At 50.0% G+C, this 57671-nt stretch carries 33 protein-coding genes and 1 tRNA gene (2 of these 34 only partly in view); 25 read left to right on the top strand and 9 right to left on the bottom strand.

The annotated features are described in order from the left end of the window. The 13 genes from tssM to P3339_RS21625 form a co-directional block, all read left to right on the top strand. A protein-coding gene (gene tssM / locus P3339_RS21685; RefSeq protein WP_282951868.1) for a type VI secretion system membrane subunit TssM crosses the window boundary here: on the top strand, positions 1-3517 show its 3' portion. It extends 23 nt beyond the left edge of the window; 3517 of the gene's 3540 nt are visible here — the last part of the coding sequence; its start codon lies off the left edge, out of view; it ends in the stop codon at positions 3515-3517. A 16-nt stretch (positions 3518-3533) separates the two neighbouring features. Continuing rightward, on the top strand, positions 3534-4211 hold the full coding sequence (gene tagF / locus P3339_RS21680) for a type VI secretion system-associated protein TagF (protein ID WP_282951867.1): 678 nt from the start codon (positions 3534-3536) through the stop codon (positions 4209-4211). A 29-nt stretch (positions 4212-4240) separates the two neighbouring features. Then, positions 4241-4954 (top strand): SapC family protein, encoded by a 714-nt coding sequence (locus tag P3339_RS21675; RefSeq protein ID WP_282953636.1) that lies wholly within the window; start codon positions 4241-4243, stop codon positions 4952-4954. 167 nt (positions 4955-5121) lie between these two features. Continuing rightward, the gene (locus P3339_RS21670; RefSeq protein ID WP_282951866.1) at positions 5122-5904 is read left to right on the top strand and encodes a hypothetical protein; all 783 of its coding nucleotides are present in this window, start codon (positions 5122-5124) and stop codon (positions 5902-5904) included. 186 nt (positions 5905-6090) lie between these two features. Continuing rightward, positions 6091-7395, top strand: a complete 1305-nt coding sequence (gene tssA, locus P3339_RS21665) for a type VI secretion system protein TssA (RefSeq protein ID WP_282951865.1) — start codon at positions 6091-6093, stop codon at positions 7393-7395. Between the two features lie 45 nt (positions 7396-7440). Then, positions 7441-7962, top strand: a complete 522-nt coding sequence (gene tssB, locus P3339_RS21660; RefSeq protein ID WP_020413601.1) for a type VI secretion system contractile sheath small subunit — start codon at positions 7441-7443, stop codon at positions 7960-7962. After that, complete coding sequence (gene tssC, locus P3339_RS21655; protein WP_020413600.1) at positions 7959-9446, top strand: type VI secretion system contractile sheath large subunit; 1488 nt, start codon at positions 7959-7961, stop codon at positions 9444-9446. Before tssB ends, tssC (P3339_RS21655) begins: the two co-directional genes overlap by 4 nt. Positions 9447-9578: 132 nt before the next feature. Next, positions 9579-11066, top strand: a complete 1488-nt coding sequence (gene tssC / locus P3339_RS21650) for a type VI secretion system contractile sheath large subunit (RefSeq protein WP_282951864.1) — start codon at positions 9579-9581, stop codon at positions 11064-11066. Between the two features lie 4 nt (positions 11067-11070). Next, positions 11071-11544 carry a type VI secretion system baseplate subunit TssE gene (gene tssE, locus P3339_RS21645; protein ID WP_020413598.1) on the top strand — a complete coding sequence of 158 codons (474 nt, stop codon included), beginning with the start codon at positions 11071-11073 and terminating at the stop codon, positions 11542-11544. Then, positions 11544-13373 carry a type VI secretion system baseplate subunit TssF gene (gene tssF / locus P3339_RS21640; protein ID WP_282951863.1) on the top strand — a complete coding sequence of 610 codons (1830 nt, stop codon included), beginning with the start codon at positions 11544-11546 and terminating at the stop codon, positions 13371-13373. The genes tssE and tssF overlap by 1 nt, the downstream gene beginning before the upstream one ends. Then, a complete protein-coding gene (gene tssG, locus P3339_RS21635; RefSeq protein ID WP_282951862.1) occupies positions 13337-14467 on the top strand; it encodes a type VI secretion system baseplate subunit TssG in 1131 nt (376 codons plus the stop codon). Before tssF ends, tssG begins: the two co-directional genes overlap by 37 nt. 39 nt (positions 14468-14506) lie before the next feature. Further along, entirely contained in the window at positions 14507-15589 is a 1083-nt protein-coding gene (locus P3339_RS21630) for a Clp protease N-terminal domain-containing protein (RefSeq protein WP_282951861.1), read from the top strand. Then, positions 15502-17175, top strand: coding sequence for an AAA family ATPase (locus P3339_RS21625; RefSeq protein ID WP_282951860.1), 1674 nt, complete (start codon positions 15502-15504; stop codon positions 17173-17175). The genes P3339_RS21630 and P3339_RS21625 overlap by 88 nt, the downstream gene beginning before the upstream one ends. A gap of 97 nt (positions 17176-17272) precedes the next feature. Here P3339_RS21625 and P3339_RS21620 read toward each other — a convergent pair whose 3' ends face one another. The 6 genes from P3339_RS21620 to P3339_RS21595 all read right to left on the bottom strand — a co-directional run bounded on the left by P3339_RS21620 (position 17273) and on the right by P3339_RS21595 (position 22885). Then, entirely contained in the window at positions 17273-18427 is a 1155-nt protein-coding gene (locus tag P3339_RS21620) for a lipase family protein (RefSeq protein ID WP_282951859.1), read from the bottom strand. A 21-nt stretch (positions 18428-18448) separates the two neighbouring features. Continuing rightward, the gene (locus tag P3339_RS21615) at positions 18449-18853 is read right to left on the bottom strand and encodes a DUF6795 domain-containing protein (protein WP_282951858.1); all 405 of its coding nucleotides are present in this window, start codon (positions 18851-18853) and stop codon (positions 18449-18451) included. A 581-nt stretch (positions 18854-19434) separates the two neighbouring features. Next, positions 19435-19728, bottom strand: coding sequence for a PAAR domain-containing protein (locus P3339_RS21610; protein ID WP_020413592.1), 294 nt, complete (start codon positions 19726-19728; stop codon positions 19435-19437). A gap of 2 nt (positions 19729-19730) precedes the next feature. Beyond that, a complete protein-coding gene (locus P3339_RS21605; protein WP_020413591.1) occupies positions 19731-20309 on the bottom strand; it encodes a DUF6931 family protein in 579 nt (192 codons plus the stop codon). Between the two features lie 16 nt (positions 20310-20325). Next, a complete protein-coding gene (locus P3339_RS21600) occupies positions 20326-22233 on the bottom strand; it encodes a type VI secretion system Vgr family protein (protein WP_282951857.1) in 1908 nt (635 codons plus the stop codon). Positions 22234-22396: 163 nt separating this feature from the next. Continuing rightward, positions 22397-22885, bottom strand: coding sequence for an Hcp family type VI secretion system effector (locus tag P3339_RS21595; RefSeq protein ID WP_020413589.1), 489 nt, complete (start codon positions 22883-22885; stop codon positions 22397-22399). 595 nt (positions 22886-23480) lie between these two features. Between P3339_RS21595 and P3339_RS21590 the strand changes: the two genes are divergently transcribed. The 3 genes from P3339_RS21590 to P3339_RS21580 all read left to right on the top strand — a co-directional run bounded on the left by P3339_RS21590 (position 23481) and on the right by P3339_RS21580 (position 46918). Beyond that, complete coding sequence (locus P3339_RS21590; protein WP_282951856.1) at positions 23481-26099, top strand: bifunctional serine/threonine-protein kinase/formylglycine-generating enzyme family protein; 2619 nt, start codon at positions 23481-23483, stop codon at positions 26097-26099. 72 nt (positions 26100-26171) lie between these two features. Next, a complete protein-coding gene (locus P3339_RS21585; protein ID WP_282951855.1) occupies positions 26172-28133 on the top strand; it encodes a ShlB/FhaC/HecB family hemolysin secretion/activation protein in 1962 nt (653 codons plus the stop codon). 56 nt (positions 28134-28189) lie between these two features. Next, positions 28190-46918: a filamentous hemagglutinin N-terminal domain-containing protein gene (locus P3339_RS21580; RefSeq protein WP_282951854.1), complete on the top strand. Its 18729-nt coding sequence runs from the start codon at positions 28190-28192 to the stop codon at positions 46916-46918. Positions 46919-47115: 197 nt separating this feature from the next. On the opposite strand, the gene P3339_RS21575 is transcribed toward P3339_RS21580, so the two are convergent. After that, positions 47116-47202: transfer RNA gene (locus P3339_RS21575), tRNA-Leu, on the bottom strand. 245 nt (positions 47203-47447) lie between these two features. Between P3339_RS21575 and rnr the strand changes: the two genes are divergently transcribed. The 6 genes from rnr (at position 47448) to P3339_RS21545 (ending at position 54039) form a co-directional block, all read left to right on the top strand. Continuing rightward, on the top strand, positions 47448-50204 hold the full coding sequence (rnr, locus tag P3339_RS21570; protein ID WP_282951853.1) for a ribonuclease R: 2757 nt from the start codon (positions 47448-47450) through the stop codon (positions 50202-50204). Next, a complete protein-coding gene (gene rlmB / locus P3339_RS21565) occupies positions 50201-50956 on the top strand; it encodes a 23S rRNA (guanosine(2251)-2'-O)-methyltransferase RlmB (RefSeq protein ID WP_282951852.1) in 756 nt (251 codons plus the stop codon). Before rnr ends, rlmB begins: the two co-directional genes overlap by 4 nt. A gap of 243 nt (positions 50957-51199) precedes the next feature. Next, positions 51200-51763, top strand: a complete 564-nt coding sequence (locus P3339_RS21560) for an RNA polymerase sigma factor (RefSeq protein WP_282951851.1) — start codon at positions 51200-51202, stop codon at positions 51761-51763. An 11-nt stretch (positions 51764-51774) separates the two neighbouring features. Then, a complete protein-coding gene (locus P3339_RS21555) occupies positions 51775-52344 on the top strand; it encodes a hypothetical protein (RefSeq protein ID WP_282951850.1) in 570 nt (189 codons plus the stop codon). A 60-nt stretch (positions 52345-52404) separates the two neighbouring features. Continuing rightward, positions 52405-52953: a hypothetical protein gene (locus P3339_RS21550; protein WP_282951849.1), complete on the top strand. Its 549-nt coding sequence runs from the start codon at positions 52405-52407 to the stop codon at positions 52951-52953. A gap of 51 nt (positions 52954-53004) precedes the next feature. Next, positions 53005-54039 carry a tetratricopeptide repeat protein gene (locus tag P3339_RS21545; protein WP_282951848.1) on the top strand — a complete coding sequence of 345 codons (1035 nt, stop codon included), beginning with the start codon at positions 53005-53007 and terminating at the stop codon, positions 54037-54039. A 404-nt stretch (positions 54040-54443) separates the two neighbouring features. On the opposite strand, the gene P3339_RS21540 is transcribed toward P3339_RS21545, so the two are convergent. Both P3339_RS21540 and P3339_RS21535 read right to left on the bottom strand, forming a co-directional pair. After that, positions 54444-55247, bottom strand: coding sequence for an isocitrate lyase/PEP mutase family protein (locus P3339_RS21540; protein WP_282951847.1), 804 nt, complete (start codon positions 55245-55247; stop codon positions 54444-54446). Positions 55248-55456: 209 nt separating this feature from the next. Beyond that, positions 55457-56290 carry an alpha/beta fold hydrolase gene (locus P3339_RS21535; RefSeq protein WP_282951846.1) on the bottom strand — a complete coding sequence of 278 codons (834 nt, stop codon included), beginning with the start codon at positions 56288-56290 and terminating at the stop codon, positions 55457-55459. Positions 56291-56700: 410 nt separating this feature from the next. On the opposite strand from P3339_RS21535, the gene rpsF reads away from it, so the two are divergent. From rpsF to P3339_RS21520, 3 genes are all read left to right on the top strand, one after another. Then, positions 56701-57144, top strand: coding sequence for a 30S ribosomal protein S6 (gene rpsF / locus P3339_RS21530; RefSeq protein WP_020411627.1), 444 nt, complete (start codon positions 56701-56703; stop codon positions 57142-57144). 12 nt (positions 57145-57156) lie between these two features. Then, positions 57157-57387, top strand: coding sequence for a 30S ribosomal protein S18 (gene rpsR / locus P3339_RS21525; RefSeq protein WP_020411626.1), 231 nt, complete (start codon positions 57157-57159; stop codon positions 57385-57387). 67 nt (positions 57388-57454) lie between these two features. Further along, a protein-coding gene (locus tag P3339_RS21520) for a hypothetical protein (protein WP_282951845.1) crosses the window boundary here: on the top strand, positions 57455-57671 show its start. It continues 602 nt past the right edge of the window; 217 of the gene's 819 nt are visible here — the first part of the coding sequence; its start codon is at positions 57455-57457; its stop codon lies beyond the right edge, outside the window.

The raw sequence follows: 57671 nt of genomic DNA, 5'->3' as shown, positions 1-57671 counted from the left end.
TACCAATAAATGGGTGCTAGGACTGATCGGACTGTCAGCACTCTCTGTGCTCATTTGGTTTGGGGCGGATTACATCAAATTTGGCAGTGAAAACGCCACTCTTTCGCCAACTATTCGTATCACAATAATCGTATTTATTTTCGCCCTCTGGCTGGTGTGGAACTTGAGCCAGTGGTTGGTGGAGCGCCGCCAGAATCAGGCATTAATTAAGGGCATTGAAGAGTCTCAGGAGGCAGCACAGGATCCGGATGAGGAGCACTCCCGCGAGGAACTGGATGCACTGTCGGGGCGTTTCCGTGAAGCTATGGAAGTGTTGCGCAACGCCCGCTTCAAGTCAGACAAAGGTAAGATATCTCTATATCAGTTGCCCTGGTACATCATTATTGGTCCGCCTGGATGTGGTAAAACCACGGCTCTGGTGAATTCCGGCTTGGAGTTCCCCCTTGCGCAAAGTCACGGGAAAGAGGCTTTGGGTGGGGTTGGCGGTACGCGCAACTGCGATTGGTGGTTTACCAATGATGCGGTGCTGATAGATACCGCAGGCCGCTATACCACTCAAGATAGTCATAGGGTATATGACAACAGTGCTTGGAAGGCTTTCCTGGGGTTATTGAAGCGCTATCGTCGCCGCCGCCCGATCAACGGCGCCATGGTTGCTATCAGTTTGCAGGATTTGATGGTGCAAACTGAGGAGCAGCGCCAGCATCAGGCAAAAACAATTCGCCAACGCGTAAATGAACTGCAGCAGGAATTGGGCATTCGCTTTCCTATCTATCTCACCTTCACCAAGTGTGACCTGGTGGCGGGCTTTAGTGAGTTCTTTGATAACCTGTCCCAAGCTGAGCGTGAGCAGGTTTGGGGCGTGAGTTTCCCACGCGAAACCAATGCTACGATCGGTGCGCCTTTGGATAACTTCAAGGCGGAATTCAACCAATTGATAGAGCGCCTGAATCAGCGCGTTTTGTGGCGAGTGCACCAGGAGCGCAATGTAGAGAAGCGCGCTTTATTGCAGGGTTTCCCTGCTCGAATGGAAAATCTCGCAGATATTCTGGCCGACTTTATCAAGCAATCCTTCGAGCCAAACCGCTACGAAACTGTGCCAATGGTAAGGGGCATTTACTTTACCAGTGGTACCCAAGAGGGTAGCCCGGTAGACAGAATGATGGCTTCGGTCACCGCAGACTTTGGTCTTGAGCGCAGTGTTGCGCACAAATTCCAAGGGGCGGGGAAGAGCTTTTTCCTACACCGCTTACTCAAGGATGTTATTTTTCCAGAGGCGGAGCTGGTTGGCGTTAACCGCAGGGTAGAAACAGCCAATCAGTGGCTGCGCAGAGCGGTGTATGCCACGCTGGCGGCGGTATTCGTGGGCTCGATTTTCCTTTGGAGTGGCAGTCTTGCGTCAAATAAGCTGTCTATGGGGGAGGTTAATGACAGCCTGGCTGCCTATCAACAGGCTGAGGATGAGCTCAAGGGTAAACGGCCCACGCCAGCAAATACCTTGAAAATGCTTGAACCCCTGCGCCGGGCAACCTCAGTGTACGATCGCGAGGAGCACCCCTGGATATCTAACCTGGGTTTGTATGACAAACGCATCGACCAGGCGGTAGACCAGCTCTACCGTCATAAATTGGAAACTGTTTTCCTGCCGGCATTGTTGCGCGATATTGAGAGTAACCTCAGCCGCTTGGGCAGTGATGACCCGGCTCTGGTCAGTACGCTGAAAACTTACTTGATGTTCTTTAACCCGGACAAGCTCGATATTGCCAGTGTTGAGGGTTACTACAATTCACGCTGGGAGCGACAGTTGCCGGGGGAGGCCGGTGAGCAGGAGAATTTGCGCTATCACCTCGACCAGTTGTTAGCCCAAGCGATCCCCGCAAGTGTCCAGCAGAATGATCGCGTAGTGGCGCGTGCGCGCCAGCAGCTGCGACGTATCCCGGTACCGCAGCGTCTTTTCGCCCAGCTACAAAATAGCGATCTGGGTCAGACCTCGGTAGATCTTTATCAGGAGATTGGAGGTGATACCCAGCAGGTTTTTGGTGTAGCAGCTAACGATCCACGATTCAGTATCCCCTTCTTGTATACCAAAGCCGGATACAAGGAAATGGACTTCGGGGCCGATTCCCAGCTGATGACAAACATGGCTGAGGAGCGCTGGATTTATGGTGGCGATCTCACTGGTGAGGACTTTACCGAGGCAGATCGCGCGAAACTTGGCGAGGATGTGAAGCGTATTTATTTGAGTGAATATCTGCAACAGTGGCAGTCTTTCCTCGGCGGTTTCAGTATCCGGAGATTTAACAGTACCTCCCAGGCTCTGGAGGTTCTCTCGACATTATCTGATCCCATCTATTCACCACTACTGGCCGTGACAGAAATCACAGCGGATAACACTCGTCTGACCCCTCGCCCTGAACTGCCCGTAGATGCTAAAGGCGTGCCGCTGCCGGTATCCAGCACTACTCGCAGGCTCGGGGGCGCTGCGCTGGATAGTGCTGCAGGTGCCCTTAAAGACCACTACAAGCCCAATATTGTCGATGTGCGTTTTGAAGAGGTGCAGCGCATTACCCAAAGTGAAAAGGGCAGGCCGGCGAGGATTCAGGAGTACCTTGTCACCATCAACAAGATTCAGGAGTACCTGACTGAGATTGATAGTGCACCCGATTCCAATGAGGCCGCTTTTGCTAGCGCCAAGAGTCGTTTTGCAGGGGGCGGTGACGCTATCAAGCAGCTGAGGGTTAAAGCGGCCAATGCGCCAGCTCCCTTTGATAGGTGGCTAACAGATATTGCTGACGGCACCTGGGCACTGGTGATGAGCAAGGCAAAAGGCCATCTCAACCGGGTGTGGCGGGAGCAGGTCTATTTCAGTTATGCCAATACCCTGGCCAACCGCTACCCACTGCGCAGTGACCGCGACCAGGAAGTACCGGTGATGGAATTTAATCAATACTTCAAACCGGGTGGCATTCAGCAGAAGTTTGTCGACGAATACCTGAAGCCATTTGTCGATACTAGAAACTGGAAAGTGAAATATGTGGAGGGACAAGGCATGAGTCTTTCCCAGGAGACTCTGTCACAGTTGCGACGTGCGGAAAAAATCCGCAAGACCTTCTTCGCTGCAGGAGCAAACGCATCCTATTCGTTTCGCATTGAGCCGACCAAGTTGGATTCCAGTGTGAGACTGTTTGAGCTGGAGCTGGGAGACCAACGGGTTCCTTATTCCCATGGGCCCAAGACCAGTAAGAAACTCACTTGGCGCGGTGGTGAGAGCAACAGGGCGCGGATTATTTTTGAAGACCTGAATGAAACTGTGCACCGCAAACATTTTGAAGGGGACTGGGCATGGTACCGTCTTCTCGCCAGTTCTGATGTGGAATCTGGCCGCAGTAATGCTGAGCGATTAGTGACCTTCTCAGAAGAAGGGCGTAAGGCACAGTTCAGGCTGATCGCCTCCAATGTAAACAATCCGTTTGATCGCAGCCTGCTGCGTGGGTACAGGTGTCCAGAGACCCTGTGAGCAGAGAGAGAGTAATTTGCAAAACTCTATAGGTATTTTTGGCAAGCTGCCGGGACATGGGGATTTTATCCAACGCCAGTTACCCGCCAGCTTTGTCAGTGTGTGGGATGAATGGCTACAGCGCGTTGTACATGGCTCCCGAGAGATTATGGGCAATGAGTGGCTGGATTATTATTTAACCAGCCCGGTCTGGCGCTTTGTGCATGCTAAGGGAGTGATTGATGAAAGCGCCTGGGCGGGGATCCTGGTTCCCAGTGTGGATAGCGTTGGCCGTTATTTTCCGCTAACGATCACGGCACCGTTGCCCGCAGCTACCGATGCATTTACCTTCATGGCGCATGAAAAAGACTGGTTTCAGGGACTCTCTGAACTGGCGATCGGCGCTCTGCAAAATATGCTGCATGTCGATCAGCTATCTGTGGCTTTTGCACCAGTTCCTACGGGGTTATATACGACGATTTTGCCCGGACCTCAATCAGACTTTTATGTATCCAGTGGTGATGCATCGGGTATTGAGAGCAGTTATGCGGGGCTGCTAGGACAGTTGTGTAAAAAGAGCTTTGCCAGCTACAGCTTGTGGTGGTGTGAAGGGTCACAACATCTGGCTCCGACCAGTCTGTTATGTCCGTCACTGCCGAGTCCTGAGTTCTACTGTTCCATGCTGGGTGCAAGGCAGCCGCAAGTGGCGATGTAAGAAGTGGAGGGAAATATCGCGTGGCACAAATGATTATATTGGACAAGAACAAACACCACAGGCACAGCGTTCTGGTGGGGGATATTTCTCATAGTGATAAGCGACATATCTGTCCGGTTTACCCTGGTGAATTCCATACGGTAGCGCAGGACTGTCCAGTTGTGTTTGCCAAGTCCGATGACGGCCAGGCGCTGGAAAGCTGTGCCATGTTGGGAATCAAGCCTGGCAAGAATCTGTTTTGGCAGGAGGGGAAGTGGCAGGGCACTTATATACCGGCAGTATTGAGAGCCCATCCCTTCTACTTACATTATCAGGATGTGGACTCCAAAAGTGCGGTGATTTGTATTGATTCATCGGCATTGTCGGCGGAAGCTGGTGAGACAGCCCACAAACTTTTTGAGGAAAACGGCGAGCCAACTCAGCATTTAGCTGGGGCCAGGAATCTGTTGTACAAAATTCATCAGCAGAAGTTGCAGGGTAAAGAGTTTATCCGCTGTCTCACTGAGTTGGATCTGTTGCAGGAGCAGGTTGTATTAGTTGACCTGCCGGGTAATACAAAACACCACCTCACCGGGGTGTTTTGTGTATCAGAGAAGCGCCTGAATGAGCTGGATGAGCGGGATTTTTTAACTTTGCGAAAGCGTGGTTATTTAGCATATATCTATGCTCATATTTTCAGTTTGAAGCAGTCAGTGAATTTGAGTGGCTTGTTTAAAAAATATCACGCTCGTTCACTACATTGATTTATCGGGTCATAAGTATGGAACTCAATTAATAATAGAGTGATTGAGTTGAGAAAATAATTGATCGATGGTCTCCCCTATGGGGGGTATCGCTTGTTGGCAGGACATGCGGAGTGTGTCCAGAGGTTGCCTACCTATCAATCGCTGCAGGAAGCTAGGGTTAGGGTATGTCTTACGTGGTGGTATTTACAGGGGAAATAAGGAAGCTTTATGAAAGGCGCCGGGCAATTGCGGCACTGGATAGTGATTTTGGATTTAGTTTCAGTCAAATAAAAGCCCTGATGGCCAGCTCCAGGTCACGATTAAAGAAAACTGATGATAGGGCGGAAGCCTGTCGATTTATGCACAAATTGTGGAACTCCGGTTGGCACTCTCAATTGTACTTGGACGTTGAGCTTTTGCACTGCACTAAAGCATCCAGTGAAAGTGGTGGATCGGAGTTGCCAGTAGTACTGGGTAAACTGCACAGTACAGATCCCGGAATTTCTGTGAGTGCGCCGCGCAGCTGGAGTTCATGTGATAACCTGAATCCTGGTGCGGTGATTCAGGCTGGAAATGTAGAGGCCAATCGCTATCTGATTGTTTTGGCGCAGAACCGTTCAGAGCTTCCTGCTGAACTCACGCTTGCCGATTACGGTGAAGCGCAGATGAAGCAGTGCCTGGAGAAGGTTGCTGGCGGAGAGCGGTTGAGTGGCCCCGATCCGGTGGAACACTCATGGCAAACAGGACTTTTGTACGAGATGAGTGCGAATATTGGCCAGGATTCCGTGCAGTATCTGGTCGCTTTTTTTCAGAATTCGCAGAGTTTTTATACCTTGTTTTTGTGGACCGATTTGCAAAGCTTTACACAGAGCAAAGTAGAATTTATTCAGGTAGTGGCTACTTTCCAGTCATTACATCCTGATTCAGGTACCGCAGAAAATAAGGGCTCAGCTGTAATCACCGTGTAATGACTCCTGAAAAAATCCTAAATACTAAAAATTTAACAAAAATAATTTGCACAACTTTGTGCTTCATGCACTTTTTTAGGGTAATGTTGGCTCATCGTGTCATTTGCCTTGATTAGATCTTTACAACGTGTACTCTTCTCGAGATTCTTATTGAAGGAATTGTTTCGGTAGAAGGGACTTATTTTCATGGCATTCCCAAATACAATAAATATCGAAGAACTCATTGCTCCAATCACCTCGGACAGCCCCGTCGGAGAGGATATCCGAGAGGATCGCTCTCCAACCTCGGATTACTACTCCATCAAGGATGCGCGCAATAGCGCCCGGGCTGCTGAGCGCTCGGCTATGTTCGATGAAACAGATGCTGATCTTCTGGCGCCCTGGCGTGATGTAGCTAAATCTGCCGAAAAGATTCTTACCAAGAAAGGTAAGGATCTGGAGGTGGCCAGTTGGTATACCGAGGCACTTATCCGGCTGCATGGCTTTACTGGGCTGCGCGACGGTTTCCAATTGATAGACCAGCTTATAGAAGAATTTTGGGATGGCTTATTCCCGTTGCCGGATGAGGATGGCATTGAGACAAAAGTTGCCCCCCTGACAGGCCTCAACGGTGATGGCGGCGATGGTACTCTAATGATGCCGATCCGCAGTGCACCGGTCACTCCCGAAGGAGACTACGGAGATTTCTCCTTCTTCCAGCACCAGCAGGCGCGAGATGCTGATCGCATTGCTGATGACGATGCTAAAGCCGCACGAATTGAAACTTTGGGTTATAGTTTTGAGGACGTCAATCAGTGTGTGAACAGTGCGAGTAATGAGTGGGCTCAGAACCTGATTGAGACAATAGAGTCCAGCATTGCTCACTACAAAAATATTAATGATGTGCTGCGTAAGAGTTGCGGCCATGATGCCCCTCCTTCGACCAATATTTCCTCTCTTTTGGATGAAGTGCTGCGCACAGCCAGATTTATTTATAAAACCCAGTTGGAATCGATAGCGGCTCAGGCTGAAGCAACAACGACCCAAGGTGATGAGTTAGCATCAGCTGAGGCTGTCTCAGATGATGCTGTCCCAAATGTTGCGGCCACATTGGTGGCCAATGCTATCGCGGCACCTACAGGGCCTGTGTCCTCGCGTGAGGATGCACTTCGCCTGTTAGAGCAGGCCGCCAAGTATTTCAGGACTTACGAGCCCCATACTCCGCTGGCACCAGGTCTGGAACGACTGATTGGCTGGGGGCGTATGACGGTTTCAGAATTGATGACAGAGTTGCTGCCGGATGAGCAGTCCCGAGCGCTCTATTCCCAGCTCACAGGAGTGCGCCTGGATGGCACCGATACTCAGCGCTACGTGGCGCCACCAGTATCGAGCAGCACCCCTTCGTCTGCACCGGCTGCATCTGAGCCTGCGCCTGCCACTTCTGAGCCAGCGCCTGCCTCCGATGATGCTTGGGGCGGTCAACCACAAGAAGAAGCCAGCACAGGTTGGTAGTTAATTGAGAACAGCAGTCCCTAAATCTAGGAAAGGAGACCTGAGATGTCTGAAAGCATCCACAATAAACTAAAGCGTGTGCGCAAGCCGCGTGTACATATTACTTATGATGTTGAAACTAATGGCGCAGAAGTCAAAAAGGAGCTTCCTTTCGTGGCGGGCGTTATGGGCGATTATTCAGGTGATAACACTGAAAATCGCAAGGCGTTGAAAGATCGTAAATTCGTTCAAATCGATCGTGACAATTTCAACGATGTAATGACCAAGGTAAACCCGAAGTTGAACCTACAGGTGGAGAACACCCTGTCAGGTGACGGCAGTAAAATGGCCGTGGATCTCGATTTCAGACAAATGGACGACTTTTCCCCAGAGCAGATTGTGGATCAGGTTGAGCCGCTCAAGCAGCTTTTGGAGGCGCGCAGTAAATTGCGTGACCTATTGAGCAAGGCTGACCGTTCAGAAGAGCTGGAGAAAGTTCTGGAAGATATTCTGAAGAGCACGGAAAACGTAGGCGCTATTTCCGAGCAGCTGGGCCTGAACAAGGATAAAGGAGAGGACTCAGAATGAGCACAGAAGTAGAAAATGTAGCGGAAAGCGAAGCTGAGGAACAATCTTCCAGCCTGTTGGACCAGGCGATTGCCGCAACTAAGCAAACTGAGCCTCAAGAAGCGCAAGACCTGATTGCAAACCTCACTGAACAGGTCCTAAAAGGTACCGTTACCTGGGATCGCAACCTGACTCAGACCATTAAAACTGCGGTTAGCGCGATTGACCAGGCTATGTCCAAGCAGCTGTCCGCAATCCTGCACGATGAAAAATTCCAAAAGCTGGAAGGCTCCTGGCGTGGGCTCAACCACTTGGTGATGAACTCTGAAACCGGGGCGACAATGAAGATCCGCATGCTCAATCTGAGCAAGCGTGAACTGTTCCGTGACCTGGACAAAGCTGTTGAGTTTGACCAGAGCCAGACCTTTAAGAAAATCTATGAAGAAGAGTTTGGCACCGCTGGTGGTGAGCCTTATGGCTGCATGATTGGTGATTTCGAATTTACCAGCCACCCAGAAGATATCGAGCTGCTGAGCAAGATGTCGAATGTTGCTGCAGCGGGCTTCTGTCCGTTTATTTCCGCTGCCGGCGCCGGTATGTTCGGTTTTGATGATTACACTGAGCTGTCCAAGCCCCGCGATCTCGGCGGTATTTTTGAGTCAGCTGAATACATTAAGTGGCGCAGCTTCCGCGACAGTGATGATTCCCGTTTCGTGACTTTGGTAATGCCGCGCACCCTGGCTCGTACCCCTTATGGCGCCAACACCAAGCCCATCGAAGCTTTTGATTTTGAGGAGTTTGAAGTTGATGAGTCCGGTGTTTCCCGTCCGGCTGAGCACGACCAGTACTGCTGGATGAATGCTTCTTATGTTATGGGTACCACCATGACCAAAGCTTTCGCTGAAAACTCCTGGTGTACTGCAATTCGCGGTGCAGAGGGTGGTGGTAAGGTGGAAGGTCTGCCCTCACACGTGTTTAAAAGTGATGACGGCGATCTTGACCAGAAATGCCCTACTGAAATCGGTATTACCGACCGCCGTGAAGCGGAACTCAGTGCTCAGGGCTTCCTGCCGCTGTGCCATTATAAAAATACTGACTATTCCGTATTTTTCGGTTCCCAGAGCGCACAGAAAGCCAAGACTTATGATGACCCGGACGCAACTGCAAACGCAGCTATTTCCGCGCGTTTACCTTATCTGATGGCCACTTCTCGTATCGCCCATTACCTGAAAGTAATGGCTCGGGACAAGGTGGGTTCTTTCATGGAAGCCAGTGACTGTGAGCGCTGGTTGAACAAGTGGATTTCCCAATACACCAACTCAAATCCGGATGCGAGCCCGGAAATGAAGGCGAAGTACCCGCTCTCTGAGGCCCGTGTGGAAGTGAAGGAAATTCCAGGACAGCCTGGCTGTTACAGTGCAGTTGCTTATTTGAAGCCTTGGCTGCAGATGGAAGAGCTGACTACATCCATGCGTATGGTGGCGAATATCCCGTCCGCTGGATAATGCCACAGGCCCGCCTGTTTGAGGCGGGCCACCTCTTCAAAGGGCCTTGCTCAAGGCCAGGATTCTGTCGAATCTCTCAGGAACAATGCTTGTGGGAGTTTTCCGGTGCCTTGCGCAACACATGACCAGATAATGGAAGATCACGTAGACGTACTACCGGAAAAGTTGGCCAAGGGAGAGCAGAGCGAACTTCGGCGCTTTTTAAGTGAGCCGGATGATCTGTTTGCCTTTGAATATTGGCTAACTGAAATTTGTCCCTGCTCAAAGAAGGATAATTTTTCTGTTCGCCAGTATCTCAGCCGCGTGATTATGGAGCTGGATGAGCTTATTTGTGATCAGGTAAACCGGATCATTCATCACCCTCGCTTTCAACAACTCGAAGCAAGTTGGCGTGGTTTGTCCATGCTGGTTTTTAATACGCCGCACTCGGACAATATTAAGATCAAATTACTGGATGCCAACTGGCGGGATTTGAGCAAAGATATGGAAAGAGCTCCGGATTTTGATCAGTCCGGTCTTTTCCACCTAATCTATAACGAGGAGTTCGGCACTCCGGGTGGTGAGCCATTTGGCCTACTACTGGGCGATTACTATATCTGCCATCGACCAATGCCGGATCACCCCTACGATGACGTATTTACACTGCAGGGGATAGCGCATACGGCAGCAGCTGCTTTTGCTCCTTTCATTTGTGCCGCCACTCCGTATCTCTTTGGTATTGATCATTTCGATGACCTTGCAAAACCAATCCAGTTTTCCGAAGTTTTTCGCCAGAAAGAGTATATTCGCTGGAATAGTTTGCGCGACCTGGAAGATAGCCGCTTTGTTGCGGTTACCCTGCCGCATGTACTTATGCGCGAGCCTTACAGTGTTGAATTTTCCCGCTATCGTGGATTGCGATTTCAGGAGCAGGTTAATGCCTCTCACAACCGACACTATTTATGGGGTAATGCCTGTTTTGCCTTAGGCGCCGTGCTGCTGCGTGAATTTAGTGAGGTGGGATGGTTTTCCCATATTCGTGGCGTAGCCCGCGATCACCTGGGTGGCGGTCTGGTAACCCAGTTGCCGAAAATACCCTATAGACCGGATAGCAATCCTTCCATGGTGCGTATGTCCACCTCGATTCTGGTTACAGATTTTGCGGAAAGGGATTTGTCTGAGCTGGGATTTGCCTGCTTGAGCCACTGTTATGATACCCCTTACAGCGCATTTAATAGTGTGCCGTCTCTACAAAAGGCTAAGCAATACACCTCGAAAGCCGCCACAGCGAATGCGCGTATCAGTTCCATGTTACAGCAGATTCTTTGTGCGTCCCGCTTTGCACATTATATCAAGGTAATGATCAGGGATAAGGTTGGTGCCTATATGAATGCCGCTGACTGTGAACGCCAGTTACAACAGTGGCTCGATCGTTATACCACTGGCCGTGACGATCTTTCGTGGGAGATGCTTGCGCGCTATCCATTGCGCGAGGCACGAGTCAGGGTGGTTGATGAGCCTGGCAAGGCAGGTAGCTATCAAAGTGTTATCCACTTGAAAAGTCATTATACCGTTGATCATTTGGTTTCTGAACTGAAGCTGACTACGGCCTTGGCGACCATAGGTGTAGGAGGCACTTAGGTTTATGGCAAAGGAAAAGCGCCTGCTGGCACCGGTTCTGGACAGACTGCTGGATTCTTCTAGCAGAATGGATATACATCAATCCCATCAGGTTCTGAGGCAATTACGTGAGGGAGTGCGACGCGATCTCGAGTACCTATTTAATACGCGCTATCGCTGTATTTCTGCTCCTGATGGACTGGATAATCTTGAGCACTCTAATATTAATTATGGTCTCCCGGATTTATCCACAGTAAATTTATCTTCATTGGGCAGCAGGAAACAGTTTTGCCGGGATATAGAAAAAACAATCCTAAATTTTGAGCCAAGAATTCGCTCGGTAAAAGTCACAACCCAGGAAAAGGTTGATGTAGAGGATCCGAGTATTCGTTTTCGAGTCGAAGCTGTATTGCATGTGAATCCGGCGGCAGAAGTGATTGTGTTTGATTCGGCCCTGAACCCTGTGACCCAACTGGTAGACGTGTCTGAGATTATGTAATGAGTGAAAAATTAATCGATCTCTATGAGCGCGAATTAGCCTTTATTCAGCAAACTTCTGCTGAATTTGCTCGGATGCATCCCGCAGCGGCCTCGCGATTACAATTGGATGCGGAAACAGTTGACGATCCTCTCGTGGGACGCTTGTTATCGGGTTTCGCTTATATGAATGCGAGGGTACAGCAGAAACTCAGCGATGATTTTCCCGAGCTGACAGATGCTATGCTGGAAACCCTTTATCCGCATTATCTAAGGCCAATTCCCTCCTGCGCTATTGTACAGTTTGAGCCGGATGCAGATCTTGATGCTATCACTCCGGTGGCAGCTGGTGCTTTATTGGAAAGTGAAAGCTTTCAAGGACAGACCTGCCGCTTTACTACTAATTATCCGGTAGATATCAGTCCATTTCAGCCCGTGAGCGCTAGTCTGATGCCCAGGCCCTTTATTGCACCTGGTTGTAATGATATCCAGGGGGCAAATGCGGTTCTTAAATTGTCCTTAAAAGCTTTGAGCCCGGATTTAAGTTTTGCGGAAATGACACCGGAAAATTTGCGTTTTTTCCTGCGCGGTCAAGCTACGCACGTATATGCTCTTTACGATTTGTTGCTGACAAAGTGTGTAAAGTTGGTAGTAGCCAATGGTGAGAGTGACCCTAAACCAACATTTCTATCTCCTGATGATATCAAACAGGTAGGGCTGGACGAAGATCAGGGATTGTTGCCTTACCCCGATACAGCATTTATTGGCTATCGGCTACTGACAGAATATTTCGCTTTTCCAGAAAAATTCCTATTTCTGGATATTGCCAATTTGCAGAATGCTCTGAATGAGAGCTATGGTGATACACTAAATCTCTATTTCTATCTTTCTGAAACCCATGAAGAATTGGAAAAACAACTGGTTCCCAGTATGTTTGCCCTTGGCTGCACTCCGGTAATCAACTTATTTAGTCAGAGTGCTGATCCAATCCCCTTGAGTCACACTCAATATAATTATCATATTGTGCCCGATGCTCGCCGCAGTGATGGCTTGGAGATTTATTCCATTGACGAGGTCGCTGCGACAGATGGTGATGGAGAAACGACCAATTACCGACCATTTTATGGCATTAAGCATAGTCAGCATCATGCGGAGCAATCGGCATTCTGGTACAGCCAGCGCAGAGATGTTATTGAAGGTGAGCATCGCAATGAACAGGCTTCAGAGGTTGATATCAGCCTGGTAGATCTCGATTTTAATCCACACAGAATCAGTGACCAGACGCTGGATATTAAGCTAACTTGCTGTAATCGCAATTTGCCAAAAAAACTACCCAGTGGAAATTCGCAACCTTATCTAGAGGTGGTGGATGGAGATGTTCCAGCCAGTCGTATTTCCAGTGTGGTTGCGCCAACAGCGACATTGAGACCTCCGAGAAGAGAGCGTGGTTTCTGGCGATTAATTTCGCACCTGAATTTGAATCATCTTTCACTATCAGGTGATCAGGGTTGTGACGCCCTCAAGGAGATATTCAGGCTATATGATTTTCGCGATTCTGCCAGCACGCGCAACTTAATTGAGTCGTTGCTTAAGTTGCAAACCAAGCCTGTTACCGCACCGATACAGATCGATCAGAGTGTAGTTTTGTGCCGGGGTACTGAAGTGGAAATAGAACTCGATTCTATGATGCTTACTGGTACTAGCCCACTCTTATTTGCCAGTATTATTGAGCGCTTTTTAGGACTCTATTGCTCTATTAATTCATTTACCAAATTGATTGCCACTATGAGTGGCAGAGATGGAGACTTGAAGAGATGGCCACCTCGCGCCGGCGAAAAAGCTTTACTGTAATAGAGCGGCTGCGCCGAGAACCCTACAATTTCGACTTTTTTCAGGCTGTACGTCTGGTAGAGCGGGCAGTGTCAATGTCGGATGGCGGGTTCTGTAAAGAGCCTATTGCCGGAGCCGCACCACCATCCAAAGAATTGGTGCGTTTTAGCGCTCAATCGGGGCTTTCATTTGTTGGGTCAGACGTTCTACGACTTGAGAAAAAGCAATCCGTTGGGGCACAAGGGCAGGACTCCGATGTCAGCCAATGGCATATGGAGGTTGGGTTTACCGGTTTGATCGGTAGTCAGGGGGTTATGCCTTACTACCTGACTGAGCTTGTGCAAAAAGAGCTGAGGGAAAATAACACGGCTCTGCGTGATTTTCTCGATATGTTCAATCATCGTCATGTGTCACTGCTCTACCAAGCTTGGTACAAATATCAACTTCCAGTGAATTATGAACGGCAGCGCCTGCGCACTGAGCGTGAACCTGATCTTTTCACCCAAGCTATTGCTTCCCTGGCTGGACTCGGCACGAGTGAAATGCGTTACCGGATGCCTATACCTGATGAGGCAATGTTGGGAATGGCCGGCCACCTTGGTCAGGAGCGATGCTCTGCGGCAGCTCTGACCAGTATGATCAAGCACTACTTTAATCTTATCGTGAGTATTGAGCAGTTCCAGGGGCAATGGGATGCGTTACCCAAAGATATTCTCTGTAGACTCCCGTGTGATGAGGCTCCTGATGGGGTGAATAATTGCCTTGGTACCAACACGATCCTGGGGACTCATTGCTTCCAGGCACAGAATAAATTCCGGGTGATTATAGAACCAATGGCCTATGAGCAATTTATGACAATTGCTCCTGGAACCCAGAAATTGGAAGCATTAAAAGCGTTTATTAAGTTTAGCGCAGGTATTGAAATGGATTTTGAACTTTCCGTATCACTGCCTTCCAAGCAAGTGTCACCGGTACAGTTAAATCGGAAATCTGAACATGAGCCCCTGCTGGGATGGAATACTCATATGGCCAGTGAGCAGGAAGCTGTAGATCCAGTGCAGATTACGCTAAGTGCTGAAAATTTATCACCCGATGAAGCTTTACCAGCAGCATAAGTAATATTTAACAATAATTTTTAAAAGGACCTTTACGCCGTGATTAATATTGATCTGAAGCGGTTAGTGGATACCATGACACCGCACATGCGTGACTCTCTTGAGGGGGCTGCCGGCTTGTGTTTGGCACAGAACCAGTACAATGTAGAGTTAGAGCACTGGCTACTCAAATTGTTGGACCAGTCTGATACAGACCTGTATCACCTGCTGGAAAAACATGATTGTAACCCAGCCAATTTCGCCAAACAGTTGGCAACGGCAATTGCTGGGTTCCGTTCCGGAAGCAGCCGCCCACCGGCGCTGTCTCCGACTATTGTAGAGGCAGGTAAAAATGCCTGGATGCTTGCTTCAATTGACTATGGCCATCGTGCTATCAGTTCCGGGCATTTCCTGGCGGCGCTATTATTGGAAGAAACTTCCCGCCGACAAATCCTAGAGTCTTGTCCCGAACTCAAGAATATAGCCCCGGAATCTGTCCGTGAAACAGCTAGAGCGATGTTTGGTCAGAGCGGAGAATCCAGCCATGTAGGAGCTGCGGCAGCCAGTAGTGATGGAGCTGCTGCGGTGGCCGCAGCGGCCAGCAAGGCGCCGGCGTTGGACAAGTACACTATTAACCTCACCGAAAGAGCCAAAAAGGGTGAGATCGATCCTGTACTCGGCCGAGATGAAGAGATTCGCCAGTGTATCGATATCCTAACCCGTCGCCGACAAAATAACCCAATTCTTACCGGCGAAGCCGGTGTTGGCAAAACCGCCGTCGTGGAAGGGTTTGCATTGCGCATTGCCAGTGGTGATGTACCAGAGCCATTGCGTGGTGTCGCTGTACGTACACTCGACCTCGGCCTGTTACAGGCGGGCGCCAGCGTAAAGGGCGAGTTCGAGAATCGCTTGAAATCGGTTATCGAAGAAGTACGCGCTTCAGCTACGCCAATAATTTTATTTATTGACGAAGCCCACACCATGATTGGTGCTGGTGGTAAGGAAGGACAGGGTGATGCGGCTAACTTGCTGAAGCCTGCGTTGGCCAGGGGGAATTGCGTACTCTCGCCGCAACGACATGGGCGGAATACAAAAAATATTTCGAGCGCGACCCAGCCCTCACCAGACGCTTCCAAGTGGTAAAAGTGGAAGAGCCAGATGAAAACAATGCTATTGATATGATGCGTGGTATTGCTACTTCCCTGGAACAGCATCACAAGGTGCGTATTCTGGATGAAGCAGTTATCGCATCAGTGAAATTGTCCCATCGCTACATTCCCGGCCGCCAGCTTCCCGATAAGTCGGTAAGTCTGTTAGACACCGCCTGTGCTCGGGTGGCTTTGAGTCAGTCGGCTACGCCGGGGGCAATTGAAGATGCTCGGATTAATATTAATCGCACTACTACCACTCTGGCCAAGTTGGAACGTGAAAATGCGGCAATGGGTGAGCACGAAGAGCAATTGGCTGAATTGAGAGAGTTTAAGCAAGCTGAAGAGCAGCGCCAGGCCTCTCTGGAGCAGCAACTTACTCAGGAAAATGAGCTGATTGAGCAGATTCAGAAACTGCGTGATCTGATTGACGCTGAGTTTGTAAAAACTCAGGGTGGTAATAGTGAAGAGACTCCCGATGCTGCCTTGTTGGCAGACTACCAAGAACAACTTAAAGTTCTTATCTCTGATCTGGAGGCGATCCAGGGAGATACACCACTCATGCAGCCTGCGGTGGACGAGCAGGCAATAGCTGCGGTAGTTGCCAACTGGACTGGAATCCCGGTAGGCAAAATGGTGAGCGATGAAATTGTTGCAGTGAAGACACTGGCCGACCGGCTGAATAAGCGTGTCATAGGACAGCCACACGCAATTGAGGCCGTTGCCCAGGCAATCCGTACCTCCCGTGCTGGGTTGACTGATCCCCGTAAGCCTGTCGGGGTATTTATGTTCTGCGGTACCAGTGGTGTGGGTAAAACCGAAACTGCGTTGGCTTTAGCGGATGAGCTATTTGGCGGTGAGCAAAGTATTACCACAATTAATATGGCTGAGTTCAAGGAAGAGCATAAAGTTTCCATGCTTCTGGGCTCTCCACCAGGGTATGTTGGTTACGGAGAAGGTGGTGTGCTCACTGAAGCTGCACGACGTAAGCCTTATTCAGTAATCCTGCTAGATGAAATGGAAAAAGCCCATCCGGGTGTGCAGGATATTTTCTACAATTTGTTTGATAAAGGCACGATTAAGGATGGTGAAGGTCGTGATATCGACTTTAAGAACACAGTTATTATCATGACTTCAAACGCTGGTGAAGACGCTATCAGAGCTATCTTTAACCAAGTTGAGGAAAAGCCTGAACCGGATGTATTGTTGGATAATATCCGTCCTCATCTGTTACAGAAATTCAAGCCGGCTTTCCTCGGCCGGGCTAATGTAGTTGCCTACTACCCGCTGGATGACGAGGATCTGGTTGAGATTTGTAAAATCAATATGCGCAAGGTTGAGAAACGAGTGCGTGAGCACTACGGAGCATCTTTCTCATATGATGAGGATGTACTTATCAATATCGTAGCGCGATGTCATGAAGCTGATACTGGCGCCCGTAATATTGAGGTGATCTTAAATAAAACTCTGTTACCTGAATTGGCTAGTGAGTGCCTGGATAAGATGGCGAAAGGTGAAGAAGTTAAGGTAATTAAAGTTTCCGCGACTGAAGAAGGTGACTTTGCCTATAACGTAGAATAATCAGAAAACTAGCCCAGTAGTGGAGTCAACTGGATTGCACTACTGGGCTGGGTACCACTTAATGCCATATTACTATAGTTACTTCTGCTAAGTCAGATTAATGAATCATTCTTCCTGCTCTCATTACTAAGTCAGAGATAGCCCGATGCATACGTAAGAACACCATGCGCATAAATGAGACCGTGATATCAACTCCTTCCACAATAGTCATACCGATTAACTGAGCAAATCTACGTATTAGCCGCATTACCCAGAAGGAAATATCTTTACTTACTTGGTAGGCGTTATGTAGGAATATTGCCAACCTGTCTAAGATGGTAAATGTTGTACTTCCTGCGACAACCAAAGAGATTCCAGCTAAATGACCGATCTTCTTTAAGACCCAGAGTAACGCCTCTCCTGCAATCCAAGCGGTATTCATGGATAATGAGAGAATACCATCTGATTTTAGCCAGGCTTCGATACTTTTATCCAAATTACCTTTAGGCTTTCTTTGTCTAACAGTATCCCAATCTAGACTCGTTTCATTTGGTGCGACAGAGTCAATATAGGTTTCGCTGCTATGATTAGTAAGAGGACTATAGCTTGGGCTTGGTAGTTCAAAATCTCCTATTCCACCGCTCGGTACATGAACAAATGGCCAAGTAGGCACCATAGGAACAGCATCGGCTCGATGATAAACTCGGTAGATATTGTGAGGAGTTAATCGGCGTTTACAATTATTGGAGAATTGATCAAGTCCAACCCTGGGGCTCCCATAGGTGTAGAGTTTTACAGTTTTTCCTGTGTTAGAGGAGAGCCAATCTGCAGCTAGAGTCGCTAGAGCCCCACCCAGGCTATGTCCAACGCAGTGTATTGTATGTATGTTAGATGGAAGATTTTGAGAAAAATTTTCTAGCTGGGGAAAGAAACTTTCAAAAGTATAGTAGAAGCCCTGATGTACTGACCCGCCAGTATGGAATCGTTTAATACCTGCATTTAGATCTGTTAATAGGTCGTAACCGCTGGCAGTTCCTTTCAGAGCTACAAAAGCCTGCCCTTTAAAGTTATCTTTACCACATGTCGCGATGCCCATTGCGTGAGTACTTTTTATTAGAGTAAAAGCACCTGTTTTCCCTTGTATTTTATTGGGGAGGTTTTCTTTTATGTCAAAGTCATCCTTGTATAGATCAAAGAAAATCTCTTGGTCATTAGGTTTCTTAATTAAGTAAATATCCGCAGCAAGCTGAGCACTATATTGTGGTGTGAGCATTATTTTGAATCCTTTTTATGGTTAAATAAATTTGCAAGAAGTCTTTACCGCTGACTTGAACTTTCTTTCTGTTTTTGGCTCGTCAGAGAGTTCACACGATAGATTAATTGGAGCACCGTTCATTTCTGAGTTTTCACCAGGATTTCTTTTTGCATAAATCCAAATTAAATAGTTATTATTTTCATATTCCACGTTTATGCTTTGTGAGGAAATAAACTCTACAGGTAGCACCTGAGTAAATGAATTTTCAAATTTTGCAGGAAGATCAACATTTCCGTCTTCATCTGAAGTAAAGAGGTCAATTTGCTCATCTTTCCAGTCAATCGTGCGAATAATTTTTGCGCCTACGGCAGGTTCACCATTTAAGGTGAGTCGGATTTTCATTTCTGAAAATGTGCATGCTTTTAGCGGGTTTAAAAATGCCATTCCGTAAGTTCCTCCTGAAATAGATAGAAGAAGTAAAATTAATGTGATTTTGAGGGGCAATATTTTATTGTGCATAAGAGTAAGTTTTTCATGTTAGGATTTATGGGCTGAATTTTTAGATTTATAATTTTAAAGCTGACAAGGTTTTTTTCATCTTGCCTGGTTCTATTTGACGCTGCCTGTGGATGAGTGCCATGGGTGCATGCGCTAACTAAAGCGTAATTTTTAATATTATCTATGACAAGTTAGCCTTTGTTTCCTAAGAACTATTTATCCAGTTGTAGCTGCTGGGCTGTATTCTATGAAGTGCAAGAAAAGACCTGAAGCTAATATTTGCACTTCATCCTGAGTGGATAAGAATATATAAATTTATATGCAGCTAATTAGCTTTGAAGCTAATGGATATCAGGCTAAAAAATAAAGAGGCTACTTGTTTTTTGTACGTAGCCCAGTTTTTCGTTACTGTCACCAGATTATTTTAAGATAAATAATCGCTTGTTTGTCTAAACAACGGTAGGTTCTTTATTATTTGCTCAGACAATCTATTGTTTATATACAAGGCGCCATAGGTGGAATATTATTTAGCCACCGATCAGTACTGTGGGGCATCCGATTACAATCTTGCCGCCATGGCCAGTTGTATCTCCCATGCGGGCAGCAGGCTTCTTTTGCAGCAGTACGGTAGTGCTGCCCATAGCTACAGTATCTGGTGGTCCTACACAGGTACAGGCACTGCCAACCGTAGCTGAGGGCATTCCGCCGATAATGACCGTTGGAGCACCTGGGCTGAGGATCGGCCCACCGACGTGAGGTACAGTACCTGTCACCATCGGACAGACATGCATATCAGTAATTCGTGAAGCAGGCTTGCCCATATTTAGTCCTCTATCCTGCCATTACCGCCACGAGCCAGATCCAACCCTTGATTCATGTATCTTGCGAATCTTTTGCCGGGATCCACTGGATCAGATAAAACTGCAGCGAGAGTGACACTACCAGCGACGGCGTGTGCATAAAGATGTTCTGGCGGCTCAACTACAGGCTCACCTTCCGCCGCCAGACTTCCATGGCACCAACTCGCTGCTGTAGCAGCCCAGCTCGCTGGGGTTTTGTGCTTGGTTTTATCGCCCAGGGTTTTGCACTTTAACCGAGTCTCTTCGCTGGGCTTTTTGGCCCAGCTTTCCGCAGCGACTAATGCATTTACATTGTCTTCATCAGTTTCTGGGCTTTGAATATCCCGAGCTGCGAGACAGGCCCACCAAACAGCTTCCCGTTTGGGGAGCCCATGTGCCAATAGTTTGATCGCATCGGGATAAAGACCCGCGTCAACCAGTTGGTTAATGCTGACCTCGGGTGCAGTATCGGGCACCAGGTGCTCTTCCGCTTCTTCACTCACCTCAAAATTTTTTAGCAGCTCCGCCGCGGTAAGTGCTTGTACTTTGATCAGGTCAGTCATTCTTAGTTAATCCCCATCAGTTGATCATAGTCACGCCGCCTTTCAGGGTGAGCATGCCGCCGCCTTTAACTTCAGCTGTAGCATCTCCCTTGCAGGAAAGCATTGTACCTTTGATGGTGATTCCCGCTGGGGTTAGCTTAATACTACTGCCCCCAACCTTTAATTCAATTGAAGCTTTTGAGGATATTTTGATAGCCCCCATAGCATCTGTGGTTTGCGATCCTTTGCTAATCTTGAGTGTGTGATTGCCTGAACCAATCGTGACAGTCTGGTTTCCTTTATCCACATTCAATTTTTGGTCACCTTTGGCAATGGTGACTACTTCGCTACCATCAGTTACGGTAATGCTACGATCCTGTTTAACTTCCAGAGTTTGCTTGTTTTCTATTTTGCCAGTTTGGTCATTATGGATAACAAAGTTGTGATCCTTACCGGCTTCCATATAGATTTCTTCGTTGCCACCTTTGTCATCAAAGCGCAACTCGTTAAAGGTGCTGCCCTCATACTCGGTTTTCCAGCCACTTTGGGTGGCGGTGTAATTGGGGCCTGGATTATCGCCGTTATATACTGCACCGGTAATCAATGGTCTATCCGGGTCGCCATTAATGTAGGTAACAACCACTTCCTGGTTTACCCTGGGTACAAAGTTTGCCCCCCAGTTTTTTCCGGCAAAAGACTGCATCACTCTGACCCAGCAACTATTTTGTTGTGAGTTCCAGGGGAACTTTACTTTCAGTTGGGTGTAGGGGTCCTGAGAGCTGTCGGATGCGGTTGCTTTTACTTCCAATACACGTGCCACTTGTGGTGAGTGTATTTTCTTTGCAGAAACATTCGGCTGTGGGCGTGGCATTACCGCAGAAGGAATACAGCTGAAGGTATTGTGGAAGTGGGTTTCGTTACTGTTACCGTCTGCAGCTGAAACATGCACAGACGTAATAAGATACTTCCCCTTTTCTGACGACAACGTGTGATCAAAATTAAAACGTCCGCCGGCAGTAAAGGAGGGGCAGTCACTACGTCCATGGCTGACATCAAATAGCGCTTCCTGTGCTTCCATAGCACGTTCTGCCAGTGCTTTATGGTAGCTATCAGTAAATTTGTGCTTGTGTTCACCATCAGCCTGGAAGTGGTTCAGGCCATATAAGCCGCGCATGTAGTTAGAAACATCATTCAGCTTACTGGTGGTTTTAACTTGCTGCTTATTGTCTTTGGTAGCAGTAAATTCACTGTAATCTTTGAGCTCAAAACCGCCGCCATGGTAGTTGAAGTTTCTTCTCCAGCTACTCACTGTGTTTTTTGTGGGATGGCTACCGCCTCCGTCATACTCAATTTTTTCACTTTCACAGTCGTAAAAATCTTGAGGATCATCGCAGAGTACAAGCTCATGCTGCCCTTCAGAGTGCTTGAAGTAGTAGGAAATACCCTCTTCAGCCATTAAGCGATTGATAAATTCAAAGTCGCTTTCATCAAACTGTACACAGTATTCACGGGTGATGTATTCGGCATTTAGCTTTAAGGTCAGTTTGATAACCTTGCTGTATTCACCGAGAACTTCTTCAAGAATTTGCTTGGCGGACTTCTTTTCGAAAACTCTGTTGGAGCCTCCGAGGCTCGTGAACCACAGGCCAGGTTGAAGAATTGCGCTATAACTACGCACGCCTTCGGCGTTTACATCGTGAAGGGAGAACTGGGTAACATAGCCGTTAATATGGCGTGGTGTCTCAGAGTGGTGAATCGAAACAGTTACTGGTTTGCCGACAAGATCTTTTTGCTCAATAGCGTGATCATCAGAAAGAAGTTGTACTTCATAGCGGAATAGCTTGGAGACATGCTCCTCGCCTTGTAAGGTCGTTGCGATCAAAGCATCCGAGCCGACTGGGCTGTCGACCGTAATCATTCTTTTATCTTGATTGAGTGTAGCCATGGGCAGCCCCAACTATCCCTACGGTGCCAAATAAGAAATGAGATTTTAGAAATCTGCAGTTCTTTAGGTCAGTGCTCGTATAAGCACTCAGCTAAAGAACTGGAGGGCGGTAGCCCGCAGGTACTCTGCAGGCCACCGTTCAACCCGAAAAGAGTCGAACCAATTACAGCGGAGTCGCTGTGGTGAGGTCGTATCCAACCTTCATGTTCTTCGGGTTCTTGTTAGTCTTATCAGCGTGGTCGAGTTCGGCTTCGATTTTGGCAAAGCTCAGAGATACGGACTCCTGAGGAGCACCGCCGGCAGAAGCACCAATGCTGTAAGAGGAGATGATTACGTCAGTCAGCTTGTAAACAGCGTACTTTTCTACAGAGTTGGCGCCGGTCTGTACAACATGAATCTCTACGGGCACACCTTCGTCGCCAGTGACAGAAGACTTGAACAAACCACCGGAAGAAGCGTCAATACGCTTGGTGAAAGTGACTTCGCTCAGGCTTGGGCGAGAGGCTTCACGGTTGGAGGTAGCACCGGCTTCCATGGTGATACCGCGGCCAACACCAAAGTTGAAGCTGTCAACTTCGATCCAGTCTTCGTAACCTTTGGCGGTGACGTTGCCTTTGGTGGCTTTGTTATTGAAGTTCATGTAGATAGCCATGGGGATTCCCTCTTGGTTGGCTTTTGATGTTGGTGGTTAATCCTTTACCACGGCGATGAGTCAGTAGCTCAGGTAACGTCGCAGTGGCAACTGGGGTGATTTAAACAGAGAGAAAAGCAAAAAAAACCATAATTTTTCGTTATTTAATCGACTCTGGCACCAATTATCCGAAGCCCTTTTACTGTTGTTGGGTATATGCCCGCTGAGCGTATTCGACTCTGACACCAATTAAATATACAGAGAATTACGGTTTAATTTTCCGTCCCGCCAAAATTTGGAAGAAATATGAAAATATTAAGAATTGTTAGCTTCCTTGCACCAATTAAAATTATTTCAATTATTGGGGTTGTTTAAAAAACATGCATGTAAGCCTATGTAATTGGTTGTATTCATTGGCAAGCATTCCGGTTAGCTGCACCACTACTGGGATAGTGTACTTATGACGCCTGTAGGCAAATTATTTTGAATATACCTTGATTGTTGCTCCTTAACCTGTTCGATATACTTTGCCACTTTAAATTACCTTAATTGATAAGCCCGTAACATTTTTGTTATGCATTTGGATATTTGGTAATACTTTCCCAAGGAGGCGGAATTGAACGATAAGACACGTATTGTTCGGCCGAGTGGCTCTCCGCCCGGCCCGGAGCAAGCTGCAGGTGGGTTAACGGAAGATGGTGATGTCACTGTCGTTGTGCGCCAGGATGCTACCGGTTCAAATGACCATCCGCCAGTTCGTGGAGCCCAAGCGATAATTCCCAATGCTGCTGCAGATTTTGGGACTGATGCTACCGTCTTCAGTCCGGCCCCGCACAAAGCTTCTGTTCAGCAAGAAGTCGGCACTAAGTTAGAAGGTGGAATACCGGCTAATCCCATCGATACTCCTGACTCTTTCGAACCCTTACCCTCAGGTGCTGTTACAAAGACCGTGATTAAAGGGCGTTTTGAGCTTGACAAACTCTTGGGTGTTGGCGGTATGGGGGCAGTTTATAAAGCTCTCGACCGCCGAAAATTAGAAGCTAACGACAGCGAACCCTATGTCGCTATTAAGCTGTTAAACGATGATTTTCAGAAGCACCCTGATGCCTTTATTTCCCTGCAACGTGAGGCGCGTAAGTCTCAAACTCTAGCCCATCCTAACATCGTAACGGTTTATGATTTTGACCGTGATGGTGACCGCGTCTTTATGACGATGGAATTCCTGGAAGGGGCACCCTTAGATAAGCTTCTGCGAGATCATGCAGATGTGGGGCTTGAACCAGAAAAAGCGCGATCCGTATTTACGGATATTTGTCAGGCACTGATCTATGCGCATTCACATAAAATCGTCCACTCCGACTTTAAACCGGGCAATATTTTCGTCACCAGTAAGAAAGGCGCAAAGGTTTTTGACTTTGGTATTGCGCGAGCAGTATCGGAAGGAGGAATTGCGAATAAAACTGGTGAGACCACTGTATTTGATGCTGGCAGTCTTGGGGCACTGACGCCCGCTTATGCGAGCTATGAGATGTTGAAAGGGGGAGAGCCAGCCCCCTCTGATGATGTTTATGCACTGGGCTGTGTGGCCTATGAATTGTTTTGTGGTCGCCATCCCTATGACAAAACTCCTGCGGATAAGGCTTTTGAGCAGAAGTTACGTCCAAAGCGCATCAAGGGGCTGAACCGCAGAGAATGGCGTGCCCTTGAGTCTGCCCTGGAGCTGAAGCGGGAAAATCGTACCGATACCGTCGAAAAGTTTGTGCAGGCATTCTTTATTAGTAATACCTGGAAATGGGTTCTGGGTAGTGCCTTTGCCATGATGCTTATTGGCGCTGGATTTGGTTATAACCACTTGGAGCAGCAGAATACCGCCGAACAAGAGAGGGTAAAAATAGAGCTTGAACGAAAATTGCAGCAGGAGCTGTTAGAGCGCCGAATCAGTGATAAGAAAGAAGCGATTAGCCGGCTGATTAACTTGAGTATCTTAACTCCCGCCTGGGAGAACGACCTCCGTCTGGAGCTGAAGGAATACTCAGAGCTGAACCCTGGTGATGATGACTTTCTGGATGCCTCACGGCGTGAGATATCTGAGCTGTTCTTAGCTGCCGCAACTGGTCAGCTTAACTTGGGTAACCTGGACCAAGCTGACCTAATGCTTCGAAGTGCCGCTAACTGGTATGGGGTATCCAGCCGGGCAGTGGCGATTAAATCCCAGTTGGCGACTGATAGGGAGAATTTACAGGCACGTCTTGAAGCTGAGCGTTTGGAGGCTGAGCGAGAAGCGGAGCGCCTGCGCTTACAAGAAGAGCGGGCCGAGCGTCGTCGTCTGGCTACAATCAAGCAGAAACAGGTAGATGCGATTCTCAATGAGATGGAAGCGGTTCTGACTTGCAGCTTTGATATGAATGTGGGGGCTATTGGGGCGCAACTTTCCCAGCTCGCGAAAGTGGACAATATCAAGGCCCAGCAGATTCGTCCGGTTATCGGTGAAGAACTCAGTACCTGTGCTTCCAATCTGGGTGCAAAAGACCCGACCCAAACAGAGGCTCTGGTGGATGAGTTTAGGGCGCTTCTCCCCAGCTATCAGCCTCTGAAAGAGCTCAAGCTGGACTTCTGTGGGCACCTGGTACCAGGAAGTGGCGGTAGAGGAGATCGCTACAGTTGTCGTGATCGTCTTGCAGATGGTAGCAAAGGCCCGGCGATGGTCGTTATCAAAGGTGTAAGTGGCAGGCCTCTTGCTGTTGGTAAATATGAAATAAGTAATCTTGATTTGAAGCAATTCTGCAGTATCACTAAGCAGTGTAATTCGCTGGAATTCGGTGCCGACAATATGCCAGCTAATAACGTGTTATTAACTAGTGCAGAGGCATACCTAAGTTGGTTAAGCGACGAAACTGGTTATAGTTACCGTCTACCCACCGAGCAGGAATGGTTTGCCGCAGCCAGTGCGAATGGTCAGGAAGAGCTGGCTGATCGAAATTGCCACCTTAAATATGGTGGTATCGAGAAGGGAGCTGAATTTGTCCCAGCGCAATCCGGCTCTTCTAATAGGTTTGGCTTGGTGAATTCAGTCGGCAATGTGCAGGAGTGGGCACGTGGCACCGATGGTGAGTTGCTGGCCTTAGGGGGTAATCGCTTGGACCCCATGAGTCGCTGCCTGGCTACAACAAAGCGGCTCCATAATGGTCAGGCAGATGAATTTACAGGGTTTCGCATCGTTAGGGATGTTAACTAAATAATTGTAATTCGGCCTTTCCCAATTAGAAGTTCAGGGGGCAAATAAATAAGAATTTTATTTGGGGGAGTTATGTTCTGGCTCAAACAAAGCAAACTGGCACTCTTTATTAGTGCCGGTTTTATGCTACTGCAAATGCCTGCTAAAGCTCAGGAGGAGGACTCCAGCTTTCGAAGTCGTGTAAGGCAGGCATTCGATCAAAATACACCAACTGTTAGCGAAGTAGATGTAACAAAAGACTATCTCCAGCGGACTTTTGAGGCGGAGGACCCAAACCTTAATACTGAAATCCCCGAAATTTCCCAGCGTAATCAAGGGCCACGTATTACTGTCAAAGAGTTTCGGTTTCACAGGTTAGAAGAGTATCCAGAATTTGGTATTGAGCGCACCACCATCGAGAAGATGGCTGAGGATTTGCGCATTAAATATATGAAGGAAGATAAGATTCTTGCCAGTGGATATACCGTAGAAAATTTGGAAGAGCTGGCTATCTTACTGGGAAACATGAATGCCCAATTTAATCCGGGAGGCCTTGGCCCTGCAGAATTAAAAAAGCTGGTCAGTGTTATAGAGAAGCAAAATAAGGAACGTGGACTAAGTTATGGGGACCTGGAAGATATAGCTGCAGAACTTACTAACTTTTATCGCCGTCAAGGTTTGTTCCTTGCTCAAGTACAAATACCTGCGCAAGACGTTGAAAATGGTGTAGTTACTCTCACTGTTCAGGAGGGGCTGCTGGGACAGGTTGTTGCTGAAGATAATGAGCGTTACGCCCTGGATCAACTTGCAGAGCCTTTCGAAGGCCAAAGAGGGGAATTGGTGAACCATGAAAGTATTGAGGAGGGGTTATACCTTCTCAATGATCTACCGGGCCTAAATGTTACTGGGTATTTTAGCGCTGGTGATAATCCTGGAGAAACCAAACTTAATTTGAAAGCGCGTGAAACAAGCTCTTATAAGGCTTCTTTAAGGTTGGATAATCATGGTTCTCTTTATACAGGTAATGAAAGAGCCTATGCCACGGTTGATTGGCTGAATCCACTGGGTATAGGAGATGCGTTAACGGTAAGCTATTTAAAATCTGCTCTTGAAACGGATGAAAAGCTTGGTTCTGATTTGGGTCAAATTAGATATAGTTTCCCTGTATTTTCTCCTCGTACCAGACTAGAGATTTCGGCAGATCATAATGAGTTTAATCTCTACGATGAAGAAAATAAGGAAAATGTCATCAATGCACTCAATATATCCGGTGTCAATAAAAGTTATGCCGTTTCTCTAGATCATAAATTCCGTCGCTCTCGGGATTTCAATTTGACAGGCTCTTTCGGAATAACAGAGAAGGAATCTGAGCTTGAGGGGGCGATTGCTTTTACAAACGATCATGTTTATGGCGGTGAGGTTGGTGTTTATTTGGATAGTCTCTCTAACGGCCTTTTTTCCATGTTGAATATAATGAATGTGAATCTTCAATATGGTGAGCATCAGAATGATGTTGAAGCTGGCAGAGGGGATGATTTTAATAAAGTGGCGATCAATACCAGCTCTTTGCTTTTTCTTCCTATGCCTTTTATAGATGAGCAATCAAGACTTATCCTGAAAGGACGAGCACAATATAGCGAAAGCAACTTACCCGGGTTTGAACAGATGTCATTGGGTGGGGCTAATGGTGTACGAGCATTTGCAGTGAGGGATTTTTCCGCTGATAAAGGAGCGGTCTTATCTGCAGAGTGGTACGTGAATTTTCCTGAAGCGATCAATCCGGTTCTTTTCGGACAGCGCTTAAACGACATTGTACAGGTTGCCCTTATAGCAGATGTTGGTTATGGCTTTGTTAATAACTACGAAGAAACACTTGATGATGATTGGGCCAGGTTCTCTGGGGCGGGTGTACTCTTCAAGTTCAGTTGGGATGATCGGTTCTCAAGCAAAGTTTCTATGGCTTGGCCAATTATGTCGAGTACCTCGATAACAAATATTGCTGTTGGTGAAGATGAGCCAACGGTTTATGCTGATTTTTCAATTTTTTATAACTAATTATTAAATTTCTGAATTACTAACGAAAACAAAGTTCCTCTTCGCAGGGTTCTGGTATGAAAGCTAAAAAGAAAACGCTTGAAGTAAGAAGATTAGTAACTGCAATAAAATTATCAAGCCTTGCTTATGCTGGTGTGCTTGCGGGGATTTTGAGCCCCATGGCTTATGCGGGTCCTGAGGGCGGTGTAGTGACCGGAGGTGAAGGTACGATTGATGTGGATGGTTCAACCACAACAATCGATCAGGTCACTGATTTGCTATCGATAGATTGGGAATCATTTAACCTAAGCCCGGAAGAACTGGTCAAGTTTTTACAACCTGATTCCTCATCCATCGTACTTAACCGTATTTTAGGGCAGGATCCAACTACGATTCACGGATCAATTGAGGCGAATGGACATGTAATTCTTGTTAATCCGCGAGGAGTGCTTTTTACTGAAACTGCAACAGTGAATGTAGGTGCCATCACCGCTTCTGGGCTTGATATGAATCCAGAAGACTTCATGAATGGGGATTTTATTTTCCAGGGTGAAGATGGTTCATCGGGCATTGTCGTAAACCGTGGGGTAATTAATGCATCCAGTGCGCTATTGGTAGGAAAACAGGTTACCAATGCATCTTCAGGGTTGATTAGTGCAGAGCTGGTTAGTTTGGCTGCGGCTGATGAAGCATTACTCACATTCGATGCGGATGGGCTTATTGGTCTCAAAATTACTAAAGAGGTCATGGAGAATGATCTGGGTGTAGATAGTGCCGTACTAAATGAAGGAGCTATTGAGGGCGCGCAAGTATTAATGGAGGCTAGCGTCTCTGGTGATCTATTTACAGCTGCAGTAAATAATGAAGGTACGATAAAGGCAAAAGGCATTGATACCAGCGGGGGAAAAATTCGCTTATTTGGTTCTGGTAGTGGTGTTGCCAACAGTGGAACTTTAGATGCCTCAGGCATAGCTGGTGGTGAAATTGTATTAGAGGGTGATACTGCTGAGCACACCGGACAAATAAGTGTTACGGGTAATTCCGGAAATGGTGGTTATGTTGCGGTGTTAGGTGACGAGGTTTTCCTTGCAGGCGATATTGATGCTCGTGGTACAGATTCCGGCGGTGAGGTACTTATCGGGGGAGATTATCAAGGAGTAAATCCCGAAATTCGCAATGCCGAATTTACGACGGTCACAAGTGAGGCAAATATTAATGCGAGTGGTATTGGAAATGCTAAGGGTGGCAAGGTCATCGTATGGTCCGATATTACTACGGAGTTTGGCGGGACTATCCTGGCGGAGTCAGGGGCTGCTGGCGGTGATGGTGGTTTAGTAGAAACTTCTGGTAAGCAATACCTTCATCTTGATGAAGAGGATATGTTTGTATCCACATTGAGCCATGGTGATGGAGAAACGGGTAACTGGCTACTGGATCCAGGCTGGATGGAAATTGCTGACGATCCTTGTGTCACAAACAATTGTGTTTCGGTTTCAGCTGTAGTAAGTGCACTGGCGAATAATAATATAGAGATCAGTGTTACTGATGCTAATAATGGTTCAGGTCCCGGTGGACCTGTAACCCCATCTGGCGGTGATTTTTCAGATGGAATTCTTGTTGCTGACTCCATTGCATGGACTACGGCTCATACTTTGACGCTGACCTCGTATAGCGGTGTAAAAATTGATAATGGAGTTACAGTTTCAGCAGTAAATGGTGGCCTGACAGTTAATGCTGGAGGGTCGTTTACCAATGAAGGTTCAATTACTGTTTCCGACTTCTCTCTCTCGGTTGGTGGTACAGATGACAATACGATTAATGAACTTGGTGATATCACAGTCACAAACTCCGGGACCGTTGTAGCTAACAGTGGTGACGACTTGTTTACCCTATCAGATAGCGCCGATTCCTTAATAGTCAATGGAACTAAATCTTTTTCTATCGATGCTATCTCTTTTTCTGGGGTGGAGAAGGTTGATTTGGGGGATGGCACCGACAGCGTAACTGGCGCAGACGGTGTTAACTGGGAACTCACTGGTACCGACTATCAAGCAAAAAATAGCGGGATCACCTTTAGTAATGTCGAGAATCTCACAGCGACGAATGCAGCTCTTGTGGGTACAACGAATGCAGATGCATTTATTTTACAGGCCGATGGGAATGTAAAAGCTTATGAGCTGACGGTTTCCGGCATGTCCTCCGTGAACGGCAATGGCGATAGCGATAGCCTGGATGCCAGTGCTTACAGCGATGGCCTGGCGTTGACAGGCGCTGTGAACCAAGTCACTGCTGAATCAGGCACCCTGACTTTTGATGGTATCGCCAGCGCGGTGACCGCGACGTTGACCGGCAGCAGTGGTGTCGATGCCTTTGAGATTACCGGCAACAATGCCCTGGATGTTGCGGACATCAGCTTTAGTGGGCTGAGCACTGTCAATGCAGGTTCAGGTACCGATAGTGTTGCGGCATTGGGAGTTGTGACTCTGACCGGAGTCGATAACGAAGCCTCCACAAGTTTGATCGATTTTAGCGGTATCGACAGTGTTACTGGCGGTAGCCTGGAGGGTTCTGCGAATGCAGATACCTTCGTAGTGGTTAGCAATACCAATGTCACCGCGAACAGCATCAGCTTCACTGGTTTTAGTGGTGATATTGATGCGAAGGATGGTGCCGACAGCGTAACTGGCGCAGACGGTGTTAACTGGGAACTCACTGGTACCGACTATCAAGCAAAAAATAGCGGGATCACCTTTAGCAATGTCGAAAACCTCACAGCGACGAATGCAGGTCTTGTGGGTACAACGAATGCAGATGCATTTATTTTACAGGCCGATGGGAATGTAAAAGCTTATGAGCTGACGGTTTCCGGCATGTCCTCCGTGAACGGCAATGGCGATAGCGATAGCCTGGATGCCAGTGCTTACAGCGATGGCCTGGCGTTGACAGGCGCAGTGAATCAAGTCACTGCTGAATCAGGCACCCTGACTTTTGACGGTATCGTCAGTGCGGTGACCGCGACGTTGACCGGCAGCAGTGGTGTCGATGCCTTTGAGATTACCGGCAACAGTGCCCTGGATGTTGCGGACATCAGCTTTAGTGGGCTGAGCACTGTCAATGCAGGTTCAGGTACCGATAGTGTTGTGGCATTGGGAGTTGTGACTCTGACCGGAGTCGATAACGAAGCCTCCACAAGTTTGATCGATTTTAGCGGTATCGACAGTGTTAGTGGCGGTAGCCTGGAGGGTTCTGCGAATGCAGATACCTTCGTCGTGGTTAGCAATACCAATGTCACCGCGAACAGCATCAGCTTCACTGGTTTTAGTGGTGATATTGATGCGAAGGATGGTGCCGACAGCGTAACTGGCGCAGACGGTGTTAACTGGGAACTCACTGGTACCGACTATCAAGCAAAAAATAGCGGGATCACCTTTAGTAATGTCGAGAATCTCACAGCGACGAATGCAGCTCTTGTGGGTACAACGAATGCAGATGCATTTATTTTACAGGCCGATGGGAATGTAAAAGCTTATGAGCTGACGGTTTCCGGCATGTCCTCCGTGAACGGCAATGGCGATAGCGATAGCCTGGATGCCAGTGCTTACAGCGATGGCCTGGCGTTGACAGGCGCTGTGAACCAAGTCACTGCTGAATCAGGCACCCTGACTTTTGATGGTATCGCCAGCGCGGTGACCGCGACGTTGACCGGCAGCAGTGGTGTCGATGCCTTTGAGATTACCGGCAACAATGCCCTGGATGTTGCGGACATCAGCTTTAGTGGGCTGAGCACTGTCAATGCAGGTTCAGGTACCGATAGTGTTGCGGCATTGGGAGTTGTGACTCTGACCGGAGTCGATAACGAAGCCTCCACAAGTTTGATCGATTTTAGCGGTATCGACAGTGTTACTGGCGGTAGCCTGGAGGGTTCTGCGAATGCAGATACCTTCGTAGTGGTTAGCAATACCAATGTCACCGCGAACAGCATCAGCTTCACTGGTTTTAGTGGTGATATTGATGCGAAGGATGGTGCCGACAGCGTAACTGGCGCAGACGGTGTTAACTGGGAACTCACTGGTACCGACTATCAAGCAAAAAATAGCGGGATCACCTTTAGCAATGTCGAAAACCTCACAGCGACGAATGCAGGTCTTGTGGGTACAACGAATGCAGATGCATTTATTTTACAGGCCGATGGGAATGTAAAAGCTTATGAGCTGACGGTTTCCGGCATGTCCTCCGTGAACGGCAATGGCGATAGCGATAGCCTGGATGCCAGTGCTTACAGCGATGGCCTGGCGTTGACAGGCGCAGTGAATCAAGTCACTGCTGAATCAGGCACCCTGACTTTTGACGGTATCGTCAGTGCGGTGACCGCGACGTTGACCGGCAGCAGTGGTGTCGATGCCTTTGAGATTACCGGCAACAGTGCCCTGGATGTTGCGGACATCAGCTTTAGTGGGCTGAGCACTGTCAATGCAGGTTCAGGTACCGATAGTGTTGCGGCATTGGGAGTTGTGACTCTGACCGGAGTCGATAACGAAGCCTCCACAAGTTTGATTGATTTTAGCGGTATCGACAGTGTTACTGGCGGTAGCCTGGAGGGTTCTGCGAATGCAGATACCTTCGTCGTGGTTAGCAATACCAATGTCACCGCGAACAGCATCAGCTTCACTGGTTTTAGTGGGGATATTGATGCGAAGGATGGTGCCGACAGCGTAACTGGCGCCGATGGTGCCAACTGGATCTTAACCGGCACCAGCAAACAAGCCAGCAACAGCAATATTACCTTCTCCAATGTAGAGTCCCTCACCGCGGTCAATGCCAACCTGCTGGGCACAGCGAGTGTAGATGCCTTCACCCTGCAATCGAATGGGGATGTTGCGGTTTACGACCTGACCGTGAGTGGTATGTCCGTTGTTGATGGCCAGGGTGGCGATGACAGCCTGAATGCCAGCGCCTACAGCGATGGCCTGACCCTGACCGGCACCAACAATCAGGTGGCCGCGGGCTCCCTGACTTTCGACGGCATTGTCAGTGCGGTGACTGCAGCACTGACCGGTACCGACAATGCCGATAGCTTTGTGGTTGATGGCAGCAATGCCGCCAGCAGCTACGGTATCGCCTTCAGCGGCTTGAGCACGATCAATGCCCTGGATGGCAGTGACAGTGTGATCGGTGCCGATGGTGCCAACTGGACCTTAACCGGCACCAGCAAACAAGCCAGCAACAGCAGTATTACCTTCTCCAATGTAGAGTCCCTCACCGCGGTCAATGCCAACCTGCTGGGCACAGCGAGTGTAGATGCCTTCACCCTGCAATCGAATGGGGATGTTGCGGTTTACGACCTGACCGTGAGTGGTATGTCCGCTGTTGATGGCCAGGGTGGCGATGACAGCCTGAATGCCAGCGCCTATAGCGATGGCCTGACCCTGACCGGCACCAACAATCAGGTGGCCGCGGGCTCCCTGACCTTCGACGGCATTGTCAGTGCGGTGACTGCAGCACTGACCGGTACCGACAATGCCGATAGCTTTGTGGTTGATGGCAGCAATGCCGCCAGCAGCTACGGTATTGCCTTCAGCGGCTTGAGCACGATCAATGCCCTGGATGGCAGTGACAGTGTGATCGGCGCCGATGGTGCCAACTGGATCTTAACCGGCACCAGCAAACAAGCCAGCAACAGCAGTATTACCTTCTCCAATGTAGAGTCCCTCACCGCGGTCAATGCCAACCTGCTGGGCACAGCGAGTGTAGATGCCTTCACCCTGCAATCGAATGGGGATGTTGCGGTTTACGACCTGACCGTGAGTGGTATGTCCGCTGTTGATGGCCAGGGTGGCGATGATAGCCTGAATGCCAGCGCTTACAGCGATGGCCTGGCGTTGACAGGCGCAGTGAATCAAGTCACTGCTGAATCAGGCACCCTGACCTTTGACGGTATCGTCAGTGCGGTGACCGCGACGTTGACCGGCAGCAGTGGTATCGATGCCTTTGAGATTACCGGCAACAGTGCCCTGGATGTTGCGGACATCAGCTTTAGTGGGCTGAGCACTGTCAATGCAGGTTCAGGTACCGATAGTGTTGTGGCATTGGGAGTTGTGACTCTGACCGGAGTCGATAACGAAGCCTCCACAAGTTTGATCGACTTTAGCGGTATCGACAGTATCAGCGGGGGTAGCCTGGAAGGCTCAGGTAATAGTGACACTTTTGTAGTCACAGGCCTGAATGCGCTGACGGCTAATAAAATTGCTTTCAGCAGTATCAGTAGTGTGGATGCAAAGGGTGGTAGTGACAGCGTAACCGGCGCCGATGGTGCCAACTGGATCTTAACCGGCACCAGTAAACAAGCCAGCAACAGCAGTATTACCTTCTCCAATGTAGAGTCCCTCACTGCAGTCAATGCCAACCTGCTGGGCACCAGTGGCACAGATGCATTTGTGCTGCAATCCGGTGGGGATGTTGCGGTTTACGACCTGACCGTGAGTGGTATGTCTGCTGTGGACGGCAATGGCGGCGATGACAGCCTGAATGCCAGTGCTTACAGCGATGGCCTGGCGTTGACAGGCGCAGTGAATCAAGTCACTGCTGAATCAGGCACTCTGACTTTTGACGGTATCGCCAGCGCGGTGACCGCGACGTTGACCGGCAGCAGTGGTGTCGATGCCTTTGAGATTACCGGCAACAATGCCCTGGATGTTGCGGACATCAGCTTTAGTGGGCTGAGCACTGTCAATGCAGGTTCAGGTACCGATAGTGTTGTGGCATTGGGAGTTGTGACTCTGACCGGAGTCGATAACGAAGCCTCCACAAGTTTGATTGATTTTAGCGGTATCGACAGTGTTACTGGCGGTAGCCTGGAGGGTTCTGCGAATGCAGATACCTTCGTCGTGGTTAGCAATACCAATGTCACCGCGAACAGCATCAGCTTCACTGGTTTTAGTGGGGATATTGATGCGAAGGATGGTGCCGACAGCGTAACTGGCGCCGATGGTGCCAACTGGATCTTAACCGGCACCAGCAAACAAGCCAGCAACAGCAATATTACCTTCTCCAATGTAGAGTCCCTCACCGCGGTCAATGCCAACCTGCTGGGCACAGCGAGTGTAGATGCCTTCACCCTGCAATCGAATGGGGATGTTGCGGTTTACGACCTGACCGTGAGTGGTATGTCCGTTGTTGATGGCCAGGGTGGCGATGACAGCCTGAATGCCAGCGCCTATAGCGATGGCCTGACCCTGACCGGCACCAACAATCAGGTGGCCGCGGGCTCCCTGACCTTCGACGGTATTGTCAGTGCGGTGACTGCAGCACTGACCGGTACCGACAATGCCGATAGCTTTGTGGTTGATGGCAGCAATGCCGCCAGCAGCTACGGTATCGCCTTCAGCGGCTTGAGCACGATCAATGCCCTGGATGGCAGTGACAGTGTGATCGGCGCCGATGGTGCCAACTGGATCTTAACCGGCACCAGCAAACAAGCCAGCAACAGCAGTATTACCTTCTCCAATGTAGAGTCCCTCACCGCGGTCAATGCCAATCTGCTGGGCACCAGTGGTACAGATGCATTTGTGCTGCAATCCGGTGGGGATGTTGCGGTTTACGACCTGACCGTGAGTGGTATGTCCGCTGTTGATGGCCAGGGTGGCGATGACAGCCTGAATGCCAGCGCCTATAGCGATGGCCTGACCCTGACCGGCACCAACAATCAGGTGGCCGCGGGCTCCCTGACCTTCGACGGTATTGTCAGTGCGGTGACTGCAGCACTGACCGGTACCGACAATGCCGATAGCTTTGTGGTTGATGGCAGCAATGCCGCCAGCAGCTACGGTATCGCCTTCAGCGGCTTGAGCACGATCAATGCCCTGGATGGCAGTGACAGTGTGATCGGCGCCGATGGTGCCAACTGGACCTTAACCGGCACCAGCAAACAAGCCAGCAACAGCAGTATTACCTTCTCCAATGTAGAGTCCCTCACCGCGGTTAATGCCAACCTGCTGGGCACAGCGAGTGTAGATGCCTTCACCCTGCAATCGAATGGGGATGTTGCGGTTTACGACCTGACCGTGAGTGGTATGTCCGCTGTTGATGGCCAGGGTGGCGATGACAGCCTGAATGCCAGCGCTTACAGCGATGGCCTGGCGTTGACAGGCGCAGTGAATCAAGTCACTGCTGAATCAGGCACCCTGACCTTTGACGGTATCGTCAGTGCGGTGACCGCGACGTTGACCGGCAGCAGTGGTATCGATGCCTTTGAGATTACCGGCAACAGTGCCCTGGATGTTGCGGACATCAGCTTTAGTGGGCTGAGCACTGTCAATGCAGGTTCAGGTACCGATAGTGTTGTGGCATTGGGAGTTGTGACTCTGACCGGAGTCGATAACGAAGCCTCCACAAGTTTGATCGACTTTAGCGGTATCGACAGTATCAGCGGGGGTAGCCTGGAAGGCTCAGGTAATAGTGACACTTTTGTAGTCACAGGCCTGAATGCGCTGACGGCTAATAAAATTGCTTTCAGCAGTATCAGTAGTGTGGATGCAAAGGGTGGTAGTGACAGCGTAACCGGCGCCGATGGTGCCAACTGGATCTTAACCGGCACCAGTAAACAAGCCAGCAACAGCAGTATTACCTTCTCCAATGTAGAGTCCCTCACTGCAGTCAATGCCAACCTGCTGGGCACCAGTGGCACAGATGCATTTGTGCTGCAATCCGGTGGGGATGTTGCGGTTTACGACCTGACCGTGAGTGGTATGTCTGCTGTGAACGGCAATGGCGATAGCGATAGCCTGGATGCCAGTGCTTACAGCGATGGCCTGGCGTTGACAGGCGCAGTGAATCAAGTCACTGCTGAATCAGGCACTCTGACTTTTGACGGTATCGCCAGCGCGGTGACCGCGACGTTGACCGGCAGCAGTGGTGTCGATGCCTTTGAGATTACCGGCAACAATGCCCTGGATGTTGCGGACATCAGCTTTAGTGGGCTGAGCACTGTCAATGCAGGTTCAGGTACCGATAGTGTTGTGGCATTGGGAGTTGTGACTCTGACCGGAGTCGATAACGAAGCCTCCACAAGTTTGATTGATTTTAGCGGTATCGACAGTGTTACTGGCGGTAGCCTGGAGGGTTCTGCGAATGCAGATACCTTCGTCGTGGTTAGCAATACCAATGTCACCGCGAACAGCATCAGCTTCACTGGTTTTAGTGGGGATATTGATGCGAAGGATGGTGCCGACAGCGTAACTGGCGCCGATGGTGCCAACTGGATCTTAACCGGCACCAGCAAACAAGCCAGCAACAGCAATATTACCTTCTCCAATGTAGAGTCCCTCACCGCGGTCAATGCCAACCTGCTGGGCACAGCGAGTGTAGATGCCTTCACCCTGCAATCGAATGGGGATGTTGCGGTTTACGACCTGACCGTGAGTGGTATGTCCGTTGTTGATGGCCAGGGTGGCGATGACAGCCTGAATGCCAGCGCCTATAGCGATGGCCTGACCCTGACCGGCACCAACAATCAGGTGGCCGCGGGCTCCCTGACCTTCGACGGCATTGTCAGTGCGGTGACTGCAGCACTGACCGGTACCGACAATGCCGATAGCTTTGTGGTTGATGGCAGCAATGCCGCCAGCAGCTACGGTATTGCCTTCAGCGGCTTGAGCACGATCAATGCCCTGGATGGCAGTGACAGTGTGATCGGTGCCGATGGTGCCAACTGGACCTTAACCGGCACCAGCAAACAAGCCAGCAACAGCAGTATTACCTTCTCCAATGTAGAGTCCCTCACCGCGGTCAATGCCAACCTGCTGGGCACAGCGAGTGTAGATGCCTTCACCCTGCAATCGAATGGGGATGTTGCGGTTTACGACCTGACCGTAAGTGGTATGTCTGCTGTTGATGGCCAGGGTGGCGATGACAGCCTGAATGCCAGCGCCTATAGCGATGGCCTGACCCTGACCGGCACCAACAATCAGGTGGCCGCGGGCTCCCTGACCTTCGACGGCATTGTCAGTGCGGTGACTGCAGCACTGACCGGTACCGACAATGCCGATAGCTTTGTGGTTGATGGCAGCAATGCCGCCAGCAGCTACGGTATTGCCTTCAGCGGCTTGAGCACGATCAATGCCCTGGATGGCAGTGACAGTGTGATCGGCGCCGATGGTGCCAACTGGACCTTAACCGGCACCAGCAAACAAGCCAGCAACAGCAGTATTACCTTCTCCAATGTAGAGTCCCTCACCGCGGTCAATGCCAACCTGCTGGGCACAGCGAGTGTAGATGCCTTCACCCTGCAATCGAATGGGGATGTTGCGGTTTACGACCTGACCGTGAGTGGTATGTCCGCTGTTGATGGCCAGGGTGGCGATGACAGCCTGAATGCCAGCGCCTATAGCGATGGCCTGACCCTGACCGGCACCAACAATCAGGTGGCCGCGGGCTCCCTGACCTTCGACGGCATTGTCAGTGCGGTGACTGCAGCACTGACCGGTACCGACAATGCCGATAGCTTTGTGGTTGATGGCAGCAATGCCGCCAGCAGCTACGGTATCGCCTTCAGCGGCTTGAGCACGATCAATGCCCTGGATGGCAGTGACAGTGTGATCGGCGCCGATGGTGCCAACTGGACCTTAACCGGCACCAGCAAACAAGCCAGCAACAGCAGTATTACCTTCTCCAATGTAGAGTCCCTCACCGCGGTCAATGCCAACCTGCTGGGCACAGCGAGTGTAGATGCCTTCACCCTGCAATCGAATGGGGATGTTGCGGTTTACGACCTGACCGTGAGTGGTATGTCCGCTGTTGATGGCCAGGGTGGCGATGACAGCCTGAATGCCAGCGCCTATAGCGATGGCCTGACCCTGACCGGCACCAACAATCAGGTGGCCGCGGGCTCCCTGACTTTCGACGGCATTGTCAGTGCGGTGACTGCAGCACTGACCGGTACCGACAATGCCGATAGCTTTGTGGTTGATGGCAGCAATGCCGCCAGCAGCTACGGTATCGCCTTCAGCGGCTTGAGCACGATCAATGCCCTGGATGGCAGTGACAGTGTGATCGGCGCCGATGGTGCCAACTGGACCTTAACCGGCACCAGCAAACAAGCCAGCAACAGCAGTATTACCTTCTCCAATGTAGAGTCCCTCACCGCGGTCAATGCCAACCTGCTGGGCACAGCGAGTGTAGATGCCTTCACCCTGCAATCGAATGGGGATGTTGCGGTTTACGACCTGACCGTGAGTGGTATGTCCGCTGTTGATGGCCAGGGTGGCGATGACAGCCTGAATGCCAGCGCCTATAGCGATGGCCTGACCCTGACCGGCACCAACAATCAGGTGGCCGCGGGCTCCCTGACCTTCGACGGTATTGTCAGTGCGGTGACTGCAGCACTGACCGGTACCGACAATGCCGATAGCTTTGTGGTTGATGGCAGCAATGCCGCCAGCAGCTACGGTATCGCCTTCAGCGGCTTGAGCACGATCAATGCCCTGGATGGCAGTGACAGTGTGATCGGCGCCGATGGTGCCAACTGGACCTTAACCGGCACCAGCAAACAAGCCAGCAACAGCAGTATTACCTTCTCCAATGTAGAGTCCCTCACCGCGGTTAATGCCAACCTGCTGGGCACAGCGAGTGTAGATGCCTTCACCCTGCAATCGAATGGGGATGTTGCGGTTTACGACCTGACCGTGAGTGGTATGTCCGCTGTTGATGGCCAGGGTGGCGATGACAGCCTGAATGCCAGCGCTTACAGCGATGGCCTGGCGTTGACAGGCGCAGTGAATCAAGTCACTGCTGAATCAGGCACCCTGACCTTTGACGGTATCGTCAGTGCGGTGACCGCGACGTTGACCGGCAGCAGTGGTATCGATGCCTTTGAGATTACCGGCAACAGTGCCCTGGATGTTGCGGACATCAGCTTTAGTGGGCTGAGCACTGTCAATGCAGGTTCAGGTACCGATAGTGTTGTGGCATTGGGAGTTGTGACTCTGACCGGAGTCGATAACGAAGCCTCCACAAGTTTGATCGACTTTAGCGGTATCGACAGTATCAGCGGGGGTAGCCTGGAAGGCTCAGGTAATAGTGACACTTTTGTAGTCACAGGCCTGAATGCGCTGACGGCTAATAAAATTGCTTTCAGCAGTATCAGTAGTGTGGATGCAAAGGGTGGTAGTGACAGCGTAACCGGCGCCGATGGTGCCAACTGGATCTTAACCGGCACCAGTAAACAAGCCAGCAACAGCAGTATTACCTTCTCCAATGTAGAGTCCCTCACTGCAGTCAATGCCAACCTGCTGGGCACCAGTGGCACAGATGCATTTGTGCTGCAATCCGGTGGGGATGTTGCGGTTTACGACCTGATCGTGAGTGGTATGTCCGTTGTTGATGGCCAGGGTGGCGATGACAGCCTGAATGCCAGCGCCTATAGCGATGGCCTGACCCTGACCGGCACCAACAATCAGGTGGCCGCGGGCTCCCTGACCTTCGACGGTATTGTCAGTGCGGTGACTGCAGCACTGACCGGTACCGACAATGCCGATAGCTTTGTGGTGGATGGCAGCAATGCCGCCAGCAGCTACGGTATCGCCTTCAGCGGCTTGAGCACGATCAATGCCCTGGATGGCAGTGACAGTGTGATCGGCGCCGATGGTGCCAACTGGACCTTAACCGGCACCAGCAAACAAGCCAGCAACAGCAGTATTACCTTCTCCAATGTAGAGTCCCTCACCGCGGTCAATGCCAACTTGCTGGGCACAGCGAGTGTAGATGCCTTCACCCTGCAATCGAATGGGGATGTTGCGGTTTACGACCTGACCGTGAGTGGTATGTCCGCTGTTGATGGCCAGGGTGGCGATGACAGCCTGAATGCCAGCGCCTATAGCGATGGCCTGACCCTGACCGGCACCAACAATCAGGTGGCCGCGGGCTCCCTGACCTTCGACGGCATTGTCAGTGCGGTGACTGCAGCACTGACCGGTACCGACAATGCCGATAGCTTTGTGGTTGATGGCAGCAATGCCGCCAGCAGCTACGGTATTGCCTTCAGCGGCTTGAGCACGATCAATGCCCTGGATGGCAGTGACAGTGTGATCGGCGCCGATGGTGCCAACTGGACCTTAACCGGCACCAGCAAACAAGCCAGCAACAGCAGTATTACCTTCTCCAATGTAGAGTCCCTCACCGCGGTCAATGCCAACCTGCTGGGCACAGCGAGTGTAGATGCCTTCACCCTGCAATCGAATGGGGATGTTGCGGTTTACGACCTGACCGTGAGTGGTATGTCCGCTGTTGATGGCCAGGGTGGCGATGACAGCCTGAATGCCAGCGCCTATAGCGATGGCCTGACCCTGACCGGCACCAACAATCAGGTGGCCGCGGGCTCCCTGACCTTCGACGGCATTGTCAGTGCGGTGACTGCAGCACTGACCGGTACCGACAATGCCGATAGCTTTGTGGTTGATGGCAGCAATGCCGCCAGCAGCTACGGTATCGCCTTCAGCGGCTTGAGCACGATCAATGCCCTGGATGGCAGTGACAGTGTGATCGGCGCCGATGGTGCCAACTGGACCTTAACCGGCACCAGTAAACAAGCCAGCAACAGCAGTATTACCTTCTCCAATGTAGAGTCCCTCACCGCGGTCAATGCCAACCTGCTGGGCACAGCGAGTGTAGATGCCTTCACCCTGCAATCGAATGGGGATGTTGCGGTTTACGACCTGACCGTAAGTGGTATGTCTGCTGTTGATGGCCAGGGTGGCGATGACAGCCTGAATGCCAGCGCCTATAGCGATGGCCTGACCCTGACCGGCACCAACAATCAGGTGGCCGCGGGCTCCCTGACCTTCGACGGCATTGTCAGTGCGGTGACTGCAGCACTGACCGGTACCGACAATGCCGATAGCTTTGTGGTTGATGGCAGCAATGCCGCCAGCAGCTACGGTATCGCCTTCAGCGGCTTGAGCACGATCAATGCCCTGGATGGCAGTGACAGTGTGATCGGCGCCGATGGTGCCAACTGGACCTTAACCGGCACCAGTAAACAAGCCAGCAACAGCAGTATTACCTTCTCCAATGTAGAGTCCCTCACCGCGGTCAATGCCAACCTGCTGGGCACAGCGAGTGTAGATGCCTTCACCCTGCAATCGAATGGGGATGTTGCGGTTTACGACCTGACCGTGAGTGGTATGTCCGCTGTTGATGGCCAGGGTGGCGATGACAGCCTGAATGCCAGCGCCTATAGCGATGGCCTGACCCTGACCGGCACCAACAATCAGGTGGCCGCGGGCTCCCTGACCTTCGACGGTATTGTCAGTGCGGTGACTGCAGCACTGACCGGTACCGACAATGCCGATAGCTTTGTGGTGGATGGCAGCAATGCCGCCAGCAGCTACGGTATCGCCTTCAGCGGCTTGAGCACGATCAATGCCCTGGATGGCAGTGACAGTGTGATCGGCGCCGATGGTGCCAACTGGACCTTAACCGGCACCAGCAAACAAGCCAGCAACAGCAGTATTACCTTCTCCAATGTAGAGTCCCTCACCGCGGTTAATGCCAACCTGCTGGGCACAGCGAGTGTAGATGCCTTCACCCTGCAATCGAATGGGGATGTTGCGGTTTACGACCTGACCGTGAGTGGTATGTCCGCTGTTGATGGCCAGGGTGGCGATGACAGCCTGAATGCCAGCGCCTATAGCGATGGCCTGACCCTGACCGGCACCAACAATCAGGTGGCCGCGGGCTCCCTGACCTTCGACGGCATTGTCAGTGCGGTGACTGCAGCACTGACCGGTACCGACAATGCCGATAGCTTTGTGGTTGATGGCAGCAATGCCGCCAGCAGCTACGGTATTGCCTTCAGCGGCTTGAGCACGATCAATGCCCTGGATGGCAGTGACAGTGTGATCGGCGCCGATGGTGCCAACTGGACCTTAACCGGCACCAGCAAACAAGCCAGCAACAGCAGTATTACCTTCTCCAATGTAGAGTCCCTCACCGCGGTCAATGCCAACCTGCTGGGCACAGCGAGTGTAGATGCCTTCACCCTGCAATCGAATGGGGATGTTGCGGTTTACGACCTGACCGTGAGTGGTATGTCCGTTGTTGATGGCCAGGGTGGCGATGACAGCCTGAATGCCAGCGCCTACAGCGATGGCCTGACCCTGACCGGCACCAACAATCAGGTGGCCGCGGGCTCCCTGACCTTCGACGGCATTGTCAGTGCGGTGACTGCAGCACTGACCGGTACCGACAATGCCGATAGCTTTGTGGTTGATGGCAGCAATGCCGCCAGCAGCTACGGTATCGCCTTCAGCGGCTTGAGCACGATCAATGCCCTGGATGGCAGTGACAGTGTGATCGGCGCCGATGGTGCCAACTGGACCTTAACCGGCACCAGCAAACAAGCCAGCAACAGCAGTATTACCTTCTCCAATGTAGAGTCCCTCACCGCGGTCAATGCCAACCTGCTGGGCACAGCGAGTGTAGATGCCTTCACCCTGCAATCGAATGGGGATGTTGCGGTTTACGACCTGATCGTGAGTGGTATGTCCGTTGTTGATGGCCAGGGTGGCGATGACAGCCTGAATGCCAGCGCCTACAGCGATGGCCTGACCCTGACCGGCACCAACAATCAGGTGGCCGCGGGCTCCCTGACCTTCGACGGCATTGTCAGTGCGGTGACTGCAGCACTGACCGGTACCGACAATGCCGATAGCTTTGTGGTTGATGGCAGCAATGCCGCCAGCAGCTACGGTATCGCCTTCAGCGGCTTGAGTACGATCAATGCCCTGGATGGCAGTGACAGTGTGATCGGTACCGATGGTGCCAACTGGATCTTAACCGGCACCAGCAAACAAGCCAGCAACAGCAATATTACCTTCTCCAATGTAGAGTCCCTCACCGCGGTCAATGCCAACCTGCTGGGCACAGCGAGTGTAGATGCCTTCACCCTGCAATCGAATGGGGATGTTGCGGTTTACGACCTGACCGTGAGTGGTATGTCCGTTGTTGATGGCCAGGGTGGCGATGACAGCCTGAATGCCAGCGCCTATAGCGATGGCCTGACCCTGACCGGCACCAACAATCAGGTGGCCGCGGGCTCCCTGACCTTCGACGGCATTGTCAGTGCGGTGACTGCAGCACTGACCGGTACCGACAATGCCGATAGCTTTGTGGTGGATGGCAGCAATGCCGCCAGCAGCTACGGTATTGCCTTCAGCGGCTTGAGCACGATCAATGCCCTGGATGGCAGTGACAGTGTGATCGGTGCCGATGGTGCCAACTGGATCTTAACCGGCAGTAGCAAACAAGCCAGCAACAGCAGTATTACCTTCTCCAATGTAGAGTCCCTCACCGCGGTCAATGCCAGCTTGTTGGGTAGTAGCGGTGCAGATGCATTTATTCTTCAGTCTGATGGCGATGTTGAAGCCTATTCAATGGTTGTCTCTGGAATGTCTGCAGTGGATGGCCAGGGAGGAAATAACAGCCTGGATGCAGTTTCTTTTGCTGATGGTCTTGCTCTTACTGGAGCTGATAACCAAGTATCGGCCGGGAGTTTGATTTTTGATGGCATTTTTACCGCTCTCACAGGAACATTGTTCGGCACCAGTAATGCTGACAATTTTGTGGTTGATGGTAGCAATGCAGTTACAAGTTACGGTATTGCCTTTAGCGGCGTTGGTAGTGTAGATGCGCAGGGAGGCAGTGATAATGTTGTTGGGGCTAGTGGTGCAGACTGGGTTCTTGCGGGGAGTAATTTCGAGGCCACTAATAGCAGCATAAGTTTTTCTGGTGTAGAAACCCTTACTGTAAATAATGCAGATTTGTTGGGCACAGGTAATGCAGATGCATTTACTTTAGTGTCTGATGGAGATGTTGAAGTGTATGGTATGACCATCACTGGAATGTCAGCGGTGGATGGCAATGGCGGTGATGACAGCTTGGATGCCAGTACCTATAGTGATGGATTAGCACTAACCGAGACTGAAAATCAGCTTGTTGCAGGCTCGCTTATATTTAGCGGCATCTTCAGCGCTAATACTCCTGTCCTGACAAATACTAACGACTCAGCGCTTTTTGAATTGCAAGGAGCCCAGGCTCTTAAAACTGCGGGGATTAACTTCAGTGGCTTGGAGACGGTAAACACCACCGGTGCGGGTAGTTTATTGCTAGGTACCGAGGATAATGATGATTTCGTGTTGGGCTCTACTGGCGATATCAGTGTGGCCGGAATTGATTTTACCGGGCTCGAAACTATAGATGGTGCTGGCGGGAACGATTCCGTTAGCTCAGATGGGGCAGTTTGGACATCAACAAGTTCAAATAACTCACTGGTAAATGGTGGGGCTGAAGCTCTGGTAAATAGTTTAACTGTAGTTTTTGAGAATCTCGAACTAGTTCAAGGTGCAGGAACATATGTAGGACAAGATGTAAACGGTGAATACCTGTTCAGTGCTCTGGATACGATGACCATTGGAGGAGTGACTTTTGAGGGCTTGGAAAGTCTAACTGCCGGTAGCGGAAGTGATGTCATCTATGGTGCAGATATAGATGCTGAATGGAATATTAGCGACTCTCAACAGAGTGTCAGTAGCGCGGGCGAAACCCTGATCTTCAGCGGTGTAGAATCTATTTTTGCTGGTGGAGGGGGTGACCAGTTCAAACTGTCAGGCGGAACGCTCACCGAAATTGATACAGGGGCAGGCAATGATTCAGTGCTATTGGCTGGAACCACTATCAGTACTGTGTCGTTGGGTGCTGGTGATGACTATGTGCAAGTAGATGCAGATAGTGCTCAAAATACACAGTTATCCGGTGGAAGTGGGAATGACTCCTTCCAATACAATCTCTCTGGGGCCACTTGGCAGATAAATTCAAACGGTAACCTTGTTGGTAATTTTATATTTGACGGTTTTGAATATCTGGATAATACCGATGGTTCGCTCACACTGGAGACAGATTTAGGTTTTGATTTCGTAAATGGAGGAGATAATTCCAGTAACTTTAATTTGGATGGGGCCGGACTCATATTCGCTGACAGTGGTATGCGTCTTGGATATGATGGTGAAGGCGATATTAATATTACTAGCAGCTCATCGGATACTATTGGTGGCAGCCTTAAGGCTAGCAGAGCTGAGTTGACTGTTGCTGGTGATGTAAATATTGAAGTTGAAGTGAATACCCTTGCTATAGCGACATCTGGTGCAGATATTAATATCAGTGTTTTATCCCAGGGAGACCTGGTTATTGATGAGATAAATGCAGGCCGGGGTAATGTGGAATTGGCCAGTTCAAACTTTGGAGCACTAACCGCCGAGACATATGGTGATACCCATATTACGGCCTCTACTGTGAAGTTAGGCACAGATACGAAGCTGTGGACGATTATCGGTGAGTCAGTTAATCCTTTACGATTGGATGTATCTGACACTCTGGATATTTATTCAGTAAGTTACTATGAGCCGGACTTTATTGGCCAAGTCCCTACCGTTACCAGTACTGGTGATGAGCTTCAATCGATAGCAGGGTCTCAGGCCTCTCAAGGGCTGAAATCTGCGGTACAAAATGCGGTAGAGGATTTTACCCAAGTTGACCCGGCAATTTTCAGCGCTGTTAAACCGTATAGTAGCGGTGTGGATGCAGTGAACTCTCCTGAGATGCGACTTAAGTCTGGGGAGCTATTGCCCTCTACAGTTTCTGCTGGTGGTGAACCTGTTCCAGGCTCGGAATTTGATGCAGTGCTGGATGAGGGGGTCAGCGAGGCACCTGCTGACGTTGTCGGTGAGATAGTACCTTTGGCTGGCAGTGCAGGGGGCTGATTTATCTCGGTAATTAAAGTTATTCTCTGAGTAAAAAGCCGGCCCTTGAGGACCGGCTTTTTTATTTCTCTTAACTACAGCAATTTGGGGAAGACGTTTAACAGAAGAAGGTAGGGATCAAGGAGGAAGACTTGCTAAGAGTTTAAGTATTTCACAACAAAAAAAGGCCGACTCTTTCGAGTCAGCCTTTTAGGAATTGGTGCCCAGGAGAGGACTTGAACCTCCACGACCGTAAGGTCACTAGCACCTGAAGCTAGCGCGTCTACCAATTCCGCCACCTGGGCAAATCAACGTGTGTTTCGTTGAGGACGCGAACTATAAGGATCCGGAAGGGGGTGTCAACGGTTTTGTTGCGCCTATTTCAACATATCATCTGATGCTAGGGGAAATTTGGCGAAATCGCTTATAATGCGTGCAATAGCGGCGAAATCTTGATCAATTACTCTCTATCTCTGCCGCCTGCCTTTAACCGGATAACCTCCGGATGTCACCATAATAGTTGGTGGCTACCTCAACAACGGATGCTGTTTTGACACAAAAGAATACCTCAGAGCCCCTTGCTTCTGATCCGCATGCTCAGCGCGAGGCGGAGAAATATGAAAAACCTGTTCCTAGTCGTGAATTTCTACTGCAGCTTTTAGAGCAACAGGCTGGACCTGTGCCTTGGGAGACAGTAGCGGAGCTTTTGGAGCTTCAGGACGAAGATCGTCGGGAAGGGGTACGCCGTCGCCTGATTGCTATGTCTCGTGATGGACAGATTGCCAGTAATCGCGCTGGTGATTTTGGTGTGCTGGATAAAATGAGCTTGGTTCGCGGTCGTGTTATTGGCCACCGCGATGGTTTCGGGTTCGTTATCCCCGGTGATGGCGGTACGGACTTGTTTCTATCTCACCGGCAGATGCGAAAAGTATTTGATGGCGATGAAGTCCTGGTACGAGAAACCCCGGGCGGTTTTCGTGGTAAGCGAGAAGGTGCGGTGGTTCGGGTTATTAAACATAACACCGAGCAATTGGCTGGACGCTTTTATCGGGAAAATGGCATCTGCTTTGTGCGGCCTGACAATCCCCGTATTAATCTCGATATTATGGTGGCGGCGGAGGATGCCGAGGGGACGGAACACGGCCAGTATGTGGTAGTGAAAATCGTGACTCAACCGGGGCGTGACCGTGTGCCCCAGGGAGAAGTCATTGAGGTGCTCGGTGATCACTTGGCGCCGGGTATGGAGATTGATGTCGCAATTCGCAATTACGGAATTCCGCATACGTGGCCCGGCGCTCTTCAGGCAGAGGTGGATGCAATTGCTGATGAGGTGCTGGAGGAGGACAAGAGGGCGCGAGTAGATCTGCGCCAGTTGCCTCTGGTAACTATTGATGGTGAAGACGCACGAGATTTTGACGATGCCGTCTTCTGCGAGTTGCAAGCAGATGACAGCTGGAAGCTCCTGGTGGCAATTGCCGACGTGTCTCATTATGTGCGCCCTGGTTCCGCTTTGGATGAGGAGGCGCACAGTCGTGGAAATTCAGTGTATTTCCCCGATTTCGTGGTGCCCATGTTGCCGGAAAAATTATCCAATGGACTCTGCTCTCTCAATCCAATGGTAGATCGGTTGTGCATGGTGTGTGAGATGCATATTGATCGAACCGGTGAAATTCTTAATTACCGTTTCTTCGAGGGTGTGATGCGCAGTCATGCCCGCCTTACCTATACCCAGGTTGGCCAAATACTCGCAGAACGCGATAACCGGGCTAGCGGTACGCGGAAGCAGTTTGCGACTCTTACTCCGCATCTAGATAACCTGCATGACTTGTATCTGGCATTACGTGGAGCTCGTGACCGTCGTGGGGCTATCGATTTTGAGACAACCGAGACCCGTATTCTCTTCGACAGTAATCGCAAAATTGAGCGCATTATTCCTGTTGAGCGAAATGATGCCCACAAGCTAATTGAAGAGTGCATGTTGGCGGCTAATGTCTGTGCGGCGAACCTGATGGAACTATCAGGGCTGCCTTCACTTTACCGTGTGCACGATGCTCCCAAGGAAGAAAAACTCAGTAACCTGCGCGAATACTTGGGGGAGCTGGGGCTGCGTCTGCCAGGTGGAGCCGAACCTCAGCCCAGAGATTTCCAGGAGTTGCTAGAGCAGATTGAGGGCCGTGCAGATGCTCATATTATCCAAGTGATGCTGCTGCGCTCCATGAACCAGGCGGTATACCAGCCGGAAAATCGCGGCCACTTTGGTTTGGATTATCGAGCTTACGCTCACTTTACATCACCTATCCGTCGTTATCCCGACCTCTTGTTGCATAGAGCCCTGCGCTGGTTGGTTCGTAATGGAAGCGCCAATGAGCAAGCTGTAGCCAAAAAGGTTCATGCAGTGCCGGGTGCCAAGCCTATCGGCCGGGAGCAGATACTGCCTTACGATATGCCAGCGATGTTACAGCTTGGTGAGCAATGCTCCATGACTGAGCGACGCGCTGATGACGCCACACGGGATGTGGTTAGTTGGCTTAAGTGTGAATATTTGCAGGATCATGTAGGCGAAGTCTACCCGGGGGTGATCAGTGCAGTGACCGGTTTCGGTTTGTTTGTTGAATTGGATAACCTCTATGTGGAGGGGTTGATTCATGTGACTGCGTTACCGAAGGATTATTATCGCTTTGAGCAGGCTCATCAGCGGCTGATTGGTGAGCGCAGTGGCAAGCGATATCACCTTGGCGATTCGGTTACTGTACAGGTAGCAAGAGTCGACCTGGAGGAACGTAAGGTCGATTTTATCCTTGAGGGGTTGATACCGCGCAGTAAACAAAATAGAGCGGCGAGTAAAAAGGAAGAGGCTACCAGGGTTAGTGCTCGAGCGATGGAAATGGCGGTAGAGCACCAGCAGGAGCGAGAACGTCGGAGCAAACAGAAGAAGAAAATGGGAAGTAAAGCAGTATCTAACCCCTGGGCTAAGCATGCGGAAACCTCTACGGAGGTAGCCCCTTTCCGCAAACGTAAAGTTGGCTCTAAAGAAACCGTTTTGGTTGAGGAGTCTGCGCGGTGCAAATCTTCTTCTGCGAGGAAAAAGACAGATGATGAGGCTGGGGATCAACAAAAAACAGATATTCCAGTCAAGCGTCGCGGCAGCAAGCGTACACCTACGCGTAAAGGTGGGAAGCGCCCTGCGGTAGCTGCGCGCAAAGCGGCGCAGAAAGCAGAAAAGGCCAAGACCCGCGCAGGCAAAGTAAAAAGAAGAAGAAAACTTCTTCTAAAAGCAAAAAGAAATAGTGATCGAGGATTAAATTGAGCCAAGAACTGGTGTATGGCCTGCACGCGGTGCAGGCGTTGTTAAAAGGGTCCCCACAGCATGTGCGGGAGCTGATGTTATTGCGTGGCCGTAAAGACCAACGCTTACAAAAAATTATTCAACAGGCGGATAAAAATGACATTGCCATGCGCTTTGTTGACCGCCGTGCCCTGGATGAAAAAGTTGATGAGAGTGCGAATCATCAGGGCGTTATTGCCATTTGTGCTGGTAAAACAAAAGTCCACGATGAAAAATTCCTGATGGGGATGTTGGAACAGCTTGAAAAGGAAAGTGAGGTACCCTTCCTGCTGGTCCTGGATGGCGTAACAGATCCCCATAACTTGGGAGCTTGTCTGCGCTCCGCTGAGGCAGCTGGTGTTCATGCGGTAATTGCTCCTAAGGATAAGTCCGCCGGGCTAACGCCAACTGCCCGAAAAGTTGCTTGTGGAGCTGCTGAAGTGCTGCCCTTTGTCACAGTGACTAATCTCGCACGCACTTTGCAGCAATTGCAACAGGCAGGCGTGTGGATTTTTGGTGCGGCGGGAGAGGCTACGCAGGATGTTTACCAGAGCCAACTGACAGGCCCGCTGGCATTGGTGATGGGGGCTGAAGGTAGCGGCTTACGCAGATTGACACGTGAACACTGTGATCACCTGATTAAAATTCCTATGGCAGGTGAGGTTAGCAGTTTAAATGTTTCAGTTGCCACGGGTGTCTGCCTGTTTGAAGCGGTGCGTCAACGCAGTAGCTAGGCACTGCTCTTTGCCCCTTTATCACACTTACCCCCGGCGGCTAAGGCTACCGGGGCCCTCCTTCGTCACCCAAGTTCACGCGTAAATATACCTTTTCCCTACTTCTTATTTCTACGCTGCTAGATTTCTTGCACAGCTCGCACAACGAACGCTTTTCGATTTTTTCGTCTACTTGCGCAGTGTCACTCTTTTTGTAGGCACTTGGGTGCGATTTTATTATCCAAGAAATCCGGGGGTAGTGGTTTGTACACCTGGCCAAAAGCATTGTTTCACAAACGTTCCAGCCAGGAGCATTTCTCTGGCCTGGTTTACCCATATATTCGCACCATGTATCGCATGGCTTATCGCTGGACGGGGAGTCGTGTAGACGCGGAAGACTTGGTACAGGATGTATTGTCTGGCTTGTTAAATAAAGTTTCGATCCTAGAGAAAACCGAACGCCTGGGGCCTTGGTTAGTCAAGGTGCTTTATCACCGCTATGTGGATCTTTATCGCAGACAGTGCGCATCGCCAATTGATGAAAGTTTCGACTTGCAGGATGTAGAAAGCTGCAGCGATGGAAGATCTGAGCATTGTAGCAACCTGGATCTTGAGCGCCTTTTGAATCGAGCATTGCTAATGTTGGGGCCGGGTTGGCGTGATGTTGTGCTTTTACACGATGTGGAAGGGTACACCGCCAGTGAGGTGGCAGAAATCCTCGACATAAATGTTGGTACCGTAAAATCGCGTTTGCATCGCGCCCATAAAAAATTAAAAAAATTATTACTGAGGGAACCATTGGTGAGGTTCATCCGTGTTAACAGGTAGAGGACAAGCCAATGCCGGAAAGAGAATTTGTAAATCTGTTAAGTGATGATGAATTGCGGCGACAGTTACGTGCATTGCCACTTGATGAGCCAGATAATGGCTTTGAAATACGGTTATTGCGCAGAGCGTTACAGCAACGAAGTCCTGAATTTCGCGCGGAGATATCTGGGCTGAAAATTGTTGGTGATTCTCTGGTGCGCCTTGGATTAGTGGCACTGATTTTTCTCACCATGAGTACAGTGTTTGTACTTCTGCCAGGCATCAAGTCTCCTGTCGCCAATTACACAGCCCAGGAGCCAGTGCCAAGCAGGTTGTCGGAAGTTCGTTCCGTGCATTTTGTTCTGCACAGTAAACAGCAAATGCTTGGAGCAATAATCCGTATCGTGCTACCAGATAATGTTTCATTCGATGGCTATGAGCACAGAAGAGTCTTGCAGTGGGAAACCGATATTTTTGCCGGCAGGAATCGTCTTTCACTACCAGTGAAAATATTGAATGAAAAAGCGGCGGGAGAAATTTTGGTTGAGGTTAAATATCGCGGGTCCAGCAAATTGCTGCGTCAAAACCTAACCAAGCTTTAAGTTTCGAAAGTATGATGACTAATTTATTGGATCTGATCTGAAAGCCGGAGGTAACGGGCAATGTGGAAAAAGGGATTATTAGCGGTAGGTATCACAGCAGCAGTGCTACATGCGGGGTCGGTAATGGGGCAGGACATGCCATCAGATCTGGATCTCACGCTGACAGTAGTCGAGGAAACTGAGGATGCTCTCGATGTGATGAACAATATCGAGTTGCCTCCAAATCTGCAGGAAATTGCCGAGGAAACCATGGCTGCTGTAATGGCCGCTGTTGCAGCAGCGCGGGAAGAGGGCGGCCGGGAAAGTGAAGAACTTGAGGAAATAGTTAATGAAGCTATGGTTCGTCATCAGGAATTAATTGCCAATGCACGCCTCTCGGCAGAGGCTGCAAGAGAGGAGGCCCTACGCGCAGCTGAAACAGCCCGTGAGGGTATTGAGGAGGCGGTAAAAAGCGCACTCTCTGGTGCGGAGATACAGGGAGTCATTGAACAAATGATGCAGGACATTCTCGATAGCCTGCCTGCGGATATACGTGAGCAAATTACAGTGGATCTCAATGCTCTTTTTGAGCAGGCTCGAGAGAACTTGCCAGAGGATTCCGATACATAGCTGATTGAATGCATGGATGGCCAATAAAAGGACTTATAGAGGTAAATGGTGGTGCGGAATACTTTGGGTGGAATTGTGCTTTTGGCACAGCTGATACTTTTTCCATTGGCGGTAACGGCTGGAGAATCTTTCAATACAGGTACTGAAGCATTCAAACAGGGGAAATATAAAAAAGCACTGAAATACTTTGAAGTTGAGGTGGAGTCTGGTAACAATTCCGCAAAGCTCAGGTATAACATCGGTGTTACCCTGATGAAGCTCAAACGCTATTCCGCGGCCACAATTTATTTTCATGGTTTGTTGAATGATGCCAAGTGGCGAGATTTGGCACGTTACAATTTGGCGCTTGCTGCAGAGCGTGATAAACGTAGCTTGATAGCGGCGAAGCACTATCGCATTGTACGAGAGGGCGCTGCTACGGAAAAGTTACGAAATATGGCTGCTCATCGCTTGAATTATTTAGCTGGAGATAATCGTGGCGAAAAGGAGTTGCCCTGGCTGGCAACGATGAGTCTAAGCGCTGGCCGCGATGACAATGCCTTTGCGCTGCACAATGAAATCTTGTCGGATTCAACGATAGGCGCAGACAATTTTGCGGAGCTTTTTGCCTGGGGCCAATATCGACTGAGCGGCACTAAAAATAATGGCTGGCGGGTACACGGATACGGATTTGGACGAAAATATGAGGAGTATGAGAACTTGGACCTTGCCAGCGTTCGTACGGCTCTTTCCCGTGATCGTCAATGGTTGGGTTGGAATACTGAGCTGGGACTGGCTGCTGAGATGGTTACCTTAGGTGGAGAGCCAGTCAGCCGGCAGGCATTACTGCTGGCAAAGATGGCAAAAGCCTGGGGGCGCTCGCTTGTAAGTTTCACATTTAGTCCGGGCTATTACTCAGGGGGTGAGGAGTATGCTTATCTGGATGGGTGGCGCCAGCGCGCTGAACTTAGTTGGCAGCGGCCTGTATTTTTTACTGAGACAAGATTGTTCTACCGTTACGATGATAATGACCGTGAAGGGCAGGAAAAAATCGGGGGCGATTATTATAGTTACTCCCCTGCACGTCACGCGCTGGGGGAAGCCTAGACTGGAAAATTTCTCCAAAATGGCATTTATCCACCGGAATCGAATATCGTCGCAGCCTCTACGGTGAGAAAAACCGCATTACGGATAGTCAAGGTAATGTTGACTCCTACCAGCGCGAGTCAGACCGGGTCCGCTCCTGGATGGGAGCAAAGTACAGGATTACTCCCAATTTCAGTGTAAGTGGGAAATACCAACATATCGATAATGAAGAAAATCGAGACGTATATACCTATGATAAGAGTGAATTCAGTCTCGGGATTGGTTATACCTTCTGAGTAAAAGTAATAATGCCTAATTCTTTTAATATTTTAATTGGATACGCCAGCTACTGACTCTTGTTGATTAAATGGTCGGCAGCTGGTTTTCTCAAGAGCTATCCGTACTCAGAACGAATTTGATAGCCTTTATAATTTCATCGCCTCATCATTCAAATGGTTATAGTCCAGATGATGATCAAACATTCCTATTGGTGAGTAACTCTTTACTAGATTGCCTGAGAGCTGATAAAAAAGGTTATAACTAGACAGGAATAGTTCTGGTCCACTACTGAGTCTGTGAATACCAGCCTTCCAATATTGCAGGGGTGTTTCCATTCCCGGCAACAACATTAAATTAAGGGGCATAGAGATATTTTTTGTGAGGTAATGGGCATCCTCCAAAGAGGTTAGGCCCGGAATAAATCCGCCGTTGGCTCCTGCAGTTTGATATCGTGTAAGTCTTTGAGTTACTTCTACGAGTGAATCTTCGTTGTTATCTTCCTCATTCAGATAAATATCGGTGCGCGCATTAATAAAAAATGGTCGTTTCTTCAGGACAGATCTAATGGCTGTAATTTTTTCACACAGTAGTTGCGGATTTTTGTTGCCATCCTCAATATTGATTCCAGCTACACCGAGTTTGCTTAAGGTCCTGACTAGCTCGGCAACTTGTGTGGGGTTGTCGCTATAGCCGTCCTCAAGATCTATGGATACTGGTACACGGGAAACACGCAGAATACGTTTGATGGCTCCCAGATGCTCCGCTAGTGGCAGTTTGCCGCCATCGGCGTACCCCAGTGACCAGGCGAGGGCGGCACTGCTGGTGGCAATTGCGCGGGCGCCTGCTGCCTGGCAAAGCTGTGCACTGGCAGCATCCCAAATATTGGGCAAAATGAGAGGCTGGCAGCTTTGGTGCAAAGCATTGAACTGTTCTGAGTCGGTAGTTTCCATTGTTTATCCTCTGGTAATCATTTTTTGCCTGTTTGGCGGTAGAGGGGAAAATACCTTGGCAGCTTGAGAGGTGCTGGCCAGAAACGGACATGGACAGGAGAAACTGGCAGGGAAGGGAGTCGCTTAGGATTCAAGGCAGGTAATTAGAAAAGTGTCTGAACAGTTCCTGCCTGGAATCAGTATCGAATGGCTCCAGGCAGGGTTGCCTTTTAATTAGGGGAAGTCGCAGGTTGCCGAGCCAGCCAGCTATCCACTACTGCAATTATTGGGCGTGGATTTTTGATCCAGGAGAGGTGTGGGTTTCCCTTAGGGTAGGTTGCGGACATTTCCTGGGTTTCGCCACCGACAATCGCAGCTAGCTTGCGTGCAGCCGGCATGGGGGCAAAGGGGTCCCCAGCCAATGCGATATGCAAGGTAGGATGTTTGGCTTGTTGGCGATCACCAAACGACTTTTCTGGAGCGAAGCGGCCGCTGAATATGGAGCTTGCCCAGTCTTTCATCAACCTCCTGGCCTCGCGCCAGCCAAACCCCATTCGTGCGCCAGGGAAGTAGCCAAGCAAACTGGAGGTGATGCTGGCAATCGCCGCAAAGGCTAATAAAGCGTAGCGTCTTAGCCCGTGCCAACTACGATGGTCGACATGACCTGAGGCGATGGTTACCACCCTGGCATTACCTGTGAGGCCGGCTCGTGCAGCTAAGGTGCTGGTCTGGCCGCCGATGCTGTGGCCCAGGATCAGGGCGGGACCACCGGGGAATGACTTCTCCAGCAATGCCAACAACTGTGGGATAAAGGAAAACACCAGATCGTTGTAGCCATAGTCTGCATGTCGGTTAGGACGTGGCAAGCTTTCACCGGTACCCGGCAACTCAGTGATTGCGGTGCTATAACCGAGCCGTTGTAATTCCTCCAGCAATAGCCGGTAGCGGTCAGCCGGGACGCCCATGGCGGGAATTACTAGGGCGAGGGGGCCTTCGCCATTGTGGGCAGTGGTGATTGGAACCTGGAAGGCGCCAAAAGTGAGGTTATGGGTTTCTTGGGGCATGGTACTTCTCCCTTCAATGGGAGGCACTATATGCCAGTTCATCAGTGCAAACCCATGACCAGACCGCGCACTTCAGTAGCTTAATCGATGCAAATGGTGCTTCAGTTGCAAGTTCCACAAAAGGCTGTGGGCTCAGGGAGTTGATCAACCGCTTATCGGGCTGGCCAAAGTACCGCTCTAAAGTAATTGATCAACTTGCAACCGGGTTGGCGAAGGCACTGCCCTAAAGTAATTGATCAACTTGCAACCGGGTTGGCGAAGGCACTGCCCTAAAGTAATTGATCAACTTGCAACCAAATCCGCAACTGCCTAGAATACGCCGCCCGCAATGGGCTCGGTATTCCCGTGCTTGTTGTACTCCTTGCCTTACCGGACTGTCCGGAAGGCTGATTAACCCGTAAGGAGCTAAAATGCGTCATTACGAAATTGTATTCCTGGTTCACCCGGACCAGAGCGAACAGGTACCTGGCATGGTGGAGCGCTATACCGCTGCCATCAAGGACACTGGTGGTGAAGTTCACCGCATGGAAGACTGGGGCCGTCGCCGTCTGGCTTACCCGATCAACAAGATCCACAAAGCCCACTACATTCTGATGAATGTTGAGTGCACCGAAGAGGCTCTGGAGGAACTGACCACCAACTTCCGTTACAACGATGCGGTTATCCGTAATCTGGTAATTCGTGAAGACGAGGCGATCACTGAAGAGAGCCCGATCATGAAAGCGGAAAAAGAGAGCCGTGAGCGCAAGGCTGCCCGTGCAGAGCGCACCGAGCGTCGCGAGCGCGCTGAAGAAGAAAAGCCTTCTTCTGACGCTGCAGAAGCTTCTTCCGATAACGCTGAAAGCGAAGAGTAAGGGGATTATCAGATGGCACGTTTTTTCCGTCGTCGCAAGTTCTGCCGTTTCACCGCTGAAGGTGTTAAGCGTATCGACTACAAAGATCTCGATACCCTGAAAGCCTACATCTCTGAGACTGGCAAGATTGTTCCTAGCCGTATTACCGGTACCAAAGCCAAGTATCAGCGCCAGCTGGCCACTGCGGTCAAGCGCGCTCGCTACCTGGCCTTGCTGCCGTACACGGACAGCCACGAAGCCTAAGCCGCAGTTTGCTTAGACTCATTAATAGAGAAGCTATCTAACTATGCGCGCCGTAGCTGAATTTATTATGCGCGGACGCGTCAGGGCGGTAATCCTCACTATGGTGGGGATTCCCGTGATAAGCCCGGCGATCCTCGCTCTGGTGAGTTTACGTCGAGGTGGCAGTGACGGCCTGATGGTTTTGGCCTGGGCGCTGTTACCGGTTGTCGTTGCAGGTATGAGTGGCCATGTGCCTCCCCTGGTGACTGGTGTTTCCGCCAGCTCTTTTGCAGCAGTATTTTGCG

This window comes from Microbulbifer sp. MLAF003, assembly GCF_030012965.1.
Taxonomy (GTDB): domain Bacteria; phylum Pseudomonadota; class Gammaproteobacteria; order Pseudomonadales; family Cellvibrionaceae; genus Microbulbifer; species Microbulbifer variabilis.
Note: the sequence above shows the minus strand (reverse complement) of the source record. Positions and strands in the feature narration are given on the sequence as shown.

Coding starts and splice junctions, on each gene's coding strand:
- P3339_RS21675 (WP_282953636.1), top strand. CDS start 4,241: ATGATTATATTGGACAAGAACAAACACCACAGGCACAGCGTTCTGGTG.
- P3339_RS21670 (WP_282951866.1), top strand. CDS start 5,122: ATGTCTTACGTGGTGGTATTTACAGGGGAAATAAGGAAGCTTTATGAA.
- tssA (WP_282951865.1), top strand. CDS start 6,091: ATGGCATTCCCAAATACAATAAATATCGAAGAACTCATTGCTCCAATC.
- tssB (WP_020413601.1), top strand. CDS start 7,441: ATGTCTGAAAGCATCCACAATAAACTAAAGCGTGTGCGCAAGCCGCGT.
- tssC (WP_020413600.1), top strand. CDS start 7,959: ATGAGCACAGAAGTAGAAAATGTAGCGGAAAGCGAAGCTGAGGAACAA.
- tssC (WP_282951864.1), top strand. CDS start 9,579: ATGGAAGATCACGTAGACGTACTACCGGAAAAGTTGGCCAAGGGAGAG.
- tssE (WP_020413598.1), top strand. CDS start 11,071: ATGGCAAAGGAAAAGCGCCTGCTGGCACCGGTTCTGGACAGACTGCTG.
- tssF (WP_282951863.1), top strand. CDS start 11,544: ATGAGTGAAAAATTAATCGATCTCTATGAGCGCGAATTAGCCTTTATT.
- tssG (WP_282951862.1), top strand. CDS start 13,337: ATGGCCACCTCGCGCCGGCGAAAAAGCTTTACTGTAATAGAGCGGCTG.
- P3339_RS21620 (WP_282951859.1), bottom strand. CDS start 18,427: ATGCTCACACCACAATATAGTGCTCAGCTTGCTGCGGATATTTACTTA.
- P3339_RS21615 (WP_282951858.1), bottom strand. CDS start 18,853: ATGGCATTTTTAAACCCGCTAAAAGCATGCACATTTTCAGAAATGAAA.
- P3339_RS21610 (WP_020413592.1), bottom strand. CDS start 19,728: ATGGGCAAGCCTGCTTCACGAATTACTGATATGCATGTCTGTCCGATG.
- P3339_RS21605 (WP_020413591.1), bottom strand. CDS start 20,309: ATGACTGACCTGATCAAAGTACAAGCACTTACCGCGGCGGAGCTGCTA.
- P3339_RS21600 (WP_282951857.1), bottom strand. CDS start 22,233: ATGGCTACACTCAATCAAGATAAAAGAATGATTACGGTCGACAGCCCA.
- P3339_RS21595 (WP_020413589.1), bottom strand. CDS start 22,885: ATGGCTATCTACATGAACTTCAATAACAAAGCCACCAAAGGCAACGTC.
- P3339_RS21585 (WP_282951855.1), top strand. CDS start 26,172: ATGTTCTGGCTCAAACAAAGCAAACTGGCACTCTTTATTAGTGCCGGT.
- P3339_RS21580 (WP_282951854.1), top strand. CDS start 28,190: ATGAAAGCTAAAAAGAAAACGCTTGAAGTAAGAAGATTAGTAACTGCA.
- P3339_RS21555 (WP_282951850.1), top strand. CDS start 51,775: ATGCCGGAAAGAGAATTTGTAAATCTGTTAAGTGATGATGAATTGCGG.
- P3339_RS21550 (WP_282951849.1), top strand. CDS start 52,405: ATGTGGAAAAAGGGATTATTAGCGGTAGGTATCACAGCAGCAGTGCTA.
- P3339_RS21540 (WP_282951847.1), bottom strand. CDS start 55,247: ATGGAAACTACCGACTCAGAACAGTTCAATGCTTTGCACCAAAGCTGC.
- P3339_RS21535 (WP_282951846.1), bottom strand. CDS start 56,290: ATGCCCCAAGAAACCCATAACCTCACTTTTGGCGCCTTCCAGGTTCCA.
- rpsF (WP_020411627.1), top strand. CDS start 56,701: ATGCGTCATTACGAAATTGTATTCCTGGTTCACCCGGACCAGAGCGAA.
- rpsR (WP_020411626.1), top strand. CDS start 57,157: ATGGCACGTTTTTTCCGTCGTCGCAAGTTCTGCCGTTTCACCGCTGAA.